This is a genomic window from Clostridium sartagoforme AAU1 (genome assembly GCF_000401215.1).
GTDB classification, from domain to species: Bacteria; Bacillota; Clostridia; order Clostridiales; family Clostridiaceae; genus Clostridium; species Clostridium sartagoforme.
This window is the reverse complement of sequence record NZ_ASRV01000008.1, coordinates 1-53753: the sequence shown is the minus strand read 5'-3', so window position 1 is coordinate 53753 and position 53753 is coordinate 1. Positions and strand designations below refer to the sequence as shown.

43 protein-coding genes and 2 pseudogenes are annotated in these 53753 nt (G+C 29.5%); 38 read left to right on the top strand and 7 right to left on the bottom strand.

Features of this window, described 5'->3' with window-relative positions; all coding sequences use genetic code 11:
* Positions 1 to 120: 120 nt before the first annotated feature.
* Positions 121 to 1125, top strand: a complete 1005-nt coding sequence (locus tag A500_RS00430) for an Rpn family recombination-promoting nuclease/putative transposase (protein ID WP_016205628.1) — start codon at positions 121 to 123, stop codon at positions 1123 to 1125.
* A gap of 192 nt (positions 1126 to 1317) precedes the next feature.
* Here the strand turns inward: A500_RS00430 and A500_RS00425 are convergent, their stop codons facing one another.
* Both A500_RS00425 and A500_RS00420 read right to left on the bottom strand, forming a co-directional pair.
* Positions 1318 to 1713 carry an HI0074 family nucleotidyltransferase substrate-binding subunit gene (locus tag A500_RS00425; RefSeq protein WP_016205627.1) on the bottom strand — a complete coding sequence of 132 codons (396 nt, stop codon included), beginning with the start codon at positions 1711 to 1713 and terminating at the stop codon, positions 1318 to 1320.
* A complete protein-coding gene (locus A500_RS00420; protein WP_016205626.1) occupies positions 1700 to 2017 on the bottom strand; it encodes a nucleotidyltransferase domain-containing protein in 318 nt (105 codons plus the stop codon). Before A500_RS00420 ends, A500_RS00425 begins: the two co-directional genes overlap by 14 nt.
* Positions 2018 to 2249: 232 nt before the next feature.
* Between A500_RS00420 and A500_RS00415 the strand changes: the two genes are divergently transcribed.
* The 5 genes from A500_RS00415 to xylB all read left to right on the top strand — a co-directional run bounded on the left by A500_RS00415 (position 2250) and on the right by xylB (position 7596).
* Entirely contained in the window at positions 2250 to 2534 is a 285-nt protein-coding gene (locus A500_RS00415) for a hypothetical protein (protein WP_016205625.1), read from the top strand.
* A gap of 14 nt (positions 2535 to 2548) precedes the next feature.
* Entirely contained in the window at positions 2549 to 3220 is a 672-nt protein-coding gene (locus A500_RS00410; protein WP_016205624.1) for a hypothetical protein, read from the top strand.
* Positions 3221 to 3493: 273 nt separating this feature from the next.
* Positions 3494 to 4813 carry a xylose isomerase gene (gene xylA, locus A500_RS00405; protein WP_016205623.1) on the top strand — a complete coding sequence of 440 codons (1320 nt, stop codon included), beginning with the start codon at positions 3494 to 3496 and terminating at the stop codon, positions 4811 to 4813.
* Between the two features lie 61 nt (positions 4814 to 4874).
* The gene (locus A500_RS00400; RefSeq protein WP_016205622.1) at positions 4875 to 6026 is read left to right on the top strand and encodes an ROK family transcriptional regulator; all 1152 of its coding nucleotides are present in this window, start codon (positions 4875 to 4877) and stop codon (positions 6024 to 6026) included.
* Positions 6027 to 6090: 64 nt separating this feature from the next.
* Positions 6091 to 7596, top strand: a complete 1506-nt coding sequence (xylB, locus tag A500_RS00395) for a xylulokinase (RefSeq protein WP_016205621.1) — start codon at positions 6091 to 6093, stop codon at positions 7594 to 7596.
* A gap of 183 nt (positions 7597 to 7779) precedes the next feature.
* Here xylB and A500_RS00390 read toward each other — a convergent pair whose 3' ends face one another.
* The gene (locus A500_RS00390) at positions 7780 to 9027 is read right to left on the bottom strand and encodes a helix-turn-helix domain-containing protein (protein ID WP_016205620.1); all 1248 of its coding nucleotides are present in this window, start codon (positions 9025 to 9027) and stop codon (positions 7780 to 7782) included.
* 110 nt (positions 9028 to 9137) lie between these two features.
* On the opposite strand from A500_RS00390, the gene A500_RS20220 reads away from it, so the two are divergent.
* Positions 9138 to 9350 carry a hypothetical protein gene (locus A500_RS20220; protein ID WP_157453587.1) on the top strand — a complete coding sequence of 71 codons (213 nt, stop codon included), beginning with the start codon at positions 9138 to 9140 and terminating at the stop codon, positions 9348 to 9350.
* A gap of 41 nt (positions 9351 to 9391) precedes the next feature.
* Positions 9392 to 10399 (top strand): phosphotransferase family protein, encoded by a 1008-nt coding sequence (locus A500_RS00385; RefSeq protein ID WP_016205619.1) that lies wholly within the window; start codon positions 9392 to 9394, stop codon positions 10397 to 10399.
* A 34-nt stretch (positions 10400 to 10433) separates the two neighbouring features.
* On the opposite strand, the gene A500_RS00380 is transcribed toward A500_RS00385, so the two are convergent.
* Complete coding sequence (locus tag A500_RS00380; RefSeq protein ID WP_016205618.1) at positions 10434 to 11495, bottom strand: HAMP domain-containing sensor histidine kinase; 1062 nt, start codon at positions 11493 to 11495, stop codon at positions 10434 to 10436.
* Positions 11488 to 12162 (bottom strand): response regulator transcription factor, encoded by a 675-nt coding sequence (locus A500_RS00375; protein WP_016205617.1) that lies wholly within the window; start codon positions 12160 to 12162, stop codon positions 11488 to 11490. The genes A500_RS00380 and A500_RS00375 overlap by 8 nt, the downstream gene beginning before the upstream one ends.
* A gap of 246 nt (positions 12163 to 12408) precedes the next feature.
* On the opposite strand from A500_RS00375, the gene A500_RS00370 reads away from it, so the two are divergent.
* The 13 genes and pseudogenes from A500_RS00370 (at position 12409) to A500_RS00320 (ending at position 32495) form a co-directional block, all read left to right on the top strand.
* Entirely contained in the window at positions 12409 to 13746 is a 1338-nt protein-coding gene (locus A500_RS00370) for a glycosyl hydrolase 53 family protein (protein WP_016205616.1), read from the top strand.
* A gap of 34 nt (positions 13747 to 13780) precedes the next feature.
* Entirely contained in the window at positions 13781 to 14620 is an 840-nt protein-coding gene (locus A500_RS00365) for a DegV family protein (protein ID WP_016205615.1), read from the top strand.
* A gap of 405 nt (positions 14621 to 15025) precedes the next feature.
* Entirely contained in the window at positions 15026 to 16315 is a 1290-nt protein-coding gene (locus A500_RS00360; RefSeq protein WP_016205614.1) for an MFS transporter, read from the top strand.
* A 163-nt stretch (positions 16316 to 16478) separates the two neighbouring features.
* Positions 16479 to 19025 (top strand): family 78 glycoside hydrolase catalytic domain, encoded by a 2547-nt coding sequence (locus A500_RS00355; RefSeq protein ID WP_016205613.1) that lies wholly within the window; start codon positions 16479 to 16481, stop codon positions 19023 to 19025.
* 126 nt (positions 19026 to 19151) lie between these two features.
* Positions 19152 to 19454, top strand: a pseudogene (locus tag A500_RS22115) (glycoside hydrolase family 78 protein); the annotation flags it as partial.
* The gene (locus tag A500_RS00350; RefSeq protein ID WP_479723480.1) at positions 19452 to 21893 is read left to right on the top strand and encodes a glycoside hydrolase family 78 protein; all 2442 of its coding nucleotides are present in this window, start codon (positions 19452 to 19454) and stop codon (positions 21891 to 21893) included. The pseudogene A500_RS22115 and the gene A500_RS00350, both read left to right, overlap by 3 nt.
* 224 nt (positions 21894 to 22117) lie before the next feature.
* Positions 22118 to 23602 (top strand): NAD-dependent epimerase/dehydratase family protein, encoded by a 1485-nt coding sequence (locus A500_RS00345; protein WP_016205611.1) that lies wholly within the window; start codon positions 22118 to 22120, stop codon positions 23600 to 23602.
* 171 nt (positions 23603 to 23773) lie between these two features.
* Positions 23774 to 26173: a glycoside hydrolase family 3 C-terminal domain-containing protein gene (locus A500_RS00340; protein WP_016205610.1), complete on the top strand. Its 2400-nt coding sequence runs from the start codon at positions 23774 to 23776 to the stop codon at positions 26171 to 26173.
* Positions 26174 to 26244: 71 nt separating this feature from the next.
* The gene (locus A500_RS00335) at positions 26245 to 26601 is read left to right on the top strand and encodes a TetR/AcrR family transcriptional regulator (protein WP_016205609.1); all 357 of its coding nucleotides are present in this window, start codon (positions 26245 to 26247) and stop codon (positions 26599 to 26601) included.
* Complete coding sequence (locus A500_RS21980; RefSeq protein WP_083935645.1) at positions 26538 to 26804, top strand: TetR-like C-terminal domain-containing protein; 267 nt, start codon at positions 26538 to 26540, stop codon at positions 26802 to 26804. Before A500_RS00335 ends, A500_RS21980 begins: the two co-directional genes overlap by 64 nt.
* Before the next feature lie 121 nt (positions 26805 to 26925).
* Entirely contained in the window at positions 26926 to 27513 is a 588-nt protein-coding gene (locus A500_RS00330) for a TetR/AcrR family transcriptional regulator (protein ID WP_016205608.1), read from the top strand.
* A gap of 219 nt (positions 27514 to 27732) precedes the next feature.
* On the top strand, positions 27733 to 29670 hold the full coding sequence (gene baiCD / locus A500_RS00325) for a bile acid Fe-S flavoenzyme BaiCD (protein WP_016205607.1): 1938 nt from the start codon (positions 27733 to 27735) through the stop codon (positions 29668 to 29670).
* 197 nt (positions 29671 to 29867) lie between these two features.
* A complete protein-coding gene (locus A500_RS00320) occupies positions 29868 to 32495 on the top strand; it encodes a PRD domain-containing protein (protein WP_016205606.1) in 2628 nt (875 codons plus the stop codon).
* Between the two features lie 111 nt (positions 32496 to 32606).
* Here the strand turns inward: A500_RS00320 and A500_RS00315 are convergent, their stop codons facing one another.
* Positions 32607 to 33059 (bottom strand): DUF3284 domain-containing protein, encoded by a 453-nt coding sequence (locus A500_RS00315; protein ID WP_016205605.1) that lies wholly within the window; start codon positions 33057 to 33059, stop codon positions 32607 to 32609.
* 310 nt (positions 33060 to 33369) lie between these two features.
* Between A500_RS00315 and A500_RS00310 the strand changes: the two genes are divergently transcribed.
* The 12 genes from A500_RS00310 to A500_RS00250 all read left to right on the top strand — a co-directional run bounded on the left by A500_RS00310 (position 33370) and on the right by A500_RS00250 (position 46771).
* Positions 33370 to 33678: a PTS sugar transporter subunit IIA gene (locus tag A500_RS00310; RefSeq protein ID WP_016205604.1), complete on the top strand. Its 309-nt coding sequence runs from the start codon at positions 33370 to 33372 to the stop codon at positions 33676 to 33678.
* A gap of 18 nt (positions 33679 to 33696) precedes the next feature.
* Positions 33697 to 33996, top strand: a complete 300-nt coding sequence (locus A500_RS00305) for a PTS sugar transporter subunit IIB (RefSeq protein ID WP_016205603.1) — start codon at positions 33697 to 33699, stop codon at positions 33994 to 33996.
* A gap of 20 nt (positions 33997 to 34016) precedes the next feature.
* Positions 34017 to 35318: a PTS sugar transporter subunit IIC gene (locus tag A500_RS00300; protein WP_016205602.1), complete on the top strand. Its 1302-nt coding sequence runs from the start codon at positions 34017 to 34019 to the stop codon at positions 35316 to 35318.
* 79 nt (positions 35319 to 35397) lie between these two features.
* On the top strand, positions 35398 to 36843 hold the full coding sequence (locus A500_RS00295; protein ID WP_016205601.1) for a glycoside hydrolase family 1 protein: 1446 nt from the start codon (positions 35398 to 35400) through the stop codon (positions 36841 to 36843).
* Positions 36844 to 38325 carry a family 1 glycosylhydrolase gene (locus tag A500_RS00290; protein ID WP_016205600.1) on the top strand — a complete coding sequence of 494 codons (1482 nt, stop codon included), beginning with the start codon at positions 36844 to 36846 and terminating at the stop codon, positions 38323 to 38325.
* A 104-nt stretch (positions 38326 to 38429) separates the two neighbouring features.
* Positions 38430 to 39389 (top strand): AraC family transcriptional regulator, encoded by a 960-nt coding sequence (locus tag A500_RS00285; RefSeq protein ID WP_016205599.1) that lies wholly within the window; start codon positions 38430 to 38432, stop codon positions 39387 to 39389.
* Between the two features lie 280 nt (positions 39390 to 39669).
* Positions 39670 to 41085 carry a rhamnulokinase gene (gene rhaB, locus A500_RS00280; RefSeq protein ID WP_016205598.1) on the top strand — a complete coding sequence of 472 codons (1416 nt, stop codon included), beginning with the start codon at positions 39670 to 39672 and terminating at the stop codon, positions 41083 to 41085.
* Positions 41086 to 41094: 9 nt separating this feature from the next.
* Positions 41095 to 42351, top strand: coding sequence for an L-rhamnose isomerase (gene rhaA / locus A500_RS00275; RefSeq protein ID WP_016205597.1), 1257 nt, complete (start codon positions 41095 to 41097; stop codon positions 42349 to 42351).
* Positions 42352 to 42376: 25 nt separating this feature from the next.
* Positions 42377 to 43195, top strand: coding sequence for a rhamnulose-1-phosphate aldolase (gene rhaD, locus A500_RS00270; RefSeq protein ID WP_016205596.1), 819 nt, complete (start codon positions 42377 to 42379; stop codon positions 43193 to 43195).
* Between the two features lie 295 nt (positions 43196 to 43490).
* A complete protein-coding gene (gene fucO / locus A500_RS00265; RefSeq protein ID WP_016205595.1) occupies positions 43491 to 44654 on the top strand; it encodes a lactaldehyde reductase in 1164 nt (387 codons plus the stop codon).
* 862 nt (positions 44655 to 45516) lie between these two features.
* Positions 45517 to 46158: a histidine phosphatase family protein gene (locus A500_RS00255; RefSeq protein ID WP_016205593.1), complete on the top strand. Its 642-nt coding sequence runs from the start codon at positions 45517 to 45519 to the stop codon at positions 46156 to 46158.
* 193 nt (positions 46159 to 46351) lie between these two features.
* A complete protein-coding gene (locus A500_RS00250; protein WP_016205592.1) occupies positions 46352 to 46771 on the top strand; it encodes a nucleotidyltransferase domain-containing protein in 420 nt (139 codons plus the stop codon).
* A gap of 114 nt (positions 46772 to 46885) precedes the next feature.
* Here the strand turns inward: A500_RS00250 and A500_RS00245 are convergent, their stop codons facing one another.
* A complete protein-coding gene (locus tag A500_RS00245) occupies positions 46886 to 47890 on the bottom strand; it encodes a helix-turn-helix domain-containing protein (RefSeq protein ID WP_016205591.1) in 1005 nt (334 codons plus the stop codon).
* A gap of 740 nt (positions 47891 to 48630) precedes the next feature.
* Between A500_RS00245 and A500_RS00240 the strand changes: the two genes are divergently transcribed.
* From A500_RS00240 to A500_RS21975, 5 genes and pseudogenes are all read left to right on the top strand, one after another.
* Complete coding sequence (locus tag A500_RS00240) at positions 48631 to 49581, top strand: iron-hydroxamate ABC transporter substrate-binding protein (RefSeq protein WP_016205590.1); 951 nt, start codon at positions 48631 to 48633, stop codon at positions 49579 to 49581.
* Positions 49568 to 50560 (top strand): FecCD family ABC transporter permease, encoded by a 993-nt coding sequence (locus tag A500_RS00235; protein ID WP_016205589.1) that lies wholly within the window; start codon positions 49568 to 49570, stop codon positions 50558 to 50560. The genes A500_RS00240 and A500_RS00235 overlap by 14 nt, the downstream gene beginning before the upstream one ends.
* Positions 50560 to 51567 (top strand): FecCD family ABC transporter permease, encoded by a 1008-nt coding sequence (locus tag A500_RS00230; protein ID WP_016205588.1) that lies wholly within the window; start codon positions 50560 to 50562, stop codon positions 51565 to 51567. The genes A500_RS00235 and A500_RS00230 overlap by 1 nt, the downstream gene beginning before the upstream one ends.
* A gap of 2 nt (positions 51568 to 51569) precedes the next feature.
* A complete protein-coding gene (locus tag A500_RS00225; RefSeq protein WP_016205587.1) occupies positions 51570 to 52370 on the top strand; it encodes an ABC transporter ATP-binding protein in 801 nt (266 codons plus the stop codon).
* Positions 52360 to 53708 (top strand): annotated as a pseudogene (locus tag A500_RS21975) (MFS transporter). Before A500_RS00225 ends, A500_RS21975 begins: the two are co-directional and overlap by 11 nt.
* Positions 53709 to 53753: the final 45 nt, after the last annotated feature.

Sequence of the window (53753 nt, the reverse complement as noted above, 5' to 3'; positions counted from 1 at the left end):
ATTAAACTTATATTTCTAATTTTTTATACATACAAGAATGTTTGTTCTTATATGTGTCAATAATTATAATAGCTAAAGTATTTTAAATAGCCATAGAAGATGATAAAATAGAGGTGTAAGATGAATGATAGTACCAAAAATAATATTCACGATAAAAGCTATAAAGATCTATTTTCTAACAAAGAAACCTTTTTAAACTTAATACAAAATTTTGTTAATAATACTTGGGGTAGTCAATTAACTAAGGATAACCTAACATTAATAAATAAATCTTATATATTATCTGATTATGAAGAACAAGAATCGGATATAGTATATAAAGCAAATTTTAATGGAAACGATGTGTTTTTCTATGTTTTATTAGAATTTCAAAGTTCAGTAGATTTTAGGATGCCAATAAGGCTTTTACTTTATATGATAGAAATTTGGAGGGAAATATTAAAAAATACTAAACTTAATGAATTTAGAAGAAAGAGCTTTAGATTACCCGCTATAGTTCCAATTGTTTTGTATAATGGTAAAAAGAAATGGACTTCTTCCAAGGAGTTAAAAGATGTAATAAGTAATAGTAAAATTTTTGGAGAAAATATACTGAATTTTAAATATGAGTTTATTGATATTAATAGTTATGATAAAGAAGAGCTTTATAATAAACAAGATATTTCCTCAGCTATATTTTTACTAGATCAAAATATAGATAGAATTGAATTTTATGATAGACTTAAAGATATTATAATTCAATTTAATAAGTTATCAGGCGAAGAAAAAATGCAACTTAAACACTGGTTAGTTAATATAAATACAGAAGAATATAATTTTAAAGATAACATTGAAAAAATATTTAGTTCTAATAAAGAGGAGGTTTTGAATGTGACTTCAAATATTTCAAGAGGATTGGAAAAATTAAAAGAAGATGGAATAGAAGAAGGTAAGGCAAAAGGTAAAATAGAAGGTAAAATAGAAGGTAAGACCGAGATTTTAATTAAGCAACTTTCAAGAAAATTCAAATCATTACCTGAAGAATATATAGAAAAAATTAAAACTTTACCTGAAAGCATAGTAGAAAATATTGCAACTGATATATTTGATCTTGAATCTCTTGAGGACTTAAAAAAGTATTTTTAGAATAGCTTTTAATAAAAATACCTATAGTTAATTCATAAATTTTTGCATAAAGTTAACTGGTTATTTGGAATTGGATATATGTAAGTTTGCGTTGACTTGGAGTGAAGTTAGGTCATAAGCAAATTTACATATGTCCACTTTTTTATTCTTTAGGAAATTATAATCAAATTTGTGGATAACTTTTATAAGTATTTATAACAGTTTTTCTAAATTACTAACCAATTCGCCAATTGCTTCTACATATTGATTTACTATTCTATTAGCTAGTTCATTATACATATCTTCAGTATATATATGTGTTATAGAGCTTCTATCCTCTAGTAGGTTTATCAAAACTTTATCATCTGAAATTAAGTTATTTACGTAAGCTTTTTTAAAAATTGTACGTGGAAATGAGTTTTCTAGGGTAACTCCTAAGTATTTCATAAATTCTTTTAAAGTTTTATGAGTAAGTTCATAAGTAAATTCAAATCTTTGTATTAAACTATCTCTAATAATATCATCATGTCCATCGTATAAATCACTTACTTCCTTTAATCTACTATAAGCTTTTTTTAAGTTCATATATTTAAAATCAATGCTTCTCATAAATTGTAATTCCCTCCTGCTCAACTTGTTTTATAAATAACTCATCTTTTATTTCATTCATGTTTGAAAAATCAAATTCTAATAGGGTAGTAGTATTATTTTCTATATCATAAATAAAATCAAGTAAGTTGCTAGAATTATCATCCAAATATATTGCCAAATCTATATCACTTTTACTTAAGTTATCTTTTCTTGCCCTAGAGCCAAATAAAACTAATCTTTTTATATTAGGATGCTTTTCAGATATTTCTATAATTTCCTTTAAAATATTCTTATCTAAATTAAAATCTATATTTTCAATCAAATAATCACCTCTTATAAATATATTATATACATAAATAGGATTTTATTAAACAAATGCTTTTATTAAATTAGAATTAAATAATAGGATAAATTTATTAAAGTTATAAAAAATTAAAAATTAAAAATATGACAGGATCTATAGTATAAATTTACATTATATGGTATTATATAGGCAGTTTAACAAATAATTATTTTAAAAGGTATGTATAATATAAGATTAAAGGGGGAAAGGAATGAAAAAAATTATAATTAAATTAGCTACTATTTTATCCTTATTTTTCTTAGTTATTACAACTAATGTAAATGCAGTGGAAATTGAACCTAAAGCTGTAACGTGTTGTAATAATATGAATATTACTATTACTACAGAAAAGATAGCAGGACCTGTATATGGTTGTGTAGAACATTCAAGATGCACATATTTCTTTGTAGATGTTTATAATGTTAAGAAGTGCTTAAATTGTAATGCTATTTATTATAGAAATTATAGCTATACGTATGAAAGCCACACATATTGAGGTGAAGTTTATTAATGAAAAGAGGTATGTTAATCCTAGTTTTTTCTATTGCACTTTTTATAATTGGATGTTCATCAAAGGATATTACTGCAGAGAAAGTTTTTAACGAATTTTCTGTAGATAAAGCTATAGCAGAACAACAATATTCTAAATTATCAAATTCAGATAAGGAAGATGTAGATAAGTGCATATTAGAAGACATGAACACTATTTATAAATCCTTTGAGAATAAAGATTTATCATTAAGTGAGGCTTTTACAAACTTAAATTATTATAAGGGAATTGAAGCTATTTCTAATGAATTAGAAAACTTAAAAGATAAAATGACTATTATATCTGAATCAGAAAATAATTATAAGAAGGCAGAGGAAGAATTAACTAAAGATATTACTTATATAACATTAGAAAATGCTATAGATTTTTATAAAAAGGTAGATCCTGCATCAGAATATCATCTTGATTCTAGGAATAAAATAGAAAGCCTAAATAATGATCTATTAAACTTATCAAAGGATAATAAAATACCTAATATAGTAGATAAAGATTTATTAGAATTTTTTCAATCTACAAATCCTATTAATATAATTAGAGAATATGATATAGGCATGGTGAAAGAAAAATATATTTATGATGATGGTAGATATTTAGTTTTTAAAAATGAAATTTTAATTGATGAAGGAAATTAGCTGGAAAATGATAAATTAAGCATAAAAGTAACCAGTAAAATTACTGGTTACTTTTATGCTTAATTCATTATCAACTTTTTTATAACTGTAATAATTAATATATGATTCAAATATATTAAAAACTTTTTAAGGTACATTTAAAAACATCTTAAAAAAGAATTTAAGTCATAGTAAAATAAAAATATAATATATGAAAACAATTTCCTTAAGAAGATCAAAAAACACAAAATAATATATTTTTATTTAAAATGACTAAAATTAGGAGGATGTAAAATGGTTGAATACTTTGCAAATGTACCATATATAAAATATGAAGGAAAAAATTCTAAAAATGACTTTGCTTTCAAGTACTATAATCTAGATGAGGTTATAGGCGGAAAAACTATGAGAGAACATTTAAAGTTTACAATGTCTTATTGGCATACTTTAGCTGCTAATGGATCAGATCCATTTGGAGTGGGAACTTATCAAAAACCTTGGGACAATGAAACAGATCAAATGAAGGTAGCTAAGGCAAAAATGGAAGCAGCTTTCGAGTTAATGGACAAGCTTGGAATGGATTATTTTGCTTTCCATGATAGAGATATAGCTCCAGAAGGAAAAGATTTAGCAGAAACTAATGCTTTCCTTGATGAAATAGTTGCATATTGTAAGGAATTAATGAAAACTTATAACAAGAAACTTCTTTGGGGAACAGCAAATGCTTTTGGTAATCCAAGATATGTACATGGAGCTGCTACTACTTGTAATGCTTATGTATATGCTTATGCAGCAGCTCAAGTTAAAAAGGCTATGGAAGTTACTAAAGAACTTGGTGGAGAAAACTATGTATTCTGGGGTGGAAGAGAAGGTTACGAAACTTTACTTAACACTGATTTAAAATTAGAGCAAGACAACTTAGCTAGATTCTTACAAATGGCAGTTGATTATGCACATAAAATTGGATTTACAGGACAATTCTTAATAGAGCCAAAACCAAAAGAGCCAACAAAGCACCAATATGACTTTGACGTAGCTACAGTATTAGCTTTTTTAAGAAATTATGGTTTAGATAAATATTTCAAAATGAATATAGAAGCTAACCATGCTACACTTGCAGGACATACTTTCCAACATGAAGTTGCATTAGCAAGAATTAATGGAGTATTAGGAAGCCTTGATATAAATCAAGGAGACCCAAATTTAGGATGGGATACAGACCAATTCCCAACCAATATATATGATGCAACACTTCTTATGTACGAAGTTCTTAAAAATGGAGGAATAGGTCAAGGAGGACTTAATTTTGATGCTAAAGTTAGAAGAGCTTCTTTTGAAGTAGAAGATTTATTTCTTGGATATATAGCTGGCATGGATACTTTAGCTCAAGGTTTAAGAATTGCATACAAAATGCTTGAAGAAGGAGAATTTGAAGCTGCTGTTGCTGAAAGATATAAGAGTTTTACAGAAGGTATTGGTAAGGATATCCTTGAAGGAAAAGCAGATTTTGAATCACTAGAAAAATATGCGCTGACTAATAGTTTAATTAAAAATAAATCAGGAAGACAAGAACTTTTAGAAGCAAAATTAAATCAATATATATTTAACGAATAATGATGTAAAATAATGTAGAGGCAGTAATTGTCTCTACATTATATTTATAAGTGGTGATAAAATGATAGTTTTAGATAATAGTGATATAAAAATAAACAATAAAAAGAGAATAATTAAATTACTTTCTAAGGAAAGAGAACTTACTAAGCTGGATATATCAAGAAAACTTGATATAAGTGTTCCTACTGTAACAACAATTGTAGGAGAGCTTAAGGAAGAGGGAATAGTAGAGGAAGCTGGAATGGCAACTTCAACAGGCGGCAGAAAGCCAGTAATTATAAGGTTTTTGCCTGATTCAAGATATAGTATTGGAATTGACCTTGGAAGAAATTATGTAAGAGCTATTTTAACTAATTTAGATTCCAAGATAATTGAAGATAAAAGCAAAGAATTAGATGTTATTACTGAAAGCGAAGTCTTAAGTATTATGAAATCATTAATAGAAGATTTAATTAATTCTATGACTAATATAGAAAATAAATTATTAGGAATTGGTTTTTCTCTTCCAGGTACAGTTAACGAAAAGGAGCTTACTTTAGAAGTTGCAACAAACTTTAGACTAAAGAATATATCTTTTAAAGAAATTTATTCTTATTTTAAATTACCTATTTTTCTAGAAAATGAAGCTAATTCAGGTGCTTTAGCTGAATCTAGACTTGGTGTAGCAAGGGATTTGAAAAATCTTATTTATGTTTCAATTACAGAAGGGATAGGTGGAGGAATTCTTTTAAATAATGATATGTACAGGGGAAGGGATAGAAGAGCAGGGGAAATTGGACATATGTGCATTGCTAAAAATGGAAGGCAATGCAATTGTGGAAGAAGTGGTTGCTGGGAAACTTATGCTTCAAGCCGTGCATTAATAAAAGATTACAATGAAAATACTAAGGATAAAGTAAAAAAGATAGATGAATTAGTTCAAAGATTTATTTCTGGTGAAGATACTGCAAGTAATGTAATTGAAGAATATATAGAAAATCTTGTAGAAGGAATAGAAAACTTAATATTTATATTCAATCCAGATTATATAGTTATTGGAGGAGATATAAGTAAGCACTCAAATATTTTTAGTAGTAAACTTTCAAGTAAAATTTTTGAATGTAATGAATTTTATAAAAAAGACGATGTAAAAATATTATTTTCAGGATTACAAGATGATTCAAATATACTTGGAGCAGCTCTTATGCCTATTTTAAATAGTTTTGGTTTTTAAAATTTATAAGTAATAAAAATTAGGAAGACTCTTTTAATAAGAAATTTTCAATGGGGGATTAAAAATGAATTTTATAGGAGTAGATTTAGGTACATCATCGGTTAAAATAGTTATTATGAATGATGAAGGTCAAGTTGTATGTTCAATTGCTAAAGATTATGATGTTAGCTATCCAAAGGTTGGCTTAGCAGAGCAAGATCCTGAAGATTGGTGGAATGCTACAAGAGATGGTATAAAAGAATTAGTCAAAACTTCAAATATAAGTGGAGAAACCGTAAAAGGAATAGGATTTAGTGGACAAATGCATGGTCTCGTTATATTGGATAAAAAAGGAAATGTATTAAGACCTGCAATACTTTGGTGTGACCAAAGGACACAAGAAGAGTGTGATTATTTAAATAATGAAATTGGCCAAGATAAAATATCACAATATACAGGAAACAAAGCTTTAACAGGATTCACTGCACCAAAGCTTTTATGGGTTAAAAAACATGAAGAAGAAATATTTAATAATATAGCACATGTTCTGCTTCCAAAGGATTATATAAGATATAAGTTAACAGGAGTATTTGCAACAGATGTTTCTGATGCTTCAGGTATGCTAATGCTTGATGTTAAAGAAAGAAAATGGTCTAAGGAAATGCTTGAAATACTTGATATAAAAGAAGAAGTACTTCCTGAAATTTATGAGTCATGGGAAGTTACAGGAAAGCTTACTAAAGAAGCAGCTGAATATACTGGACTTACAGAAGAAACTGTAGTAGTAGGTGGTGCTGGAGATCAAGCTGCCGGTGCTATAGGAACAGAAATAGTTGAAAGTGGAATTTTATCAGTTGCACTTGGAACATCAGGAGTAGTTTTTGCAAGCAGTGATAAATATGAAGTTGATGAACTTAATAGACTTCACTCTTTCTGCCATGCAAATGGAAGATGGCATCAAATGGGAGTTATGCTTTCAGCTGCATCTTGCTTAAAATGGTGGGTTGAAGAAATAAATAAAGATTTAAAAGTAGAAGGCGATGCTTTTGATTTATTATTAGAAGGTGCTTCCAAATCACCTGTAGGAAGTAATGGACTTGTATTCTTGCCATATTTAATGGGAGAAAGAACACCTTATAGTGATCCTAATGCAAAGGGAGTATTCTTTGGATTAAATATTACAACTAGCAGAGAAGACATGACAAGAGCTGTACTTGAAGGTGTATGCTTTGGTCTTAGAGATTCTCTTGAAATACTTAAGAGTCTTAATGTTCCGGTAGAAGCGATTAGAGTAAGTGGAGGTGGAGCAAAGAGCCCACTTTGGAGGCAAATTTTAGCTGACATATTTGGAGTAAAAGTTCAAGTTATAAGCTCTAAGGAAGGTCCAGCATATGGTGCTGCAATACTTGCTGCAGTAGGATGTGGGCTGTATAAAAGTGTAGATGAAGCATGTAAGAGTTTTATCAATATTACAGATTCTATAAATCCGATTTCTCAAAATGTAACAAAATACAATAAGATATATGATGTATATAATAAGTTATATCCAGCTCTCAAGAAATCCTTTGATGAAATAAGTAAACTTCAGTAATATAAAGACCTAAGGTTTGAAAATGCCTTAGGTCTTTATGGTAGTTAAGATTCATAGCAATGCAAGAGAAATTAATAACGATTTATATTAGTTTATAGCTATGAGTGTAAGGAAAGTCCTTTTAGGTTAATAGGCTAGTAGTTTATACACTAAGGCATTTAAATTTATTAAGGTCTATAACACTTAATTTATAGATGAATATAATAACCTATAATCCTTTGGGCTAATACCAACAAATTTTTTAAAAGTTTTTGTAAAATGGCTTTGATCAATGAAGCCAAGAGATACATATATATCAGCAAAAGATTTTTCTCCAGTTTGGATAAGTTTTTTGGCTTCTTCTATTCTTTCTTTTTGAATGTATTCAGTAATTGATATACCTACTTCTTTTTTGAATAAATAAGATATATAACTAGAGTTTACAGATAAATGACCTGCTATTTGAGACAAAGATATTTTTTTATATAAATTTTGATCTATATAGGTGATACATTTTACTATAGAAATAGGATAGTTACTAAATTTAATTTTATGGACTCTTTCAGCATAATCTAGAAACATCTTTCCATATAAATTATATATATCTACAATTACATTACATTCTTCTACTGTCTGTATATAAAAATCACTAAGATTTAGAGCTAATTCCCAATCCAACCCACCATCAATAGCAGCATGAGATACTAATGAAGTAAAGCTAATAAATATATTTTTTTCATTTCTTAAAGGATTCTTAGAGTGAACTCCCTTATTTCCATCGATATTATTTTCAGATTTAGTGAATTCTTGTAGTTTTTCTAAATTTCCTTCTCTTATCCAATTCAGTAGTTGTATTTCATATAGTTGAGAATGATGTGTGGTGATTTCTTTTTTGTTTTTAGAGTTAAGTAGATTAAAATCGTCATTTTCTCTAAATTCTATATTAATAAACATCTGATTTTTTTCTAGTAAATCAAGTACATCTAATTTATAATCGTAAATTGAATTATAAAGTAATAATGCTAATTCTGCAAAACTGTTAAAATCCATGATTATTAGATGGGCGTAATATTCAATTAACTTTTTTCTATCCTTAGCCAAAATGTCAAAATCTCTAATAAGCGAGTCAATAGATTTAGAGTCAATCTCAGAGGAAATAGTAGGTCCAATTAATAAAGTTCCCTCAAAGTTATCAAAGGTACATAATTTAATAGAAAAATAGTTTTCATAGTATTTTGTTGATCCTAATTTTAAAAAAATCTTGTTATTAATAGTAAGAAATTCTTTTAATATATCTAAATTACCTTGATATAAAGGATTATATGTATAACCATAGGAGTATTCAAATAATATATTATAGTCTTTATCGAAGAAATATATAGGGATTTTGAGCATTCCAAAAATTCTTTTACAAACATATCTAATATCATCTAGTGTTTTAGTAGAAATCATTTTAATCCTCCTAAATCTAATAACTTGTAATATCTATAAATATTATATCATATGAGTGAAAATTTAATTAAATATATACAAAAAAATATATATAATACAATTATTATTTTGTGAAAACATTTAAAATTATAGAATGGAACTATAAGGTAAATAAGATTTTAATTAGTATAATGTGGGTCATATTTATAGCTAATATATTTGCAACTATAGTTGTTAAAATATATGATTCAAGAATTAGTTTAGTAATATTGACATTAACATTAATGTTACAAGATTATCTTTTAATCAAAAAAAGTACATATATGAATAAAAAAAGAAATTAAAATTATTAAAAAGTTCTTAGCGAATAAAAAGGAGTAAAACATTGAAAAGTAGAACGAAAAACCTTATATCTAATGAAGAAATTGAGAAACTAGTTAGAATTAACTTTGGTGAAGAATGTAAAATCGGAAATATAAGAGAACTGTCAGGTGGTATGTTTAATTCAGCTTATAGTATTGAAAGAATTATAGAAAAAGATAAAATAGTTTTAAAAGTTTCAGTAGCTGAAAGTGCTCCAATTTTAAGCTATGAAAAAGATATTATGAAAACAGAGATAGAAGTTTATAGAATAGTACATGAAAAAACTAATATTCCTGCTCCATATATTTTAGCATACGATTTTAGTAGAAATCATATAAACAGCAACTATTTTTTCATGACAACCGTGGAAGGAAAGCCTATGAATAGGGTTCTTAAAAACATTAGTAAAGATAACTTTGAGGCAATTAAAATTAAGTTAGCGTCTTATTTTGCTCAGCTGCATAGAGTAAAAGGCAATTATTTTGGGTACTTTACTACTAATGAAGAATTGCAATTTACTTCATGGAAAGAAGCGTTCATAAATATGTTTTCTATGATACTAAAAGATGGAGAGAAAAGAAGGGTTAAACTTCCCTATGAAAGAATGGATAGTATATTAAAAGAAAAATCTGTCTATTTAGAAGAAGTAAAAGAATCTAGCTTAGTAGATTATGCTTTATGGGCGGGAAATGTGTTTCTTAAAAAGAATGGAGAAAATTATGATATTGAAGCAATTATTGATTTCGAACGTGCTTTTTGGGGGGATCCATTAGCTGATTTCCCGCCAGCTTTTCAGTTAATAAAAGATATTAAAAAGGAAGAGCAGTTTTGGGATGCTTATACAACCGAAATGAAAATAGATAAGGTCTTAAAAAAAGAAGATGAAATACGGTTACTATTATATAAACTTTATATATTTTCAATTATGGCTGTAGAAACTTATAGATATAACTATTTTTATGGACAACTTCAAAAAAGATATGCGAAAAGTATAATTTTAAGATCTCTAAAGGAATTAGAAAATATATGAATAAGAGGCAATTCGTTTTTGAATTGCCTCTTATTCATATATATTTTTTTATATTTGTAGGAATAGTTACTATGAATTCAGAACCATTATTTAATTCACTTTTCACTTCTATTTTACCATTATGAAGCATTAATATTTTATAAACTAATGCAAGACCTAATCCATTTCCTTCTATAGATCTAGATTTATCTCCTTGATAAAATTTTTCGAAAATATGTTTTTGTGTTTCAGAACTCATACCTATCCCTGTATCAGATATGTGTACTTGTATAAAATTTTCTTTATTTACGATATTAATGCGTATTAGCCCATTAGCAGGTGTAAACTTTATAGAATTAGAGAGTAGATTTAACCAAACTTGCATCATTAAGTCTTCATCAGCATATAACATAGTTTTAGGAAGCTCTAGTTCTAAACTTATGTCTTTATCTGTCCAAGCTTTTTCTAAATAAAGTAGAGCATTACGTATCTGCTCATCTAAACGGTAAGTTGCAAATTTAGTAATTTTATCCTGATTTTCAAGCTTTGAAAGCTTTAAGATGTTTGAAGATAGTATACTAAATTGCCTTGCGCTATCAAGAATCATTTGAGTATACAGTAATCTTTCTTCATCAGGAAGATTTTTTTCTTGTAGTAAAACAGCATATCCTTCTATAGCAGCTATAGGAGTTTTAAATTCATGGGAAATATTAATAATGAAGTCATTTCTCATAAGTTCAATACTAGATAAATCATTAGCCATTTGATTAAAGTTTTTAATAGTATCATCTATTTCCTTAATTTGACTGTCTGAATGAAGTTTAACATCAAAATTACCGTTTGCTATTTCTTTTGCTGCCAAATTTAATTTTGTTATAGGAAACAATAATCTCTTACCTACCAAGGATGAGATAGTTGTTCCTATAATAACACTAAGAAAAAGTACAGTAATTATGGTAAAAGACAAGTTGATTTCTAGTCTAGAAAAAAAATCAGTATTTATTGAGAATAATACTATTATATAGATAATGGCCGCAGTTAGAAGAAGTATTCCCATTACTGAAAGTACAAAATATTGCCATAATGTTGTTTTTTTTATTCTCATAAATCTATTCATTTTTCACCACTTTATACCCTAACCCATGAACTGTTACTATTTTGAAATCTTTGTTATCTTTAAGCTTCTCTCTTAATCTATTGATATGTACATCTACAGTGCGCTCTTCTGAATCATTGTCTAATCCCCATATTTCATCCATCAGCTTTTGTCTGGTAAAAGTTTTATCAGGATAAGACATTAACTTATATAACACATAAAATTCTTTTTGAGGTAAAATAGTTGCCTCATTATTATAGGTTACAGATAATTCATCATAAGTTAAACAAGTATTCCCAAATTCAATTTTATGTTCTGAAACTATCTTAGACCTTCTTAAAAGGGCATGAATTCGTAATATCATTTCATTAAGATCAACTGGTTTAACCATATAATCATCTGTACCTACTAAAAAACCTTGTTTCTTATCTTCGAAAGTGTCTTTAGCAGTTATTATCAATATAGGAATGGAAGCGTCAACATCTCTTATTAATTGTATAAATTCATAACCATCCATATTTGGCATCATTATATCTGAAATAATCAAATTGACATGGTTATGTTCAAGTACTTCTAAAGCTGCTGTGCCATCAGAAGCAGCTAGTGGATTAAAATTGTTTTTTGTAAGAATAGTACAAAATAAATGTTGCAATTTTAAGTCATCTTCAACAACTAAAATATTTATCATGAAAGCCTCCTAGTATATATAAAATTTATTATTTACTTAATAGTATCATAATAATATTAAGTATTTTTAAATTTAAAATTATATAATGATTGAGACTTAATAAAAAGTTTAAAACTAGTTGATATACTAACTCCTGTAGTAAGAATTTACAAACTATTTGCAAATATAGCTAACAATAAATTAAAAAACACTACTTATATCATAGAAAATAAAATCAAAAATAAATAGATCAGGAGTATAGAAAATATGAAATTATCGAAAAGAAATTTAAACAAAAAAACAAAAATATTATTATCTATAGCAATACTTATTGTGATAATAGGAGGAACTGTTTTAGGTAATTTAACAATTTATTTAGAAGATAAAAATTATAAACCTGCTGAGAATAATGAAGATTTTAGAGTGGCACTTTCTGTAAGTCCCTTCTCAGGAGAGGCATTTGATAAGAGTTATAATTATGAGGCTGGAGATCTCATAGCATCTAATCGTGAAGAATTAGAAAAAATGTATATTAAATCTGGTGCTACAGAAATGTATGCAAGAATAGCAACTAAAAGATACCCTACTAATGATAACATTGTAAATGGCGAAGAGGATTCAAATGCTAACTTTCATACTTTAGAACAAGGTATTGAATTAAGTAGATTAGCAGCTAAGTTAGATATACCAATTAATCCTGAGATTATGCTGGCGTACACTTACATGGATATGGACAGGCAACAAGCCCCTAATTTTGAAGAGTATCCAGAAATATATGCCCTTCAGAACAGAAAAAGCTGGGAAGAATTAACATTGGAAGAAATGATCCCGATTCTTGAGACTTATGGAAAATTTGTAGGTATGGAAATTTTAAAGACCGGCGCGACTGTTGAAAACTGGAATATAGGAAATGAAGCAAACTTTGGATTTGCTGGGGTAAGTGTGGGGTTAAAAACTGAAGTAAACAATAAATTAGAAAAAGTATCTAGTGGAATTAAAAATATATTGCCTATATTAGGTACTAATTGGCTTAAGGATAATGTGTGGAAGTACAATGGACAGCAGATGGGAGCAATCGCAAAGGGGATAAAAGCGGCATATAAAGAATTGGGAATAGATTCTAGTAATATTAAATTTTCAACACATATAGCTACAGTAGTTGCAACAGTTCATAATGCAGTAACATACTTCAATACTTTAAAAGAAAATGGGTTTCCTATAGATGTTGCAGGAATTAGTTTTTATCCAAGTGCACCAGGTGTTTATATTAATAAGATGACTATGTTCAAAAAGATGGTCACAGAAATTAATAAAAAATGCAATCTTCCAGTATTCATTGCTGAATTTTCATATCCATCAGGAGAGGTGTCTGGACCATATGCTGGATGGTCAAAAACAGTAAAGGGTTATGAACATAATGAAGAAGGACAATCTGCCATATATATGGACGTTATAGAGTGGGGAAAGACTCATGGATTAGCTGGAATAAGATACTGGGCACCTGATTATAGAGGATGGGATAGTATGTCTATGTTTAATTATACAAATGAGGGTGCTACAGCTAAAGAAATATTATTAAAATCACTTGATGATAATAGAAATTAAATAAATTTTGGGATTATTCAAAGGAGGCCATTAAATGAAGATTGCAATAGTTACAGACAGTTCATGTGATATAGATTATAAATTATTAAAGAAATATGATATTGAAGTTATTCCTCTTAGAGTAATATATAAATCTGGTGAATATAAGGATGGCTTAGATATAAAGCCTATGGAAGTTTATAGGAGATTATCGGAGGAAATTCCTAAAACTTCGCTACCTGCTCCTAATGATGTCCTAAATAAATTTAAGGAATTGAAAAATTCAGGATACACGCATATTCTAGCAATTACAATATCATCTGGATTAAGTGGAACCTATAATATGTTTAAACTTTTAGCAGAGGAATTAGAGGGAGTTAATATTGAAGTTGTTGATTCAAAGACTCTTTCAATGGGATTAGGTTTTTTAGTTATAGAAGCTGCTAAAATGATAAAGAATAATATAGCTTATGATGACATAATTAAGAAAATAAATGATTTGAAGTCTAAGATGAAGATACTATATGTTGTAGATACATTAGAGTATTTAAAGAAAGGTGGGAGGATAGGACTTGTTGCATCCTCTATAGGAAGTGTTCTGAATATAAAGCCTATCATATCTGTAAATGAAGAGGGGAAATATTATATTTACTCTAAAGCAAGGGGGAATGTGAAGGCTATCAAAAGTATTTTAGAAGTACTTTTTTCGTCGCTTGATAATGTTAAGATGAATGTTGCAGTTATGCATGGAATGGCGCAAGATAAGGCAAATGAAATATATGAGAAAATAAAGATACATAATAATGTAACTTCAATATATATGAGTGAGATAAGTCCATCATTGGGGGTTCATACAGGTCCAGGTTTAATAGGACTAGTTTTTCACCCAGTATAAAATTTATATCAAAGTAAAGTAAAGATAAAAGGAGTGTCGTAGAATGATTTAAATTTAATCATTTTGACACACTCCTTAAAATTTAATAGATTACTATTTAGTATTTAAAAAATTAATTTAGTTTTTAATTAAAAACAATAATGAATACAAAAATAAAAAAAAGTACAATAAAAATTCAGTGCTATAGATTAGTATGAAGATAAGATTTTATAAAGGATTAAAGAATTATAAACTAAATGTAGAATAAGGGGGAATAGATTTTAATACATGTGTAATCGTATGCTTAAGTAGTTTTTAATAAGAGAAGTTTCAATATTATAAAAACAAAAATACGGATTTATAAAAATAATTTAAATTTTAATAAAAATAGAGACTTTCATCTAAAATAAGATAGGAGATTTTATAATGGAATTTTTTAAAGGAATTTTAAGTAAAAAGATTTTTAACTCACGTGTTAACGCACAAGATACTACAGGAAAAGAACGCTGGCTTGGGTATTTACTTGGACCTGCTGGAGCTTTATTACTTAATGCGGTTTTAGCAACTTATTTAAATGTGTATTATACAGACGTTTTAGGGTTAACTTCAATATGGGGAGGAGCATTTTTGGTTATTTTTCCTATTGTTTCTCAGGTAATCAATGCAATAGTAAATATAGTTATGGGTTATGTAATCGATAGAACAAGAACAAAACAAGGAAAGGCAAGACCCTGGATATTATTTTCTGCTCCAGTAATCACAATTTCAGGAATACTTTTATTTGCTGTTCCAGAAATGAGTACAACTCTAAAAGTTATATGGATTATTTTTTCATATAATCTTTTTTACTCTTTCGCATTTACTATATTTAGTATGAGTCATAATTTGATGGCGCCGCTATCAACTAGAGATACTACTCAAAGAGGAAAACTTTCAGTGTTTAATCAGATTGCAACAATTATGATGAGTGGTATAATTGTTGCCCTTGTATTTCCAACAGTTATTATGCCTAAGGTTGGTATAGATAAAGGTAATTGGATAACTATTATGAGTGTAATTTCTTTTATTGCATTACCTTTAACACTCTTGGAATATTATTATACTAAGGAACGTGTAACAGAAGAAAGTGTGGGTAAAGAACAAGAAAATATTTCTTATAAGAGGCAGCTTAAAGTAATATTTAAAGATAAATATATGGTAATTATTTTTGCATATTTTCTAATTTATATAATGGGATCAAACTTGAAAAATCTTAGCCTTGTTTATTATTGCAACTATGTTTTAGGAACTTATAATGATGGGGTAACACAAAGTATGCTTTCTATCATTGGGGGAATACCAATGGGAATAGGCGTTTTTGTAGTTTGGCCACTAGCAAAGAAATTTGGTAAAAGAAATCTTACAGTTGCTGGATTTATATTATATGCAGTCGGAAGTATAATTTGCTGGATTTTCCCAAGTAATATGATAATTGTTTTAATAGGTCAGTTTATAAAAAATATTGGGGGACTTCCATGTGCATATGTAATCATGGCATTGTTTGCTGATACTTTGGATCACATAGAGTGGAAAGTAGGCTTTCGCTGTGATGGTATAGCTATGTCAGTTTATAATACCATTGCTGTTACAGCTGGTGGGATTTGTATTGGGATTTTCAATGGTATTTTATCCTTTGCTGGATACGTTTCACCTTATTATGACCAACAGGAAGCTTGATAGCTGTTCAAACAGAAACAGTAAAAAATGTTATAACATTTAGTTTTGTCGGATTGGAAACAATAACTAGTATTATTATGATTATTTTACTTTTATCATTGAACGTTGAAAAAGATATTATAAAAAAACAGGAAGAAATTAAAATGCGTAGGGAGATGGAACTATGTTAAAAATATCTGCTTTAAAAGTAGAAAATCTCAGCGAAAACTGTATTACAGATAGACAACCTAATATATCGTTCGGACTTGAGTCTAGTTTAAAGGAAGAAGCATTAAAAAAAGCTACCATAACAGTAGGTAACTGGACTTATGAAACCACCAATCAAATTAACAATATATATACTGGAGATCTAAAACCATTTACTAAATATGATGTACACATAAAAGTAGAGGGTAAAAGTAGGGAACTTGCGGAGTCTATAACATCTTTTATGACTGGGAGAATGGGTATGCCGTGGAAAGGAAAGTGGATTACTGATGGGAGTTATGATTTCCCAGATAAAGAATCACCTGTTCCAATGACCTTTTGTCATAAGTTTGATGTGAAAAAGAAAATTACTAGAGCATGGATTACTTCCACTGCTTTAGGGATTTATGAGTTAATGATAAATGGAGAAAAGGTAGGTGAAGATTACTTTGCACCGGGATTTACCTCATATGACCATCAGATACAGTATCAGACATATGATATTACAGCAATGCTTGAAAGATCTAATCTCTTAATTGCAATAGTAGCAGGAGGATGGGCGGTAGGAGCATTTAATTATGTAAGAAAGAATAAGATTAATGCAGACAGACAAGCGCTTCTTTGTGAAATACACATAGAATATGAAGATGGAACTAGTGAGGTTATAGGTACTGATGATAATTGGAAAGTAACGGAAGATGGCAATTATCGTATGGCAGAATGGTATGATGGGGAAACCTATGATGCTAGGGTAGATTTGGATAAACTTGTTTGGAGACAAGCAACAGTAACTCAAACTACAAAGAATCCTAACATTGTTGCCCAATATGGAAATTCTGTGAAAGCACAGGGAATTATGAAACCAATATCTTCCACAATAGCACCTAGTGGTGAAGTTATATATGATTTTGGACAGAATTTTGCTGGAGTAATAAATGCAAAGATATTTGGGCGAAATTCTCAAAGGATTGTTTTTAGGCATTCTGAAGTTATTGCGGATGGAGAACTGTTTGTAAAATCGTTGAGAACAGCAAAAGCTACGGCAACTTATATTTGTATAAATGGTGAGCAGACTTATTCACCAAGATTAACATATATGGGATTTAGATATGTAGGTGTAAAAGGAGTAGATCCTAAAGATATAGAGCTTGAAGCTTTTGTTTTACATTCAGATTTTGAAGAAATAGGAAGTTTTGAATGCTCAAATGAACTTATAAATAAACTTAATAGTAATATCAGATGGGGAGGAAAATCTAATTTTGTAGATATACCAACTGATTGTCCACAACGAGATGAACGTCAAGGGTGGACTGGTGATATTGCAGTTTTTGCTTCAACTGCTTGTTATAATTTTGATATGAGTAGATTTTTAGATAAATGGTTAGTTGATGTAAAATCAGAGCAAGGTTTTGGAGGTGGTATTCCAATGGTTGTTCCTAGAGCTGGAGATAATTGGCCACCATTAGCAAATTCTTGCTGGGGAGATAGCTGTATTCTTGTCCCTTGGGCTGAATATCTTGCTAGAGGAGATATTCAGTTTCTTAGTAGACAATATGATACAATGAAAAAATTTCTTAAAGCAGCTAAGAGATGGTCAGCTTTTCTATCATTCACTCCTAATAGTCGTTATATTTGGCGTTTCCCATTTCATTTTGGAGATTGGTGTGCCCCAGGAGAAACTACTAAACAGTGGCTGAAGAAAGGGAAATGGGTTGGTACTGCTTATTTTGCAAATTCTTGTGCAATTGTCGCACAGATTGCAGAATTACTTGGGAAAAAAGAAGATGCTGAATACTATCGTAATCTAAGAGATAAAATTATTAAAGCATATCGTAAGGTATTTACTGATGGAAAAGGAACACTGAAAAATGAGTTTCAGACAGCCTATGTACTCCCACTTCACTTTAACATGGTAGAAGGAGATGAAAGAAAGGTCATGACGAAGAATCTTGACAGGCTTATTAAGGAAGCTGGTAATCATCTTACCACAGGTTTTACAGGAACTCCATATATTTTATTTGCACTATCTGATAATGGATATACGGAGGCTGCATATGACTTGTTACTTCAAGATACTTGTCCCTCTTGGCTTTATGAGGTTAAAGCTGGAGGAACTACAATTTGGGAAAGATGGGATGCACTTAGGCCGGATGGCACAGTAAATCTTGGAGAAGTTAAAGAGGGAAAGTCTGAAGAAGAATCATCAGGGGGAATGGTATCGTTTAATCATTATGCTAATGGAGCAGTTGGTGATTGGCTATATAAACGTATCGCTGGGATAGAGCCTACTAGTGGAGGATATAAAACTTTTAAGATTGAACCAATTATAGGAGGCGAACTTACTTGGGCAAAAGGAAGTGTTAGAACTCCTTATGGATTGGTCTTATCTGAATGGAATATAGAAAGTAAAAAGTTCTCAATTAGTATTGAGGTTCCAGTATCAACAAGTTGTACTCTTGTTTTACCTAATGGAGAAAATCATATATTAATGAGTGGAAGATATAGTTATAGCTGCAATTGTTAAATAACATATAGGTTAAAAACTTAAAGATGATTTTTGTTTTACAAAGATCATCTTTTTGAAGATTTAGCATTTATAAAATATTAAAAGTAAGGAGAAAAAAATGAAACCTGTTTTTTAAAATGTGAGTATCTAACTAATCCTATAGGGATTGATATAAGAAAACCAAGATTATACTGGAGATTTGGAGATTGTGATAGTAGATATAATTTTATGCAGACTGCATATCAAATTAAAGCTGCTGAAAGTTTAGAACAATTAGAAAATGAAGAGTTAACTTGGAATTCAGAGAAAATACAAAGCGATGAATGTACACATATATATTATGGTGGAAAAGAACTTAAAAGTCGTATAAGAATCTACTGGAAAGTTAAGATATGGGATGAAGAAGGGAAAGAAAGTGATTGGAGTGATATTGCTTTTTTCGAAATGGGATTATTAAAAGTTGAAGACTGGAGTTCAAAATGGATTAATCCAGAAAAAGAGATAGATTCTAATATACAATACCCAGCATCTTATTTAAGAAAGGAGTTTTGTTTAGATAAAGCTGTAAAAAAAGCTAGACTATATATAACTTCTTGTGGAGTTTATGAGGCATGGATTAATGGAAAAAGGGTAGGAGATCAGGTATTAACTCCAGGCGCCACAAACTATGATAAAAGACTTCAGTATCAGACCTATGATGTGACAGAACTAATAGATTTAAAGCAGAATGTGTTAGGTGTAATATTAGGAGATGGATGGTTTAGAGGAAGAGTAGGGAATTATGGCTGGAGAAATATTTATGGTACAGGATTACTTTTGTTAGCTCAACTTGAAATTGAACTCTTAGATGGAGAAACAATTACTATAGTAACAGATGAAAATTGGAAAACAACTAAAGAAGGACCAATTAGACTTAGTGACTTGCAAGATGGTGAAAACTATGATGCAAGATATGATATAGAAGGATGGAATAAATCAAATTTTAAGGATGCGTATTGGGATAAGGTTAATGTAGGGAGCTATAAATATGACATATTGATTGGAAGTAATAGTGTTCCTATACGCGAGAAAGAGAGTTTTAATCCAATAATTTTGAGAACTCCTGATGGAAATACTGTTTTGGATTTTGGACAAAACTTGTCAGGATATGTGAAGTTTAGGGTAAGTGGAAAAGGGGGAAGTACAGTTACATTAGTGCATGGAGAAACTCTAGACCAAAATGGTAATTTTACTATTGAACATTTAAATAATACATCAAGACCGAAAGAAAGACCTTTAAAGCAGGAAATAAATTATACACTAAGAGGAAAAGAATTAGAAGAATTTAAACCACACTTTACAGTTCATGGCTTTAGATATGTTTTAGTAAAAAATTGGACAGAAGAGGTTAAGGCTGAAAATTTTGAGGCTGTTGCTATATACTCAGATATGATGGAAACTGGTGAGTTTGAATGTTCTAATAATATGATAAATAAGCTTGTAAAAAACACTCTATGGAGTGAAAAATCAAATTTTATAGATGTTCCAACAGATTGTCCCCAAAGGGAAAGAGCTGGATGGACAGGAGATGCTCAGGTTTTTGCAAGAACAGGCAGTACCTTAATGAATACAGCCACATTTTTTACTAAGTGGATGAAAGACGTGGCAATACAACAACATTCTAATGGAATGATTTGTAACATATCTCCTTCTGTTGGTGTAGAGAAAGATAAGGCAATGAAATTTGTAGAAGGTTCAGCTGGCTGGGGAGATGCTGCTGTAATTATACCTTGGACTATGTGGAAAGTATACGGAGATAAAAGAATATTAGAAGAGCAATGGGATAGCATGAAGGCATGGGTTGATTATGAGGCTAATTGTGCTAAAAAAACTCATTGGAGCCGTATATTTAAGAAAAATCCTTACAGAAAATATACTTGGGATACAAAATTTCATTGGGGAGAATGGGCAGAACCTGCATCTAAAGATTTTAAAGGAGAGAATGTAGGAAAACAGGTAGTTTTTTCAGTTCCTGAAGTTGCAACAGCTTATTTTGCTTATTCAAGTGGATTGTTAGCTGAATGTGCTGAGGCATTAGGAAAAAAAGATGAAGCAGAGAGATATAGAGCATTGTCTAAAAATGCAAAATGTGCATACATTTATAATTTTACTAATAATGGAGATATAGGTTCTTCAAGACAATGCTTATATGTTAGACCTGTGGCTTTAGGTCTTTTACCTAAAGAAAAAATGAAGCCAGCAATTGATAAATTATCAAAGCTCGTAGAAGAGAATAATTACAATATAGGCACTGGATTTCTTTCAACTCCATTTATATGTAAGGTTCTATGTGATTTTGGGCATATTGAAACCGCCTATAAATTAGTGGAGCAAACTAGTCATCCGAGTTGGTTATATCCTATTACTAAAGGAGCTACAACTATTTGGGAACATTGGGATGGGGTAAATGAAGAAAATGTTCCAAGGGAATCTTTAAATCATTACTCTTATGGAGCAATAGTAGGGTGGTTTTTTCAATATGTAGCTGGGATTGATATTGATGAAAAGTCAACTGGATATAAAACTTTTGTAATAGCTCCAAGACCAGGAGGAACATTAACCAGTGCAAGTGCAAAATATATAAGCTTATATGGCGAAATTAAAAGTTCATGGGAAATAAATAACAATAAATTTTCTATGAAAGTACAAATACCACCGAATACATCAGCAAAAATAATCCTTCCATGTGAAGATATAAGTAAAGTTCTTTTAATTAGACCAAGTGAGGTTAATAATGGTTTTTATATCTATGAAGAAAATGTATGTATAGATGTGTGCTCTGGTATATATGAATTTATTTGTGAAAGATCAGAAATCAGTGGGATGAAGGGCGAAAAAAATAATTAATAAAGTGCGTATTTAATGGTAAATAAATGCTATTAAATACGCTTTTTTAATATAATTTCTAAGAAAATCTAATTATCTATACAAAATACAAAAAATAATACAATAATTTTAGACTTAGTAGTATTAGTATATATGCAAGACCAGATTATAATTTAAAAATGAAAGATTATTTATTTTTGTTAACATTAAAAAATTACTAAAAGGATAATTTAGGAGTGAGGACTATGAAAAGTAAGAAGACAATTTTTTTAACAGGTGCTTCAGGAAATATGGGACAGGAAGGGTTTAAACAGTTGCTAGGTAGAAGAGATAGATTTAATATAGTAACTTTAGTTTTACCAACTGAAAAAGATAAAAAGATAATGTCACCATATGAAAATGAGTCTGGAGTTAAGATAGTATGGGGAGATTTAACAAATTATAATGATGTATTAAAATGTGTAAAGGGAGCAGATTATGTTTTGCATGTAGGCGGTATGGTATCTCCAGCAGCAGATTATATGCCGACTTTAACAAATAAAGTAAATATAGGTGCGGTAAAGAATATTGTAAATGCGATTAAGGCTCAACCTAATAAAGATAGTATTAAATTAGTTTATATAGGAACAGTAGCTGAAACTGGAGACAGAAATCCACCAATACATTGGGGAAGAACTGGAGATCCAATAAAAATAAGTATGTATGATAATTATGCTATTACAAAAACCATAGCAGAAAGAGAAGTAATTGAATCAGGATTAAGATATTGGGTATCATTAAGGCAAACGGGAGTGTTGTACCCATCACTATTAGATAACTTAGATCCAATAATGTTCCATGAACCTATACAAGGTGTATTTGAATGGGCAACTGCAAAAGATTCAGGCAGACTTATAGCAAATGCATGTGAAGAAGACGTTCCAGAAGAGTTTTGGAGAAGGGTTTATAATATTGGAGGAGGAGAAAAATATAGAACAACAAACTATGAGTTTATGCAGAAGAGCTTTAATGCTTTAGGCATGAAACTGGAAAAAGTTGTAGATTTAAATTGGTTTGCAACAAGAAATTTTCATGGACAATGGTATGAGGATTCAGATGTGTTAGAAGAATACCTTCATTTTAGAAGTGGTTCAGCAGATGAATTTATTGATGATTTAGGTAAAAATGCACCGTTTAAAATGAAATTAGCAAAGTTTGTACCATCATTTATAATAAAGAAATTCATAATGGAACCTGTAGCAAATAAGGAATTAGGTACCATGTATTGGATAAAAAATAATGTTAATGATAGAATAACTTCATTTTTTGGCTCAAAAGCTAGATGGCAAGCTATACCAACATGGGATGAGTATAAATATGTTGAACCATCAAAAGTTGCTAAAAGACTTGATCACGGATATGACGAGAGCAAGCCAAAATCAGAATTAGATATAAATGATATGAAAAAAGCTGCTGAGTTTAGAGGTGGAAAATGTTTATCAGATACAATGGTTAAGGGTGATTTATATACAAAACTTAAGTGGGAGTGCGCTTTTGGGCATAAATTTGAAGCTAGCCCTGCGCTGATTTTGTTAGGAGGTCATTGGTGTCCAGATTGTTTACCAGCGCCATGGAACTATGATGAGGAAGCTAAGAAAAATCCATTTTTTGCTCAAGTATGGTATCCACTTCATGACAAAGATGAATTTAACTATTACGCTGCCAGCATTATAGAAGATGTGAAAAAGTAGAGAGACTTTGTGAGCTTATAAACGTTATAAATATAATGATTATAAGCTCTTTAAAAGCCTAGTATATATAAGTAGTCATTATACAAAAAACTATATATTATACAATAAAAATATGTCTAAATAATTTATAATTTTAGTATTTAGAAATCAATTATTAATGCGGAGGAATTTATGAAACATAAAGAAATAATAGATAAAATGAGTTTAGAAGAAAAAATAGCTTTTTGTTCAGGAAAAAGTTTTTGGCAAACTAAAGATTTTTCGAAGTATGGTATTCCATCATTATTTTTATCTGATGGACCTCATGGATTACGTAAGCAAGTTGGAGAAAATGATCATTTAGGTCTAAATGGAAGTGTAAGGACAACATGTTTTCCTACAGCTAGTGCAGCTTCAGCAACTTGGGATTTAGAGCTTATTGAAGAGATGGGGAATGCAATAGGAAAAGAGGCTGTGAAAGAAGAGGTTAATGTAGTTCTTGGACCAGGAGTAAATATGAAAAGAAGTCCAATATGTGGTCGTAATTTTGAATATTTTAGTGAAGATCCTTTTTTATCAGGAAAACTAGGAAGTGCGTGGATACAAGGGGTACAAAGCAACGGAGTAGGAACATCTCTTAAACATTTTGCATTAAATAATCAAGAACTAAAGCGTATGAGTACAGATGTACTGGTTGATGAAAGAGCTTTAAGAGAATACTATCTTACAGCATTTGAAATGGCAGTAAAAGAATCAAAGCCAACAACAGTTATGTGTGCCTACAATAAAATAGATGGAATTTATTGCAGTGACAATAAACGTTTACTATGGGATATTTTACGTGAAGAATGGGGATTTGATGGTGCTGTTGTAACGGATTGGGGCGCTACGAATGATCGAGTAGAAGGATTTAAAGCTGGATTAGATTTAGAGATGCCTGGAAGTAAAGGAAGATTTGACAAAGAAGTAAAGGAAGCTGTGGAAAGTGGTATTTTAGATGAGAGTTATATCGATAAAGCTGTAGATAGACTATTAGAACTAATAGATAGAACAACTAACACGGATAAATCCATAGTTGATGAAGATATACATTTAAAAAATCATCAACTAGCACGTAAAGTAGCAGCTGCAGGTGGTGTTTTGTTAAAGAATGAAGATAAAATTCTTCCATTAAAAAAAGACATGAATGTAACAGTAATAGGGGAACTTGCTAAAACTCCAAGATATCAAGGGACAGGCTCTTCACTTGTTACTCCTACAAAACTTAATAGTTTATTAGATGGTATTAGTGAGTATACTAAGAAAATAAATTTTGCACCAGGATATACTTTAGGGGACTATGATAATGATGATTTAATTAAAGAAGCTGTGGAGAAGGCAAAAGGTTGTGATAAATTAATACTGTGCATAGGTCTTACTGATATATACGAAAGTGAGTCATTTGATAGAGAGCATATGAGAATTCCTAATAATCAAATGAAGTTATTAAAAAATCTATTAAATGTAAATAAGGACATTATTGTAGTTTTAGTTGGTGGTTCTGCTATAGAGATGCCATGGGCTGACAATGTAAAATCGATTCTTCATATGCAGTTATCTGGACAAGCAGGTGGATTAGCGGCAGCAGATTTATTGTTTGGAAAAGAAAATCCAAGTGGAAAGTTAACAGAAACTTATCCATATAAATATGAGGATGTGGTTAATAGCAGTTATTTTATTAAGAATCCTAAGTTAGGGGATTATCTTGAGAGTATGTACTGCGGATATAGATATTTTGAAACAACTGAAAAAGAGGTTCGTTATCCATTTGGTTATGGATTATCTTATACAGAATTTAAGTATTCAGACATAGATATTAGAATATTAGATAAATATGAAATAGAAGTTACGGCTACTATACAAAACATTGGAGATTTTGACGGGGCGGAAGTAGCGCAATTATATGTTGCACCACAAACACATGGTGCATATAGACCAGTTAAAGAGCTTAAAGGATTTAATAAGGTAAACTTAAAGAAAGGTGAAATAAATAAAGTAAGCTTTAAGTTAGATAAAAGAAGTTTTGCTATATATAGTCTTGACAAAGGAGATTGGATTGTAGAAGAAGGAAAATACTATATACAAATAGGAGCGAGCTGTAAAGATATCAGACTAGAACAAGTAGTAGAATTAAAGGGTGAAAAACCAGTTAAGAGTGATTGTAGTGAGTGGTACTATTCGCTTAAAGGAATTCCTACCAAAAAGGATTTTGTTACAATTTATGGAGAGTACCCAGAGTATGTACCACAAACTAGAGGATGTTATGATATGACAAGCTCCATAAAGGAAATGAAAGAAACTAGCTTGGTGAATAAAATTATGTATAAAGCAATGGAAAAAACCATAGCTAAAACCAATGGAGGAAAGGTGGATTATACAAATTCTAGATTTAGAATGATAATGGATTCAGCGTCTGATAATCCAATGAAATCTATGCCTCTATTTAGTCCAGAAAGTATGTCAGTAGAACTTGCAGAATTTTTTGTTGATACTGCTAATGGACATATGATTAAAGGTTTAAAAAAAATATTAAAAAGAAGTAAAAGTAAATAAGCTTAGATGTAATAATATAAAGTATAAGAAGAGTTTCTATAATTAAGTTTTTTGTTTTTGGAGGATTTTAATTGAATAAGGAAAATAATAGAAGAGCCATGTTAACAAAAAAAATATTAGAAAATAAATTAATAGAGCTTCTTAAGGAAAAAAGAATTGAGCAGATAAGTATATCTAAGTTATGTGAAAATGCTGGAATAAATAGATCAACTTTTTATAAGCACTATATGAATCAATATGACTTATTAAATAACATTGAAAAAAAAGTATTAGATAAAATGATAGATTACCTAGATATGTTTATTGAAAATAATAATACCAAAACTCTTGAATTAATGCTCATTTATATACAAGAAAATAAAATATTTTTTATGTACTTCTATGCAGTGATTATCACTTACATTTTCAAAAAAAGTTTATTGAAATAGCTATTACTCCTATTAAAAGTAAGCTATCTGATTTCTTTGATATGCATCCTTCAGAATATATTTATAACTATGTAATAATGGGAAGTTTTAGTGTAATAGGAAACTGGATTATAAATGATTTTGATATTTCGTGCGAAAAATTATCACATTTAATTTTTGATTTATGTTTGAATTCCTTATCTTTAAATTATTTGATTGAGTAGACTTTTTATAATGATTTAAATATTATTTCGTCAATTAGAATATTGAAAATAAGTTTAAATAAATTATTTTATAGTTTATAATAAATCTTAATAGTATCGTAGATGGGAGTTTTATTGTGAAATGAGAGAGTTAATGAGCGTAGAAGAAAAAATTTTAGATAGAGCATTGTATTTAATAGGAAAAAATAAAACAATGGATGTACCGGTTCGTGCAATTGCTAAAGAAGCAAATGTAAATGTAAGTGCTATAAATTATTACTTTAGAAGCAAAGAGGAAATGTTAAAGCAAGTTAGACAGTTTTATTTAACTAATACTGAATCAGTTTCATTAATATTGAATAATAAGGAATACAAAGATGATGAAGAAAAGTTAATTTTAGCAGCTAATGAAATAATGGAATATATGTTAAGATTCCCTGGAGTAACTGTAATCTTGAGAGATGCCTTAAAAAATAATGAAAATGATGAAATTTCAAGACTTATTATAAATGAGAATAGTAATATGCATAAAAAAATGGAAAAAACCTTAGAAGAAATAACTATAAATAATAAAATGCCGCTAAAACATAAAATGGCAATATTTATGGCATCAATTACACATACCATTGAAAATTGTGATATTATGGATTTTGCTAAAAATATAGTTGATACTAGGGATGAAAGAATAAAATTTATTGAGAGTATAATAAAGGTTCTAAAGGCTACTTAATAAGGTAGTCTTTTATTTCAACATAATTATCTGAATATTACGAAATTAAAACAAAATGTATTAAACATATTGATTTAATTTGTTAAACATTCTATAATATCTTTATAGATAATATCTATAGAACAGTACTGTAAACAATTAAATTAGAACGAATAAAAAAAATTTTACAAAACAATGTTAAAAAAATAACTAAAAGTATAAAACTAGGAGGACAATTAAATGGCTTATAATAAACTATTTAGTGAAATAAAAATTAAGGGGTTAGAATTAAAAAATAGAATTATGTTTCCTGCTATGGGAACCAAAATGGCAACAGAGGATAAGTTTGTAACACAGCAAATTATTGATTATCAAGTTGCTAGAGTGGTAGGGGGGTGCGGTCTTAATTTTACAGAGGTTTGTTCAGTATACGCTCCTGCATCACCAAAGAAGTTTTTATCTATAGCTGAAGATAAGTATATACAAGGATTAAAAAAATTAACAGATGCAATTCATGAAGCAGGTGGTAAAGCTGGAGTTCAGCTTTGGCTTGGTGGACTTGCTGTTGCTAGTGATCCAGAGGCAATGATTATTATTCCAAGTGATATTCCAGTGCAAGGAACAGATTATATAATGCCTGGAGCAAGTCTTGAAACTATAAAAGAAGCAGTTAAATCCTTTGGTGAAGCAGCAAGACGTGCTGTTGAAGCTGGATTTGATACAATAGAATTTCATGCAGGACACAATTATGTTCCTCATTCATTTTTAAGCCCTTTCTTTAATAAAAGAGAAGATGAGTATGGTGGATCCCTTGAAAACCGTGCAAGATTTTCAATTGAAGCTATAAAAGCTATTAGAGAAAACATACCAGAAGATATGCCTTTATTTATGCGTGTGGTTGCTCAAGACGACTATTTAGAAGGTGGACTTACTATAGAAGACATTATAGAATTTTGTAAAATGGCTAAAGAAGCAGGAGTTGATGTAGTAGATGTATCTCGTGGTAATTTCTCAAGTGCAGCAATAAAATTTGAGGTTCCTCCAGTTGATTTACAAAGAGGATTTAATGTGAAAAATGCTGCAAGAATAAGAAAAGAAACAGGACTTATAACTGTTGCAGTAGGAAGAATAAATGATGCAGCTCTTGCAGAGGAAATTTTAGAAAATGACCAAGCTGATATGGTTGTAATAGGAAGATCTCAACTTGCAGATCCAGAATTCTGTAATAAATCTAAGGATGGGAAAGAGGACAGTATAATTAAATGTGTTGGTTGTAACCAAGGTTGTTATGATGGTTTTGTTTCTACTGAAATGCCATTTATAACTTGTCTTAGAAACCCCGCTTTAGGAAGAGAAGCTGAATATAAAATATTTAAAACTGATACACCAAAGAAAGTATTAATAGCTGGTGGTGGAATTGCAGGGCTTGAAGCAGCTATAATATTAAAGAAAAGAGGACATAACCCTATAATTTGTGAAGCATCTGATTCTCTTGGAGGTCAATTTGCTTTAGCTGGAGCAGCTCCAAGAAAAGAAGAAATGAAAGAAGCAGCGCTATCTAGAGGACAACAAGCAATAAATGAAGGTGTTGAAATTAAACTTAATACACTTGTTACAACAGAATTAATAGAAGAAATAAATCCAGATGAAGTTATAATAGCTATAGGTTCAGCTCCAATGAGTTTAAATATTCCAGGAGCAAATCTTCCTAATGTAACAAATTCACATGATATACTTTCTGGTAAAGCAATAGCTTCAGGAAAGGTAGTAGTAATAGGTGGAGGATTAGTAGGACTTGAAGTTGCAGAATATTTAAATGGAAAAGCTGAAAGTATTACAGTTGTTGAAATGCTTGATGAAGTTGCAAAAGATTTAGGACAATTACGTAAGATTTGTGTAATGGAGAGCTTATACACTGAAGGTGTAAATACTGTAACTAATGCAAAATGTATTGAAATAGAAAATAATTCAGTTGTTATTGAGAAAGATGGAAATATTGAAAAATTACCATGTGATTCAGTGATAGTTGCTATAGGAGCAAGATCAAGAAACTTTGACAATATAAGCAAGTATTGCGAAGAAAATGGAATTCCATGTCATGCTGTTGGTGATGCAGTTCGTGCACGTAGAGCACTTAATGCTGTAGCAGAAGCAAGTGAAGTTGCTAGAGTAATTTAATAATAATATAAAAAACTAATATGGAGCTATTTAATAGCCTATATTAGTTTTTTATTTATAAAACCTTTAATTAGTGAACCACTTCTTGTAAAATGAAGTAATTAAATTTATAATGAAAGTATAAATTTGGTATATTGTGTATAATTATATAGTTATACACTAATATTATAAGTTATTGCAGGAAGGGGATTAATAAGGTGAAAACTGTAAAAGAAATTGTATACGAATTCATACAACAAGAAATTTATAGTAAAAGTAAAAGTGGTGTAGAAACTAAAACAATTGCAGAGTCTCTAAAATTACATCGTTCTAATGTTAGTGCTTTATTAAATGAGTTAGTTAAAGAAGGAAAGCTTACAAAAACAACAACAAGACCAGTTTATTATAAACTTCCTGAACAAATACATAAAAGTGCAGAAAAATCCTGTTTTACCGAATTAGTTGGCTATAATGGTAGCTTAAGAAATGCTATTCAATTGGCAAAGGCTGCAATTTTATATCCACGCTCTAGTTTAAATGTTTTACTTTCTTCTAAAACAGGATGCGGAACAACTTATTTTGCCTCTTTAATGTTTCAATTTGCTCAAGAAAGTGATATTTTATCTAAAAATGCGCCATATGTAAAAATTGATTGTAGGCATTATTCTAAGAATGTTTCTGTATTAAGTGATGAACTTTTTGGAACACAAGATAATTTAAATAATAGTTGTTTTGTACGAGCTCAGGGGGGAATGCTTTTCATTGATAATGTTGATTTACTAGATGCTAAACAACAAAGTCGGTTGTTTGGATTTCTAGATTCAGGCAGAATTTATTCAGAGGATAAATCTAACTCAATAGAATGTAATGATTTATTTTTAGTATTAGCATGTTCACCACAAAGTAATTTACAAATTAATCGTATGATTCCTGTTACTATAGAATTACCTGAACTGAAAGACCGTTCTATGAAGGAACGCTTTGATCTTATAAGTCATTTTTTCAAAGTTGAGGCATCTAATTCGGATCGTTGTATTGAAGTAACTACAGAATCTATTAAGGCATTGCTATTATCAGACTTTGTTTATAATGTTAAGGGATTAGAGCTTGATATTAAAGCCTCATGTGCAAATGCCTATGTACGTGTAGTTAATGAGGCAGAACAAGACATCTGTGTATGTGTCAATGATTTTAAGGGGCAAATTAAAAAGAGTTTATTAAAGTTAAAAAGCTGCGATACTGAAATTGATGTACTCATAGGAAATAGAGAATCTATTATTTATGATAAAAATACTAATAATGAAGGATATTATGATTCACATCTTGTGGTTGATATGTATTCTGAAATTAAAAAACAGTATGATGAATTAGTCAATTTAGGAATTAACGATAGAGGAATTGAAAATGTTATGAACACACATGTTCGTAATTTACTTAAGAAATATCGATATTACAATGGATTTGATGATTCAAATAATTTGAATCAGCTTTCAAAAATTGTGGATAAAAAAGTGATTGATATTGTTACTAACTTTTTTAATACTGGTAAAAAGGGACTTGGAATAAAATTGAAATCAAATGCATTTTATGGTCTTTGTCTACACATCAATTCCTTATTAACTTTAAAATTTAACCATCAAAGAGTGGATAATGATCAAATAGTAAAGATTATTCAAGACTATCCACAAGAATATGCAATTAGTGTACAATTAGCAACTGTTTTAAAAGAACAAATAAATTTGGATTTGCCTATTCATGAGATTGCTTTAATTGCTATGTTTTTAATTGAAACTGATGAAAATAATGATGATGGTCATCCTGTTTTGCTTTATATTATGCATGGTAATGAAACGGCATCTTCTTTGAAAGATGTTACTAATAGTTTAACTCATTGTAATAATGCATATAGCTATAATATGGCTTTAGAGGTTGGCACAAGACAGGCTATGGAAGAAATTAAGGCATTAATTAAGAAAATTGATTGCGGAAAAGGAGTTATTGTTATATATGATATGGGATCTATAAAGACAATGCTTGAAACTATTGCAGAGGAAATAGATACAAAAATTAGATATATTAATATTCCTATTACTTTAATTGGTATTGATGTTGCAAGAAAATGTTCAATGGAGAGCGATATTGATTATGTGTACCATATGGCGAATTTAGAAATTAATAATATGAGAAAAAATGAAGAAAAGCGTCATGGCGTTATTATTACTCTTTGCCATACAGGAGAAGGAGGAGCAATGCAATTAAAACTTTACATTGATCAGTATTCTAAGCTTGGAATGAAAACAATAGCTCTATCAATATCTGCAAGAGATGAACTTTTAAAAGAAATTTTAGCACTTAAAAAAACTTATAGAATTCATGCTTTTGTTGGGACCTATGATCCCAAATTACTTGGTATTCCTTTTATTCCTATTAAAAAAATATTTGAAAATTCAAAGGAGTATATAGATCGTATATTAATGTTTGAGCCTTTAAATTCATCTTCATTTAATTATAATGATGTTTATCTATATTTAGAAGAACAATTTAAGTATGTATCAATATCTAAACTTAAAACCATATTACCTAATATTATTGATGAATTTAGTATGTACTATTCTTTAAATGAAGATCAGAAAGTAGGGCTATTTATGCATTTAGCTTGTTTGATGGAAAGACTATTACAAGGTAAATCAGCTAGTAATAATCCTGAAAAAAACAAAATCATCTCATTGTTTGAAGAAGATTATCAAGTTATTGTTAAGATCTTAAAAACTTTGGAAAAGACATTTAAGGTTATAATAGATGATAATGAAATTGCAACTATAATCATGATTATAAAAAAGATATAAATAAAAAGGATTATAAAAATTATATGCCTACTATCAAATAGGTAGTGGGCATATAATTTTTCTTATAAGTTTATACTCAAAAGAATAGTAGCTATTTTAATTTCTAGTTTATTAATTAGGAAAAATAGGTTCTATAAAATTTTCTCTATTAGTAACAATCTTCTTTTGAATATCATAGAGAGTGTCTGTCATCCTACCATAGTAAACAGCTTCACTAAACATTCTCATAAATTTATTATGTTTTTTGCTTTCAAAGCCTTCAATATGCTGATTAAATACAATTTTTAATTCATTATCTATTACTTCAGTTTCAAAAGAAATTGTAATCCTATCAGCTATTGATTTGATTTCTGACTTGTAAAACTCTCCTCTTTTATAATCCAAAATAGAAATATCAATGCGACTATAAACACTCTCATCATGTTTTGTATATCTCAATCCTTTCTTGATATCTTTTGAGCTTAGCTTCTTATTTGTACATTGATAAATATTATTCAAGAGATCGTTTTCAAGGAAATCATAAAATTCTGTTTCAGTTACTTTTAATATTCTTGTTAACTTCATAAATAAATTATATCATAGCAATTATAAGATAAGATCAGAAAAGTATGAAATTAGAAAAGCTATACTTTAAAAGAATATAAGTAAACACTAAATAAAAAAAGTAATAAAAATTAATACACTAAGATGAAAATGCAAGAATATGAGAATTCTTATTATGAAAAAGTGTATTTATTGATATATATACTAAATATACACTGTATAAAAATGATGTTTTTACCCTCTGAAATCGTTTTGACAGAGGTTTTTTTATACACTAAAATGAAATTAACTTAAGAGAAGCAAATAAATTTAAGAGAAGGAGAAGTATTGTATGGATGATATAAATGACTTAGTATCAATGACAATTATTGCAAATTCAGGAGATGCACGTTCCTTTGCATTTCAAGCATTAGAACAAGCTAAAGCAGGAAATTTTGAGGAAGCAGAAAAACTTCTAGCAAAATCAGAAGTATCAGCAAATCTTGCTCATAAAGCACAAACAGAATTACTATTTAAAGAAGCTAGTGGTGAGAAACAGGATATTAATGTATTGCTTATTCATTCACAAGATCATTTGATGACAAGTATGCTTGCATCTGAACTTATTAAAGAGATTATTTTACTTTATAAAAGCAAATAAAATAAGGAGGAATAATACATGAAAATTTTATTAGTATGTGCTGGAGGAATGTCAACAAGTATTTTAATGAAGAAAATGGAAAAATATTGGAAGGAGGCAGGAGAAGAACTTCAAATTAAGGCAGTAGGATTAGGTGAATATCAAGATGTATATCAAAATTATGATATTGTTTTGGTTGGTCCTCAAGTATCATATCGTTTGAAAGAAGTTAAAGAAAATACTGGATTACCTTGCGCTCCAATTGAATCTTTTGATTATGCTATTGCAAATTGTTCTAACATTATGAAGTTAGCTAAAAAGCTATATGCTGAAAAATAAATAAAATAAGGAGAGGTAAAATGGAAAAATTATTTGAAAGTCAATTTATGGTCAAGCTACAAAACTTCGGACAAAAATTAGGTAGTAATAAATTTTTAGCTGCATTGCAAGCTACTATGATGTCATTAATGGGTATTATAATGGTTGGTGCTATATCACAAATTATTTGTTCAGTAGGTACTTTATTTAATCTATTCACTGCCGACAGTAAAATTTATGCAATAATTTATTTACCTTATCAATTTACTATGAATTCTTTATCCTTATGGGTTGTTGCATTATTTGCATTCAACTATGCTAAAAATTTAAAAATGAAATCTCCAATTATGAATGCTATTGATGCCTTAGTATGTTTCTTATTAGTTGCTGGGACTTTAATTGTAACTGAAGTAGGAATAACAGGTATTGATATGACTTATCTTGGAGCTCAAGGTATGTTTATTGGATTCCTTGTTGTGTTTGTATCAGTGCATATTGAAAAATTTTGTGTTGACAAGAATATTCGTATTAAGATGCCAGATGTTGTACCACCTTTCTTACAAGATGGTTTCTCAGCAATTTTACCATTATTATTTAGTGCAATAGTATTTTTAGCCACTTCTACAGCTGTATCAGTGGGTACAGGGGGAACTTATAATGTTGCTTCAGGATTTATGGCGTTATTAGGAACTCCATTAAATGCATTAACATCAGTTCCAGGTATGTTCATAATTTGTATTTTTGCTGCATTATTATGGTGCTTTGGTATTCATGGTACTATGATTTTAGTTCCGATTATTATGCCTTTAGGTATCCAAGCAGCAGTTGCAAATGCATCAGCACATGCAGCAGGACAACCTCTAGTTTTTTATCCAGTTGCATTATTTGCTGGAATGGCAATTGCTGGTGGTACAGGTAATACCTTGCCTCTTGCATTAATGGGAATACGTTCTAAATCTAAACAAATTAGCGCAGTTTCAAAAATTTCAGCTGTTCCTGGATGGTTTGGAATAAACGAACCACTTACATTTGGTATGCCAATTATGTACAACCCTGTACTTTGTATTCCTTATGTATTAAATATTCCAGTTGTTATGTTATGCACATATATAGGATATAAAGTTGGGTTCCTTCAACCTGCATGGATTAGTATTTCAGCATTACTTCCAATGGGATTTGGCAGTTATTTATCTACACTAAGATGGCAAAATGCAATTTGGGATTATTTAATGTTAATTCCTTCTGCAATTGTATGGTATCCATTCTTTAAAATTTATGAAAAACAATTAATTGCTAAAGAAGCTGCTGCTTTAGAAGAAGAAGCTGAAAGTATTGCAATGTAAAAAAGAAAAGCACCATCAAATAGTTGGTGCTTTTTAAATAAAAATGTTATTAAAAACAATGGAGAGGAGTTTGATTAATATGTCTTTCCCTAAGGATTTTTTATGGGGTGCAAGCAGTTCAAGTGCTCAAATTGAAGGAGGATATAATGAAGATGGAAGAGGACTATCTATCTGGGATGTTAAGGAATTAAATTCAGGAACTTGTAGTTTTCATTATGCATCTGATTTTTATCATCATTATAAAGAGGATATTGCTTTAATGGCCGAAATGGGATTTAAAGCTTATCGTATGTCTATTTCTTGGAGCCGTATATTACCTAATGGTGAAGGTGAAGTGAATCAAAAAGGTATAGATTTTTATAAAGATGTTTTTAAGGAATGTTACAAATATGGAATTGAACCTATTGTAACTATTTTTCACTTTGATTTACCACTTGCTTTACAAGAAAAATATGGTGGATGGAATGATCGCCGTATGATTGATGCTTATTTAAATTATTGTAAGGTTTTATTTGAGAATTATAAGGATGACGTTAAGTATTGGTTAACATATAATGAACAAAATATGCTTATTTTCTTTGGAGCTCTTGATATGCTAGGTGGATCAAAAACTTTCCAATCTGGAAATACCCTTTATAATCAAGCACATATCCAAAATGTTGCACAAGCTAAAGCAATTCATTTATGTCATGAAATGTGCCCAAGTGCAAAAATAGGACCAGCTCCCAATATTACAACATCTTATCCAAAAACTTGCAATCCAGTAGATTATTTGGCTGCAATGAATATGGATGACTTAAGAAATAATTTCTACTTAGATGCATTGGTATTTGGAAAGTATCCTCAAAGCGTTCTTCGCTATTTCAAAATGAATGACATTACTATTGATGTACAAGATGGTGATTTTGAATGTATGGAAACTTGTCATCCTGATTTTATTGGATTTAATTGTTATGGTAATGATACAACTGAGCATTTAGAATATTATAAGGTTGATTTTAGTGATATGTTAAATGCTGATAACCGTGATATGAGTTATTTAATGAAGTTAATGGATAAACCAGGTGTTGGTAGAGCTAGTCAAAATGAATATTTCACTAAGGGTGAAGATGGACATTCTTTTGATCCTTATTGTATTCGTGTTACAGCAAGGCGTTTAACAGATCGTTATCATTTGCCTGTGATAATTACAGAAAATGGATATGGGCGTCCTGATGTATTAGAAGAAGATGGAAACATTCATGACAGTTATCGTATTGAACATTTAAGAGAAACAATAAGACAAATGGAGATTGGTATTGAAGAAGGTGCTAATATCATGGGATATTGTCCATGGAGTGCAGTAGATTTAGTTTCTACAAGAGAAGGCATTAGTAAGCGTTATGGATTTATTTACGTTGATAGAGATGAAGATGATGAAAAGGCGAAATCATCTCAAATGAAACGTTATCGTAAAGATTCATTCTATTGGTATAAACAAGTCATTGAGACAAATGGTGAAAAATTAGATATGGAGGTAAGATAAATGAAGGGTTTTCCTAAGGAATTTTTATGGGGTGGCGCAACAGCTGCCAATCAATATGAAGGTGGATGGAATGAAGGAGGAAAGGGTATTAACACATCAGATGTTATGACTTCTGGTTCTCATACAGTTCCACGTAGAGTAACTTATAAAAATGTAAAAACTGGCGAAACAGGATCAGTAGCTGGTTTTGGACCAGATGCAAAGATTCCAGAAGATTGTATTCCAGCAGTTATTGATGGTGAATACTATCCAAGTCATGTTGCAACTGACTTTTATCATTATTTTAAAGAAGATATTGCATATATGGGTGAAATGGGCTTTAAAACATTCCGTTTAAGTATGAACTGGGCACGTATTTTCCCAAATGGTGATGACGTAGAACCTAATGTAGAAGGATTAAAATTTTATGATGCAGTTTTTGATGAATGTGCAAAATATGGTATAGAACCATTAGTAACATTATCACACTATGAAACACCAATTAATTTAACAATTCAATATGGTGGCTGGTCAAATAGAAAATGTATCAATTTCTTTGAAAACTATGCAAAAACAGTTTTTAAATACTATGAAGGAAAAGTAAAATACTGGCTAACTTTTAATGAAATTAATTGTATGGAGTTCGCTCCATTTGTTGCAGGTGGATTATCTGATCCATCACCTCAAAACAAAGCACAGGCAGCTCACAATCAATTTGTAGCAAGTGCAAAAGCAGTAAGAGCAGCTCATGAAATTAATGATGAAATAAAAGTAGGACAAATGCTAGCATATCAGCCAATGTATGCTTATACATGTGATCCTGCTGATCAATTAATGGTTATGGAAGCGGCTCAAACTAGTCTGTTCTATTCTGATGTTCAAACAGGTGGACATTATCCTGCTTATAGATTGAAGAAATATGAAAGAGAGGGCATTGTTTTAGATACAGAACCTGAAGATTTTCAGCTTCTTGAAAAATATTCAGCTGACTTCTTAAGTTTCTCTTGCTACGGTTCTAGTACATTTACAACACACGACGATGTTGATAAAAGTGGTGGAAATCTTTTTATGGGAATCAAGAATCCATACTTAGAAACCAATGCATGGGGATGGGCAATTGATCCAGCATGTTTAAGAATTGCATTAAATACATTATATGATCGTTATCATAAACCATTATGGATTGTAGAAAATGGTATTGGTTGGGATGATAAAAAAGAGGAAGATGGAAGTGTTCATGATACTTATCGTATTGAATACCTACGTAAAAATATTGAGTCAATGAGAGATGCTATTAATATTGATGGTGTTGATTTAATGGGATATACAATGTGGGGATGCATTGATTTAGTTTCTGCAGGAACTGGAGAAATGAAGAAACGTTATGGTTTTGTTTACGTAGATCGTGATGATAAAGGAAATGGAACCTTAGAAAGAAGCAGAAAAGATAGTTTCTATTGGTACAAGAAAGTAATTTCAACTCAAGGAAAAGATTTAGATTAACTGTAAAAGGCTTTGTTATCTTTAAAAATTGATTAATTTGTTGTGAAAATTTACTTATGCTAAAATAAAGGTAAATAAAAATAAGTGCCAGTAGGAGAAAACTTATGAAAGAGTATATTCATAATAAATTAATAGCACTAACAGATGAAGAAAATAAAATTTTAAGTGGTGAGCATGAAGTTAATAAAAGTTTATATACTGATAATGGTCAATTTATAATAGATAGCAATAAGTTGTTAGGAAAAGAAGAACTTATAGATATAAGGAAACATACAAGATTTATAGATTTTCCAAAGCATAAGCATAACTATATTGAATTTAATTATGTTTATCAAGGAAGCTTAACAGAGATAATTGATGATAAGAAAATAATACTTAAAAGGGGAGAGTTAATTTTCTTAAATCAATATATTACTCATGAAATTGAAGCTTCTAAAGAAGAAGATATAATAATAAATTTTATAATAAAACCTGAATTCTTCGATTATATATTAGGATTATTAGAAAATGATAATATAATAAGCAGATTCTTAATAACAACCTTATATACTAATTATGAAGAAGGAGAATATTTATATTTTAAGGTTGCAGATAACAAAGAAATACAAAACTTAGTAGAGAAAATAATAACTGAACTTTATACTCCTTCTATAATGAGTAAAGCTACAATTAAACTTTTAGTAGGATTATTAATAGTAGAACTTGTAAAGAATTCACAAGATGTAGAGACATATTCTGTGGATAATTATGAAAAGATGTTAATAATTCAATGCTTAAAATATATAGATGAGTTTTACAGAGAAGGAAATCTTTTTGAGCTGTCTAAAGAACTTAAGCAACCACATTATAAGTTAAGCAAATTAATTAAAAAGCATACTAAGATGACTTTTAAAGAACTACTGCAAGAAAAAAGACTTAGCAAAGCTGTAGAGCTTTTAAAGTTTACAGAATATCCTATAGTTGAAGTTATAGATTTAATTGGATATGAAAATCTTACTTATTTCTATAAGATATTTAAAACAAAGTATAAAGTTACGCCTAAAGAATATAGAGAAAAAAAGTAGAAGACTATTAGAAATTTCTAGTAGTGTTCTACTTTTCTAGGAAATTATAAAAAGATTACTACGTGAATAACTTTTTATAATTTCCTTCCTTCAGTTTTCAAGTAGACATATGTAAGTTTACGTTGACTTCGAGTGAAACGAGGTCATAAGTAAATTTACATATGTCTACTACTTTTTGCAAATAAGGATAATAAATTAAACAAATAGAGTTATTAAATATAACTTTTATAAATAATATAATCAAGTTAAGTAAATGATTTCTTGATAGGGGGAATAGGTTATGGAATATCATCTAGCCATTGATATTGGGGCTTCTAGTGGAAGACATATATTAGGATTTATAAAAGATGGTAAGCTTAAATTAGAAGAAATTTATAGATTTAGTAATGGAATAAAAAAGGTTAATAATGAATATTGCTGGGATTTAAAAAACTTATTTTCAGAAATAAAAAATGGAATAAAAAAATGCAAGGAAATAGGCAAAATCCCTAAAAGTATAGGGATAGATACTTGGGCAGTAGACTTTGTGTTATTAGATGAAAATGAAGATATATTAGGAAATACAGTAGCTTATAGAGATGATAGAACAGAAGGGATAATGGAAGAAGTTTTTAAGATAATACCTAAAGATATGCTATATCTTTATACAGGAATTCAGTTTCAAAGATTTAATACAATATATCAGCTTATGGCAATTAAAAAGAAAAATCCAGAAAATCTTAAAAAAGCTAAAACCTTTTTAATGATACCTGATTATTTCAACTTCCTTTTAACAGGAAAAAAAGTTAATGAATATACAAATGCCACTTCAACTCAATTAGTAAATTCCTTTGATAAAACATGGGATGATAATATATTAAATTCCTTAGAAATAAATAAAGAGATGTTCCAAGAAATAAAGCTTCCTAAAACTAATCTTGGAAACTTAAGAAGTGAATTAGTAGAAGAATTTGGTTTTAATATGGAGGTAATATTACCTGCAACTCATGATACAGGTTCTGCTTTTATATCCTCAGTATGTAATGATGAGGATAGTGTTTATCTAAGCTCTGGAACATGGTCTCTTATGGGAGTTGAAAATAGATTTCCAATTTGTGTTCCACAGTCAATGAATTACAACTTTACTAATGAAGGTGGAATTGATTATAAGTTTAGGTTTTTAAAAAATATAATGGGACTTTGGATTATACAAGAAGTAAAAAGGGTGTACAAAGATAAATATTCCTTCCAAGAATTAGTTATAAAGGCTAAGGAAGTTGAGTGCTTTAAATCAATTATAGATGTAAATCAGGATAGATTTTTAAATCCTGAAAATATGATTACAGAAATACAAGATTATTGCAAAGAAACTAATCAAGACATACCTAAAACTCCTGGTGAAGTGGCTTATTGTGTATTTAACAGTTTAGGTATTAGTTATAGAGAATCTATTAAAGAACTTGAAGAAATATTTGAAAAGAAATATGAAAGAATTAATGTCTTTGGTGGTGGATGTCAAAATGAACTTCTTAATCAATTAATTGCAGATAGAACTAATAAAGAAGTTTTAGCAGGTCCAGTTGAGGCAACAGCAATAGGAAATATAATTGTTCAGCTGCTTAGTTTTAATAAAATAGAAGACTTAAGAGAAGCTAGAAAACTTATAGCAGAATCTTTTGAAATAAAAAAATATACGGCCATAAAATGTATAAATTAGGAGGACATTATGAATATAAAAGAAAGATATTTAGAAGCAAAAAAAGATTATGAGAAATTTGGAATTAATGTAGATAAAGTATTGGAAGATCTTAAAAAGGTTAAGATTTCAATCCACTGCTGGCAAGGAGATGACGTAACTGGATTTGAGGTTTCACAAAGTGAACTTTCAGGAGGGATTGCAGCTACAGGAAATTACCCAGGAAAAGCTAGAAATGCAGAAGAATTAAGAAAAGATTTAGACAAGGCATTATCTTTAATTCCAGGTAAACATAAAGTTAATTTACATGCAATATATGCAGAAACAAATGGTGAAGTTATAGAAAGAGATGAAATAAAGCCAGAGCATTTTGAAAATTGGGTAAATTGGGCTAAAGAAAAAGAACTAGGATTAGATTTTAATCCAACTATATTTTCACATCCAAAAGCTTGTGATGGCTTAACTTTATCTCATCCTAATAAGGACATAAGAGATTTTTGGATAAGACATTCAATAGCTTCAAGGAAAATAGGAGAATATTTTGGAAAAGAACTTGGCCAAACTTGTGTAACAAATCTTTGGATACCAGATGGATATAAAGATATTCCAAGTGATAGATTAGGACCAAGAGCAAGACTTAAAGATTCTTTAGAACAAATTTATGCAGTAGATATAAATAAAAAATATAATTTAGATTGTGTAGAATCTAAGGTATTTGGAATAGGTGCAGAAAGCTATACAGTAGGATCAAGCGAATTTTATATAAACTTTGCAGCTAGAAATAACATATTGTCTTTAATGGATACAGGACATTATCATCCAACAGAAGTAGTTTCAGACAAGCTATCAGCTATGCTTTTATTCAATGAAAAATTAGCACTTCATGTAAGTAGACCAGTTAGATGGGATAGTGACCATGTAGTAATTTTCGATGATGAGCTTAAAGAAATTGCAAAAGAAATAGTAAGAAATGATGCTTTAGATAGAGTTATAATAGGCCTTGATTTCTTTGATGCAAGCATAAATAGAATAGCAGCATGGACTATAGGTACAAGAAACATGATTAAAGCATTATTGTCAGCAATGCTTACACCTAATGAATTATTAAAGAAATATCAAGATGAAGGTAACTTTACAGAAAGATTAGCTTTAATGGAAGAATTAAAAACTTATCCAATGGGAGACATATGGAATTATTACTGTGAAAAGAATAATGTTCCAGTAGGGGAAGCTTGGATAAAAGAAGTTAAAGAATACGAAGAAAATGAGTTATCAAAAAGAAATTAATGGATTGCAAAGGTGGGAATAAGGAATGAAAATGAATGATATTAAATTTATCAAAAACTTTCAAAAAATGACTAACGATGCTTGGCTTAAGGGCTGGCATGAAAGAAATGGTGGAAATATTACTTATAGATTAACAAAAGAAGAAGTTAATGAAGTTAAAGATCTTATAGATGAATCTGCAGAATATAAATCAATTGGAGTAAAGGTTGAAAATTTAGCTAATGAATATTTCTTAGTAACTGGAAGTGGAAAGTTTATAAGAAATGTGGCTATTGATTTAGAAGCAAATGTAGGAATAGTTAAAATAGATGAAGCTGGAGAAAACTACAAAATTGTTTGGGGTCTTATAAATGGAGCTAAACCAACTAGTGAACTTCCATCACACCTTATGAGTCACTGTGTTAAATATGATCAAACAGGTGGAAAGCATAGAATTATAATGCATTCTCATGCAACTAATATAATAGCATTAACATTTGTGCTACCTCTTGATGGAGTAGTCTTTACAAGAGAACTATGGGAAATGGCTACAGAGTGCCCAGTAGTATTTCCAAGTGGAATAGGGGTTGTGCCATGGATGGTTCCAGGTGGAGCGCAAATTGCAGAAGCTACAAGTGAATTAATGAAAAAACATGACATAGTAATATGGGCTCATCACGGAGTATTTTGCTCAGGAGAAGACTTAGACTTAACATTTGGTCTTATGGATACTGTAGAAAAATCTGCTGAAATACTTGTAAAAGTTTTATCCATGGGTGGAAAGAGACAAACTATAAGTTCACAAAACTTTAGAGATTTAGCTAGAGATTTTAAGGTAAGTATTTCAGAAGAATATTTGAAATAATAAAATAGTTGAAGTACAATATGCAATGCTATATTAGCCTATATACATTAGCCCATATATATGTGTTTTAAAATATTGTTGGTAATATGTACAATCAATAAGTGTTAATATAGCATATAAATCTGTTTTACTGTTTTAAGAAGTTGTTGGTGGTTAAGCTACCAACAATCTTTTAAAACAGAAAAAGATATATATAAGAAGGGTAAAATCCCCATAATCTAAAAATAGGTAAAATTTTTTAATATAAAAAGTTAATTATTTAACAAAACATAATTATAAGAAGGAGATTGATTTTATGGCAAACAGAATGATTTTAAATGAAACAAGTTATTTAGGAGCAGGAGCAATAGAAAATATTGTTACAGAAGTTAAAGTAAGAGGATATAAAAAGGCATTAGTAGTTACTGATAAAGACTTAATAAAATTTAATGTAGCAACTAAAGTTACAGATTTATTAAAAGAAAATGCTTTAGAATTTGAAATATTTGATGAAGTTAAAGCAAATCCAACTATAAATGTTGTAAAAGCAGGTATAGAAAAATTCAAAGAAAGTAATGCAGATTATTTAATAGCAATAGGTGGAGGGTCATCAATAGATACTGCAAAAGCAATAGGTATTATTATAAATAATCCTGAATATTCAGATGTAAGAAGTCTAGAAGGGGCTGTTTTAACAAAAAATAAATGTGTTGATATAATAGCAGTACCAACAACAGCAGGAACAGCAGCAGAAGTTACAATAAACTATGTTATTACAGATGAAGAAAAGAAACGTAAATTTGTTTGTGTTGATCCTCATGATATACCAGTAATAGCAGTGGTAGATTCAGAAATGATGTCATCAATGCCAAAGGGATTAACAGCAGCAACTGGTATGGATGCTTTAACTCATGCAATTGAAGGATATATAACTAAGGGAGCTTGGGAGTTAACTGATACTCTTCACTTAAAAGCTATAGAAATAATAGGACGTTCACTTAGAAGTGCTGTAGCTAATGAATCTAAAGGTAGAGAAGATATGGCTCTTGGACAATATGTAGCAGGTATGGGATTTAGTAACGTAGGACTTGGAATTGTTCACTCAATGGCACATCCATTAGGAGCATTTTATGATACACCTCATGGAATTGCCAATGCAGTAATTTTACCATACGTTATGGAATATAATGCAGAAGCTACTGGAGAAAAGTATAAAGAAATAGCTAAAGCTATGGATGTTCAAGGTTTAGATAATATGTCTCAAGAAGAATACAGAAAAGCAGCTATAGATGCAGTAAAGAAACTATCAGAAGATGTAGGAATTCCAAAGACATTAAGTGAAATAGGAGTTAAAGAAGAAGACTTACAAGCACTTGCAAAATCAGCATTTGCAGATGCCTGCACTCCAGGAAATCCAAGAGATACTAACGTAACTGAGATATTAGAAATTTATAAAAAGCTTTCAAATAATATTTACTAGAAAGAGTGGGCAAGGTTGCTTACTCTTTTAAAGTTAATTAAACATATTTATCTAATTGAAATTTAAAAAGAGTAATTACAAATAATTTACAATTTGAAATTTTAGAATAAAAAACTTTAAGGGTTTATTTTTTATAAAAATTTGATATAATATAAATAAGAAAAGCTTAGTGTGCTAACACTAAGCAAAGTCTTAGAACATTTATTTTGTTTTAGGGCTATTGGATTAGATTTATATTATTAATTATGAACCTTAGAAAAAGTGCTAATCTTTGCGGGATGGAGCACTTTTTTCTTTGCTTTTAACTTCTATATCAAGACCAAGAAATTTAATCTTAATTTTTAAATGATGTATAAAAAGATTATGTTTTAGAATTAAGCTAATTACATAAATAATTGATATACACTTTATAAAAGTATCAAACATATCCAATACCACCCCCTAACTATGATGAAGTATCACCAATAGTCCTAGGGAGATAAAATGTCCAAAACCTCCATAGCCATCCAACTATGGAATTTTCAAATATTACCTTAGAATTATACCATAAATGGATAATTATATACATAGGGATAAGATGGAAAATTATTTTATATCAATATCTTGAACACAAAGAGTTAAACCTTTTAAGAGACACTTCTATATAATAATCTTTTATAATTTAAATCAAAATGAATACTGCAAATCATATATAAGACAAGTATAATATAATTATATAAATACCATAGCCTATTATTTTATGTAAGTATTATAGATTATTACTTATAAAATAATAGGTTTTTGCTATAAAATCTATAGCCATAAAAGTAATAAACTTTGATTATATAATCAACTAAAAGAGATATTAAAAGGAGAGCATTTTATGACTAAATTATATTTAACAAGACATGGTGAAACAGAATGGAATGAAAAAGGAATAATGCAAGGGTGGGGAGATTCACCACTAACTGAATTAGGAAAAAATCAAGCGAAATGGCTTGGAGATAGAATGAAGGATTTACATATAGATGTTATTTATGCTAGTCCAATAGGAAGAGCCTTTAATACTGCAAAAATAGTTAAAGGAGATAGAAATATTCCTTTAATTACTCACGATGGACTTAAAGAAATAAGGATTGGTGGATGGGAAGGCTTAAATCAAGAAGAAATGAAATCTTTAAGTGAAGAAAATTATTATAACTTTTGGAATGTACCATCTAAATATATACCAACAGGAAATGGAGAAAGTTTCTACGAAGTAAAAGAAAGAGCCTTTGAAGCAATAAATGAAATTTTAGAAAAAGAAAAGGGCAAAACTATTTTAATTGTAACTCATACAATTACACTAAAGTCCTACTTAACAGCATTAGAAAATAGAGATATAGATACTTTATGGGATCCACCATTTATAAAACAGACAAGCCTTACAGAAATAAACTTCAAAGAAGATGGATATGATATGCCTTTAGTTGCATGTATGGAACATCATGAATATGCAAAGAAGGAATTTAATGAATTTAAATAAAATATATAGGAAAGAATTAAAACTATATAAATAATCTTTAAATATAAATTATCCAATTTAGCATATATGATAACTAATCCTAATATAGAAAATCACTTTTTCATTCTTAATATTTAAATTATCTGATGATTGGAAGAATATATATGTTAAAATATAGTATATAGAAAATTGTTAAAAGATAAGAAATGATATTATGAAGTTATTAAATGATTTAAAACTTAATAAAATCGATAATTTAATTTCATTAGCCGTGTTTGGAAGCTATGGCACTAAATACTGGAGAGAAGGCAATAGTGATATAGATATCTTAGTTTTAATTATAAAAAGATACGATATTATGGATGAAATTAATTTAGAGGAGATAATTTTGCCTATATTGAAGAAGTTCTTCAATTATGAAAATATACATTTAACATTCTTAAACATGAGCGACTATGATAATAGGTTAGCAAAGCAATATTTAGACAGTAAAAATAAATTAATTATAGATGAATTTAAGGAAATTGATTTTAGATTATATGTAAATAAATATTTAAGAGAAAATGAATGGCTCATAAGAAAAACAAGAGAAGATAGTAAGCTTTTGGAGGATATTAATGGTAGCAGACTATAATTGAGCTTGTTCCCTGTTCCCTGATACCTGCTACCTGTTCCCTAAAAAAATGAAACCAACTGTGAGCTGTGCCTTGTGAACTGTGCACTAGAAATTTTGCTTCGCAAAATATTACTATTCTTTCATTTTTCTAAAAGCCAGCGGTGTTTTCCCATGAGTTTTTTTAAACATCTTTACAAAGTTTCCGCAATAATTATATCCAACCATTTTAGAAATTTCATCAATGCTTAAATCTGTTGTTGATAATAAGTTTTCTGCAATATTCATTTTAATAGATGTAGTATATTGGCTAATTGACATATGATATTTTGATGAAAATCCTGCTTTTAATTTCTGCTCATTTAAAAATACCATCTTACTTAATGTATTTATTGTAGGGGGATTGCATGCCTCCTTTGTTAAGATTTCATGGGCTTTTTGTAGTGCATTTACATCAGAAGCTGTTAGTGAAACTCGTCTATTTTTTCCAATGATAATATCACCATAATCTAATTGATTTGTAAAAGTATTTTCAATAGAACATTGAATTTCTTGTGACATTAAAGCAATTGCTTCTAGAATCTTACTTTCTAAATATAATAAAGTTAATTTATTAGCTTGTACTAAGTTTCTTAATTGTTGAACAATAGTTGCTATTTCCAGAGGAAGATAGCGATAAGTATAATTAGTTATAAAGTTATTAAAACCAAGTGTATTAGGAAAGTTTTTATCTATAATATCATCAAAAAACTTTTTATAAATAGTTATTTCTGCTCCATGAAAGTGTTGACCCTTTTTCCATACTTGAGATCCTTTTATATTTTTTTCCACAACAAAAAATGAAGATGGAGAAAAAGAGGAAATTGGGTTGTTTTCTATCTTAAACTTTGTAACCCCAGTATATACAGTACCAAAACGCATTATTGGTTCTTTATGATTAAAAGATAAAGAAAAGTCATTTGGTATAGTGTAATCACCAACCCCAAAATCATAGTATCCTTCTCTACTATACTTAATGAAATACCCAAGATCAGGCCTATCATCATTTTTATATATCGTAAAGTTTCCCATAGAATGAGGTGAAAATGTCATATTACTTAAAACTTCTTTTTGAAACTCATAAGTTGATTTTGATATCATTTGTTTTTAGCATCCCCCTATTTTGAATTATAAAACTACATTGATTATTATCATAAAACTTTTCTATTAGGAAATAATAAATTTTACAAAGTAAAATTCATTTTAGTGCACAACTTTTTTTAGTGCACAGTTCACAAGGCACAGTGCACAGTTATGGAAATAATTCAGCAGAGCTGAATTAAAAAAGGTTATTCTACAACTCTGAAAGAGTTAAAATAATCTAACTTTCAGAAACTACATAGTAGTTTCATCCTAAATTGTGAACTGTGAACTGTGCGCTGTGAACTGAATAAAACTGTGAACTAAACAAAGCTTTATAAAAATTATTATAGCAGAAAATCTATAATTTCCATATAAAAATTATTATATTGGATGATAAAATTATCAAATTAGATGCAGATATTGAATTGAGAATGAATATCACATACAATTACTAATGTAATAAACAAGTGAAAAGTATTATCAATAAAAAATTAATTAATACATAATAGTAAAAACTGTGCACCGTGAACTAAACAAAAACTGTGACCTGTGCCCTGTGCACCGTGAACTAAACAAAAACTGTGAACCGTGCCCTGTGCACCGTGAACTAAACAAAAACTGTGAACTGTGCGCTGTGAACTGTGAACTGACAAAAACTGTGAACTGAACAAAAACTGTGAACTGAACAAAAACTGTGAACTGTGCCCTGTGAACTGTGAACTGACAAAAACTGTGAACTGAATAATCGGAGGTATATTATGAAGAAGAATTTATTAAAAACAATAGTTGCATCATGTGTTACTGCAATAATGCTTGTAGGATGTGGTACAAATGGAACTACAACTGAAAATAAAGCATCAGATAAAACTGTAAAGGTAACAGATGTTAGAGGAGAAGTTGAGATTCCAGCAGAACCTCAAAGAATAGTAGATTTAAGTGGAAATAGTGATATTTTATCTATATTAGGATATAAGGTAATAGGAACAGCAAATAGTGATGCTTATGACTATACTAAGTTTCCTGCATATTTAGAAGAAACATTAAAGGGAGCAGAAATTTTAGGATATAGTATGCAAGATACTATGGATGTAGAAGCAGTTATGAACTTAAACCCAGACTTAATAGTTATATCAACAGTTCAAGAAAAAATGTACGATCAATTAAGTGAAATTGCTCCAACAGTTATGATTAAATTAGAAGCATTAAACTGGAAAGAAGATGTTAAGGCATTTGCAAAAGTATTTAATAAGGAAGAAGCAGCAAATAAGTGGATTTCAAATTATGAATCAAAAGCAAAAGAAGCTGGAGATAAAGTTAAAAAAGAATATGGTGAATCTACAACTTATCTTTCATTCTTAGCAAGTGGTGGACAATTCTTTATATTTGATGGAGCAGGATTTGGAAATGTTTTATATGAAGATATGGGCCTTGCTAAACCAGAAGGAATGCCAGAACAAAGTGATATTAGTCTTCCAGTAGTTACATATGAAGGATTAGCATCAATTAAATCAGATTATATATTCTTAATAGCAACAGATGAAGATTTAGCACAACTTGAAAGCAACGCTATATGGAACAGCTTACCAGCAGTTAAAGAAGGAAAAGTAGTTAAACTACAATCATCACCATATTTTAATCAAGGATACAGCTCAATAGGTAGGGAATTATTAATAGATGAAATAGGTGAAATGTTAAATGGAACAAAGTAAGAAGCGTACGATAATTTTTACAATTTGTAGTATGTTACTTCTAACAATAGGACTGCTTCTAGCTGTAAGGCTAGGGGCTGTCCATATTGGCTTTTCAGAGATTTGGGACAGTATCTTTAATTACAGTGAAACACTTGAGCTTATGTTAATTAGGGATGTTCGTATTCCAAGAGCTTTATCTGTATTATTTACAGGGGGAATTTTAGGAGTAACAGGAGCAATGATTCAAGGTGTTACAAGAAATCCAATAGCTGAACCCTCAATTTTAGGAGTTAGTCAAGGAGCAACACTAGTTATAGCAATATTTTATGCATTAGGAATATCAGTAAATATTAAAAATGTTATGATAGCATCTTTAATAGGAGCACTTATAACAGGATTAATAGTTTTAGGATTTATATCTAAAAAAGCAAATAATAATTCCATTGCAAAGATACTTTTAGCAGGAACAGCTATGAGTACATTTTTCATTTCTTTAACAACTATAATAGGACTTTTATCAAATCAATCTCAAATGATAGGATTTTGGGTATCTGGTGGTTTTAGAAATGCAAGTTGGGCAGATTTTAGATTAGTGTTTTGGGTAGGAATTATAGGACTTATTATAGGAATTTTATTATCACCTAAAATCAATATTTTAAGCCTTGGAGATGATGTTGCAATTGGACTTGGGCAGAATCCAGAAAAAATAAGATTTACAACACTTATGGTTATTATACCAATGTGTGCAGCAGCAGTAGCAGTTGGAAAAAATATAGCTTTTGTTGGACTTATTGTTCCACAAATAGTTAGAAAAATATTAGGTGAAGATTATAGAAGAAATATACCATGTTCATTTTTATTAGGAGCAACACTTTTAACATTTGCAGATGTTGCAGCAAGAATGTTATTAGATCCATATGAAACTCCAATTGGAGTATTTACAGCTTTAATAGGAATACCATTTTTTATAGCTGTGGCTAGAAAGGAGAGAGGATAATGAAAAAGAAAAGATTTAGAATAGTTTTAATTATTTTATTAATCTTATTAATAGCCTCCTTCTTAGTTACACTATGCTGGGGTACCTATAAAATATCTCCACTAGAAGTTATCAATGTTTTAGTTGGAAAAGGGACAAAACTTCAAAATACAGCAATTTTAAATATAAGACTTCCAAGAATGTTAGTTGGAATATTTGTAGCAGTTGCATTATCTACAGCAGGTTCAATACTTCAAACCATAACTAAAAATGATTTAGCAGAAACAGGAATTATAGGTATAAATGCAGGGGCGGCAGTTGCAGCAGTTTTATTCATTACATACAAAACAGCAAATTATTATAGTGAACTTGGTTCTTTATCTATTTTTGTTCTTCCATTTATGGCTATAATTGGAGCAGCAGTTTCTTCATTTATAATGTATATGTTATCTAGTAAAAATGGAATAAAGCCAAAAAGATTACTTTTAATTGGTATAGGTATGAATTCGGCTCTTAATGCATTTATAGTATTTAGTACATTTAGAGGGGGAGTTGGAGATTACAACAGAGTTTTAGTTTGGACATCAGGAAGCCTTTGGGGATCAGGGTGGAGTTATGCTAAAGTAATTATACCAATAATAACTTTAATGTTCATATTAGTATTGTTAAACCATAAGAAATTAGATATTTTAAATCTCTCAGATGAGCTTTCAATATCTTTAGGATTAAATATAGAAAAAGAAAGAAAAAAGTTTTTAAGCTATGTAGTTATATTAGCAGGAACTGCAACAGCTTTTGCAGGAAACATTGGCTTTCTAGGACTTGTATCTCCTCATATTGCAAGAAAACTAGTTGGACCTTATCATAAGCACTTTGTTTCAATATCAGCAATAATAAGTGTTATAATAATTCTTCTTGCAGACTCAGTTTCAAGAAATTTATTTTCTCCAATTGAAATTCCAGTTGGAATTACTGTATCAATATTTGGAGTACCATATTTTATTTATTTAATGATGAAGGAGAAATAATTATGGAAGCTATTAGTATAAAGAATTTATCAGTTTCATATGAAAATAATATAATAATTGAAAATATGAATCTATCTATACCAAAGGGTGAAGTTAGTATAATAATTGGAGCAAATGGTTGTGGAAAATCAACTCTTTTAAAAACAATAGCAAGAATTAATAAGCCAAGGTCTGGAAATATTTTAATTAATGGTAAAGACATGAAGAAAATAAAAGAAAAATCTATAGCAAAAGAAGTAGCATTTCTTCCTCAAGGACCAGTATGTCCAAGTGGGATTACAGTAAGAGAACTTGTAGCTTACGGGAGATTTCCACACCAAAAGATGATAGGTGGATTAAATAGCCATGATAAAGAAGTTATTGATTGGGCAATTGAAGAAACTGGACTTTTAGAGTTTGCAGATAGAGAAGTTGAAAATTTATCTGGAGGGCAAAGACAAAGGGCATGGATTGCTATGACTTTAGCTCAAGAAACAGATATTATAATGCTTGATGAGCCTACAACTTACTTGGATATGTCATATCAACTTGAGGTATTAGAAGTACTAAAAAAACTTAATAAGGAAAAGAAAATTACAGTAGTTATAGTGCTTCATGAACTTAATAATGCTTGTAGGTTTGCAGATAACATAATAGGTCTTAAAAAGGGAAAAGTTATTTGCCAGGGAAAACCAATAGATGTTATTACGAAATGTACTTTAAAAGAAATATATGGAGTAGAGGCTAATCTTCAAACAAGTGAAAATGGAGAATATCCAATATGTATGGAATATGAACTTCTAAGGGGTGAACATGAAAAATAAAAATTTTATAATAATAGTTATAGGGCAAATTATATCTTTGTTTGGAAACGCAATTCAAAGATTTAGTATGTCCTTATACTTACTAGAGTTTACAGGTAGTACAGCTACCTTTGCAAATATATTAGCTATATCAACAATACCATATATCTTATTTGCACCAATTGCTGGGATGTTATCAGACAATGTAAATAGAAAAAAGATAATGGTTTATTTGGACCTTTTCTGCTCAATACTAATTGGAGGGTATGCCTTTGTAGTATTTAGTGGAAATGATCATAAGTTGATAGTTGCAGCAGTTATGTTTATGCTATCAATATGCTATACATTATATGGACCAGCAGTAACAGCTTCAATTCCACAAGTAGTGGATGAAGAAAAACTAACAAGTGCCAATGGAATAATAAGTCAAGTAGGATCAGTAGTAAATTTTTTAGGACCAATACTTGCAGGAATTTTATATGGAATAGTTGGAATAAAATTAATAGTCATAATAAATGCAATTAGTTTTTTTGCTTCAGCAGTAATGGAGATGTTTTTAGATATACCAGATGTAGTTAAGACTGTAGATGAAGAAGAAGCTTTTAATGTTAGTTCTTTAGATAAAAAAGAATTAAATTTAGTTACAGATATAGCTGATATGGAGATAGCGCCAACAGTTGAAATAACAAGAAATAAACCTAAAAACAAAGTTTTATCAGTAGGATTTATAAAAGATTCTTTTATCGATATGTACAAAACCTTTAAATATCTATCAAAAAAGAAAAAGGTTGTTCTTGGAATTATAGCTTCATATGCTTTATGTAATATATTTTTAGTTCCAGTGCTAACAATACTAGCACCATACTTTATAAATATTTTTTAGGATTACCATCACAAATTTATGGAATAGTTGAGGGAATATTTGTTTTAGGAATGATAATAGGAGGATTTTGGATAAGCATAAAACCAAAGATGTTTTCAATGAAAAAGGTACATTATACATATTTTCCAATGATTGCAGGAGTTTTACTAATGTCTTCATTAGGAGCCGTGAAAGCAAATAACTATGTATTAGCAGTTTTATTTGGCATTTCTGGTATGGCAATTATGATGTCTTTATCATTATCAAATGTACTAACATTAACATTTATACAAAAGGAAGTACCATTAGAAATGTTAGGTAAAGTTTCAGCCTTTTCAACAGCCATTGCAACCATAAGTGTAGCCCCAGGGCAATTATTATATGGACAGGTAATAGAAGCAGGAATACCAATAGGAATAATTTTACTTATAACGGCAGCAGCTAATATAGGATTAATTATCTTTGTAAAATGGAATGTAAGAGAATTAAAGAATTAATAATATATAAAAAGTCACCCCTGGGGTGTAAAATTTGGAAATTGG

What these genes read in the sequence shown, in the direction of transcription:
- A500_RS00230 (WP_016205588.1), top strand. Translation starts at nt 50,560, where the DNA reads ATGAAAAAGAAAAGATTTAGAATAGTTTTAATTATTTTATTAATCTTA.
- xylB (WP_016205621.1), top strand. Translation starts at nt 6,091, where the DNA reads ATGAATTTTATAGGAGTAGATTTAGGTACATCATCGGTTAAAATAGTT.
- A500_RS00340 (WP_016205610.1), top strand. Translation starts at nt 23,774, where the DNA reads ATGAAACATAAAGAAATAATAGATAAAATGAGTTTAGAAGAAAAAATA.
- A500_RS00375 (WP_016205617.1), bottom strand. Translation starts at nt 12,162, where the DNA reads ATGATAAATATTTTAGTTGTTGAAGATGACTTAAAATTGCAACATTTA.
- A500_RS00310 (WP_016205604.1), top strand. Translation starts at nt 33,370, where the DNA reads ATGGATGATATAAATGACTTAGTATCAATGACAATTATTGCAAATTCA.
- fucO (WP_016205595.1), top strand. Translation starts at nt 43,491, where the DNA reads ATGGCAAACAGAATGATTTTAAATGAAACAAGTTATTTAGGAGCAGGA.
- xylA (WP_016205623.1), top strand. Translation starts at nt 3,494, where the DNA reads ATGGTTGAATACTTTGCAAATGTACCATATATAAAATATGAAGGAAAA.
- A500_RS00355 (WP_016205613.1), top strand. Translation starts at nt 16,479, where the DNA reads ATGTTAAAAATATCTGCTTTAAAAGTAGAAAATCTCAGCGAAAACTGT.
- A500_RS00350 (WP_479723480.1), top strand. Translation starts at nt 19,452, where the DNA reads ATGGGATTATTAAAAGTTGAAGACTGGAGTTCAAAATGGATTAATCCA.
- A500_RS00370 (WP_016205616.1), top strand. Translation starts at nt 12,409, where the DNA reads ATGAAATTATCGAAAAGAAATTTAAACAAAAAAACAAAAATATTATTA.
- A500_RS00295 (WP_016205601.1), top strand. Translation starts at nt 35,398, where the DNA reads ATGTCTTTCCCTAAGGATTTTTTATGGGGTGCAAGCAGTTCAAGTGCT.
- A500_RS00400 (WP_016205622.1), top strand. Translation starts at nt 4,875, where the DNA reads ATGATAGTTTTAGATAATAGTGATATAAAAATAAACAATAAAAAGAGA.
- A500_RS00365 (WP_016205615.1), top strand. Translation starts at nt 13,781, where the DNA reads ATGAAGATTGCAATAGTTACAGACAGTTCATGTGATATAGATTATAAA.
- A500_RS00390 (WP_016205620.1), bottom strand. Translation starts at nt 9,027, where the DNA reads ATGATTTCTACTAAAACACTAGATGATATTAGATATGTTTGTAAAAGA.
- A500_RS00430 (WP_016205628.1), top strand. Translation starts at nt 121, where the DNA reads ATGAATGATAGTACCAAAAATAATATTCACGATAAAAGCTATAAAGAT.
- A500_RS00345 (WP_016205611.1), top strand. Translation starts at nt 22,118, where the DNA reads ATGAAAAGTAAGAAGACAATTTTTTTAACAGGTGCTTCAGGAAATATG.
- A500_RS00300 (WP_016205602.1), top strand. Translation starts at nt 34,017, where the DNA reads ATGGAAAAATTATTTGAAAGTCAATTTATGGTCAAGCTACAAAACTTC.
- A500_RS00360 (WP_016205614.1), top strand. Translation starts at nt 15,026, where the DNA reads ATGGAATTTTTTAAAGGAATTTTAAGTAAAAAGATTTTTAACTCACGT.
- A500_RS00285 (WP_016205599.1), top strand. Translation starts at nt 38,430, where the DNA reads ATGAAAGAGTATATTCATAATAAATTAATAGCACTAACAGATGAAGAA.
- A500_RS00225 (WP_016205587.1), top strand. Translation starts at nt 51,570, where the DNA reads ATGGAAGCTATTAGTATAAAGAATTTATCAGTTTCATATGAAAATAAT.
- rhaD (WP_016205596.1), top strand. Translation starts at nt 42,377, where the DNA reads ATGAAAATGAATGATATTAAATTTATCAAAAACTTTCAAAAAATGACT.
- A500_RS00245 (WP_016205591.1), bottom strand. Translation starts at nt 47,890, where the DNA reads ATGATATCAAAATCAACTTATGAGTTTCAAAAAGAAGTTTTAAGTAAT.
- A500_RS00305 (WP_016205603.1), top strand. Translation starts at nt 33,697, where the DNA reads ATGAAAATTTTATTAGTATGTGCTGGAGGAATGTCAACAAGTATTTTA.
- rhaA (WP_016205597.1), top strand. Translation starts at nt 41,095, where the DNA reads ATGAATATAAAAGAAAGATATTTAGAAGCAAAAAAAGATTATGAGAAA.
- rhaB (WP_016205598.1), top strand. Translation starts at nt 39,670, where the DNA reads ATGGAATATCATCTAGCCATTGATATTGGGGCTTCTAGTGGAAGACAT.
- A500_RS00290 (WP_016205600.1), top strand. Translation starts at nt 36,844, where the DNA reads ATGAAGGGTTTTCCTAAGGAATTTTTATGGGGTGGCGCAACAGCTGCC.
- A500_RS00255 (WP_016205593.1), top strand. Translation starts at nt 45,517, where the DNA reads ATGACTAAATTATATTTAACAAGACATGGTGAAACAGAATGGAATGAA.
- A500_RS00380 (WP_016205618.1), bottom strand. Translation starts at nt 11,495, where the DNA reads ATGAATAGATTTATGAGAATAAAAAAAACAACATTATGGCAATATTTT.
- A500_RS00410 (WP_016205624.1), top strand. Translation starts at nt 2,549, where the DNA reads ATGAAAAGAGGTATGTTAATCCTAGTTTTTTCTATTGCACTTTTTATA.
- A500_RS00315 (WP_016205605.1), bottom strand. Translation starts at nt 33,059, where the DNA reads ATGAAGTTAACAAGAATATTAAAAGTAACTGAAACAGAATTTTATGAT.
- A500_RS00330 (WP_016205608.1), top strand. Translation starts at nt 26,926, where the DNA reads ATGAGAGAGTTAATGAGCGTAGAAGAAAAAATTTTAGATAGAGCATTG.
- A500_RS00240 (WP_016205590.1), top strand. Translation starts at nt 48,631, where the DNA reads ATGAAGAAGAATTTATTAAAAACAATAGTTGCATCATGTGTTACTGCA.
- A500_RS00250 (WP_016205592.1), top strand. Translation starts at nt 46,352, where the DNA reads ATGAAGTTATTAAATGATTTAAAACTTAATAAAATCGATAATTTAATT.
- A500_RS00235 (WP_016205589.1), top strand. Translation starts at nt 49,568, where the DNA reads ATGGAACAAAGTAAGAAGCGTACGATAATTTTTACAATTTGTAGTATG.
- baiCD (WP_016205607.1), top strand. Translation starts at nt 27,733, where the DNA reads ATGGCTTATAATAAACTATTTAGTGAAATAAAAATTAAGGGGTTAGAA.
- A500_RS00425 (WP_016205627.1), bottom strand. Translation starts at nt 1,713, where the DNA reads ATGAGAAGCATTGATTTTAAATATATGAACTTAAAAAAAGCTTATAGT.
- A500_RS00415 (WP_016205625.1), top strand. Translation starts at nt 2,250, where the DNA reads ATGAAAAAAATTATAATTAAATTAGCTACTATTTTATCCTTATTTTTC.